The 57,671-nt window shown below is 42.6% G+C and carries 61 protein-coding genes (2 of these 61 cut by a window edge); 23 read left to right on the top strand and 38 right to left on the bottom strand.

All coding sequences use genetic code 11. From position 1 onward, the window contains the following. The 4 genes from G6R09_RS14000 to radC all read right to left on the bottom strand — a co-directional run. On the bottom strand, window positions 1–92 hold the 5' portion of the coding sequence (locus G6R09_RS14000) for a hypothetical protein (RefSeq protein ID WP_163923123.1). Its footprint begins 430 nt before the window's first position; the window shows 92 of its 522 coding nt (coding positions 1–92); it begins with the start codon at window positions 90–92; its stop codon lies beyond the left edge, outside the window. Between the two features lie 238 nt (window positions 93–330). Beyond that, complete coding sequence (gene rpmG, locus G6R09_RS13995; protein ID WP_005371942.1) at window positions 331–498, bottom strand: 50S ribosomal protein L33; 168 nt, start codon at window positions 496–498, stop codon at window positions 331–333. A 13-nt stretch (window positions 499–511) separates the two neighbouring features. Next, window positions 512–748, bottom strand: coding sequence for a 50S ribosomal protein L28 (rpmB, locus tag G6R09_RS13990; RefSeq protein WP_045039707.1), 237 nt, complete (start codon window positions 746–748; stop codon window positions 512–514). A 171-nt stretch (window positions 749–919) separates the two neighbouring features. Continuing rightward, window positions 920–1,594 (bottom strand): DNA repair protein RadC, encoded by a 675-nt coding sequence (gene radC / locus G6R09_RS13985; protein WP_065169268.1) that lies wholly within the window; start codon window positions 1,592–1,594, stop codon window positions 920–922. 237 nt (window positions 1,595–1,831) lie between these two features. Between radC and coaBC the strand changes: the two genes are divergently transcribed. The 3 genes from coaBC to slmA all read left to right on the top strand — a co-directional run bounded on the left by coaBC (window position 1,832) and on the right by slmA (window position 4,338). Further along, window positions 1,832–3,046 carry a bifunctional phosphopantothenoylcysteine decarboxylase/phosphopantothenate--cysteine ligase CoaBC gene (gene coaBC / locus G6R09_RS13980; protein WP_163923121.1) on the top strand — a complete coding sequence of 405 codons (1,215 nt, stop codon included), beginning with the start codon at window positions 1,832–1,834 and terminating at the stop codon, window positions 3,044–3,046. 9 nt (window positions 3,047–3,055) lie between these two features. Continuing rightward, on the top strand, window positions 3,056–3,514 hold the full coding sequence (gene dut / locus G6R09_RS13975) for a dUTP diphosphatase (protein WP_065169266.1): 459 nt from the start codon (window positions 3,056–3,058) through the stop codon (window positions 3,512–3,514). Window positions 3,515–3,747: 233 nt separating this feature from the next. Further along, on the top strand, window positions 3,748–4,338 hold the full coding sequence (gene slmA / locus G6R09_RS13970; protein WP_065169265.1) for a nucleoid occlusion factor SlmA: 591 nt from the start codon (window positions 3,748–3,750) through the stop codon (window positions 4,336–4,338). A 98-nt stretch (window positions 4,339–4,436) separates the two neighbouring features. Here the strand turns inward: slmA and pyrE are convergent, their stop codons facing one another. Next, entirely contained in the window at window positions 4,437–5,078 is a 642-nt protein-coding gene (gene pyrE / locus G6R09_RS13965) for an orotate phosphoribosyltransferase (RefSeq protein ID WP_065169264.1), read from the bottom strand. Between the two features lie 159 nt (window positions 5,079–5,237). Next, a complete protein-coding gene (gene rph / locus G6R09_RS13960) occupies window positions 5,238–5,954 on the bottom strand; it encodes a ribonuclease PH (protein ID WP_036789329.1) in 717 nt (238 codons plus the stop codon). Between the two features lie 257 nt (window positions 5,955–6,211). Here rph and G6R09_RS13955 point away from each other — a divergent pair, with 257 nt between their 5' ends. From G6R09_RS13955 to G6R09_RS13925, 7 genes are all read left to right on the top strand, one after another. Further along, window positions 6,212–7,075 carry a YicC/YloC family endoribonuclease gene (locus G6R09_RS13955; RefSeq protein ID WP_065169263.1) on the top strand — a complete coding sequence of 288 codons (864 nt, stop codon included), beginning with the start codon at window positions 6,212–6,214 and terminating at the stop codon, window positions 7,073–7,075. 211 nt (window positions 7,076–7,286) lie between these two features. After that, window positions 7,287–7,913, top strand: a complete 627-nt coding sequence (gmk, locus tag G6R09_RS13950) for a guanylate kinase (protein ID WP_036789325.1) — start codon at window positions 7,287–7,289, stop codon at window positions 7,911–7,913. Between the two features lie 51 nt (window positions 7,914–7,964). Continuing rightward, window positions 7,965–8,243 carry a DNA-directed RNA polymerase subunit omega gene (gene rpoZ, locus G6R09_RS13945; protein WP_036789323.1) on the top strand — a complete coding sequence of 93 codons (279 nt, stop codon included), beginning with the start codon at window positions 7,965–7,967 and terminating at the stop codon, window positions 8,241–8,243. 15 nt (window positions 8,244–8,258) lie between these two features. After that, the gene (gene spoT / locus G6R09_RS13940; protein ID WP_163923117.1) at window positions 8,259–10,361 is read left to right on the top strand and encodes a bifunctional GTP diphosphokinase/guanosine-3',5'-bis pyrophosphate 3'-pyrophosphohydrolase; all 2,103 of its coding nucleotides are present in this window, start codon (window positions 8,259–8,261) and stop codon (window positions 10,359–10,361) included. A 125-nt stretch (window positions 10,362–10,486) separates the two neighbouring features. Continuing rightward, complete coding sequence (gene trmH / locus G6R09_RS13935) at window positions 10,487–11,215, top strand: tRNA (guanosine(18)-2'-O)-methyltransferase TrmH (protein WP_065169352.1); 729 nt, start codon at window positions 10,487–10,489, stop codon at window positions 11,213–11,215. 2 nt (window positions 11,216–11,217) lie between these two features. Continuing rightward, window positions 11,218–13,299, top strand: coding sequence for an ATP-dependent DNA helicase RecG (gene recG / locus G6R09_RS13930; protein ID WP_163923116.1), 2,082 nt, complete (start codon window positions 11,218–11,220; stop codon window positions 13,297–13,299). A gap of 274 nt (window positions 13,300–13,573) precedes the next feature. Then, a complete protein-coding gene (locus tag G6R09_RS13925) occupies window positions 13,574–14,983 on the top strand; it encodes a uracil-xanthine permease family protein (RefSeq protein WP_163923113.1) in 1,410 nt (469 codons plus the stop codon). 92 nt (window positions 14,984–15,075) lie between these two features. On the opposite strand, the gene envZ is transcribed toward G6R09_RS13925, so the two are convergent. Then, on the bottom strand, window positions 15,076–16,410 hold the full coding sequence (gene envZ, locus G6R09_RS13920; RefSeq protein ID WP_065169260.1) for a two-component system sensor histidine kinase EnvZ: 1,335 nt from the start codon (window positions 16,408–16,410) through the stop codon (window positions 15,076–15,078). A gap of 3 nt (window positions 16,411–16,413) precedes the next feature. Beyond that, entirely contained in the window at window positions 16,414–17,133 is a 720-nt protein-coding gene (gene ompR, locus G6R09_RS13915; protein ID WP_060997756.1) for a two-component system response regulator OmpR, read from the bottom strand. Window positions 17,134–17,549: 416 nt separating this feature from the next. Here ompR and greB point away from each other — a divergent pair, with 416 nt between their 5' ends. Both greB and G6R09_RS13905 read left to right on the top strand, forming a co-directional pair. Continuing rightward, window positions 17,550–18,026, top strand: coding sequence for a transcription elongation factor GreB (greB, locus tag G6R09_RS13910; protein WP_060997755.1), 477 nt, complete (start codon window positions 17,550–17,552; stop codon window positions 18,024–18,026). 99 nt (window positions 18,027–18,125) lie between these two features. Further along, window positions 18,126–20,459, top strand: coding sequence for a Tex family protein (locus G6R09_RS13905; protein WP_163923111.1), 2,334 nt, complete (start codon window positions 18,126–18,128; stop codon window positions 20,457–20,459). A gap of 64 nt (window positions 20,460–20,523) precedes the next feature. Here G6R09_RS13905 and G6R09_RS13900 read toward each other — a convergent pair whose 3' ends face one another. Continuing rightward, window positions 20,524–20,982, bottom strand: a complete 459-nt coding sequence (locus tag G6R09_RS13900) for an ATP-dependent Lon protease (protein WP_107204553.1) — start codon at window positions 20,980–20,982, stop codon at window positions 20,524–20,526. A gap of 130 nt (window positions 20,983–21,112) precedes the next feature. Further along, window positions 21,113–21,877 (bottom strand): pimeloyl-ACP methyl ester esterase BioH, encoded by a 765-nt coding sequence (gene bioH / locus G6R09_RS13895; protein ID WP_065169257.1) that lies wholly within the window; start codon window positions 21,875–21,877, stop codon window positions 21,113–21,115. Window positions 21,878–21,912: 35 nt separating this feature from the next. Between bioH and G6R09_RS13890 the strand changes: the two genes are divergently transcribed. Further along, on the top strand, window positions 21,913–22,623 hold the full coding sequence (locus G6R09_RS13890) for an amidophosphoribosyltransferase (RefSeq protein WP_065169256.1): 711 nt from the start codon (window positions 21,913–21,915) through the stop codon (window positions 22,621–22,623). A gap of 129 nt (window positions 22,624–22,752) precedes the next feature. Beyond that, complete coding sequence (gene nfuA / locus G6R09_RS13885; protein WP_087845726.1) at window positions 22,753–23,337, top strand: Fe-S biogenesis protein NfuA; 585 nt, start codon at window positions 22,753–22,755, stop codon at window positions 23,335–23,337. 72 nt (window positions 23,338–23,409) lie between these two features. Here the strand turns inward: nfuA and G6R09_RS13880 are convergent, their stop codons facing one another. From G6R09_RS13880 to G6R09_RS13850, 7 genes are all read right to left on the bottom strand, one after another. Next, entirely contained in the window at window positions 23,410–23,790 is a 381-nt protein-coding gene (locus G6R09_RS13880; protein ID WP_065169254.1) for a 3D domain-containing protein, read from the bottom strand. Between the two features lie 96 nt (window positions 23,791–23,886). Beyond that, the gene (locus tag G6R09_RS13875) at window positions 23,887–24,276 is read right to left on the bottom strand and encodes a 3D domain-containing protein (protein WP_065169351.1); all 390 of its coding nucleotides are present in this window, start codon (window positions 24,274–24,276) and stop codon (window positions 23,887–23,889) included. 112 nt (window positions 24,277–24,388) lie between these two features. Continuing rightward, the gene (dinF, locus tag G6R09_RS13870) at window positions 24,389–25,729 is read right to left on the bottom strand and encodes an MATE family efflux transporter DinF (protein ID WP_065169253.1); all 1,341 of its coding nucleotides are present in this window, start codon (window positions 25,727–25,729) and stop codon (window positions 24,389–24,391) included. Between the two features lie 101 nt (window positions 25,730–25,830). Then, window positions 25,831–26,751, bottom strand: a complete 921-nt coding sequence (cyoE, locus tag G6R09_RS13865; RefSeq protein WP_163923108.1) for a heme o synthase — start codon at window positions 26,749–26,751, stop codon at window positions 25,831–25,833. A gap of 4 nt (window positions 26,752–26,755) precedes the next feature. Beyond that, window positions 26,756–27,799 (bottom strand): heme A synthase, encoded by a 1,044-nt coding sequence (locus G6R09_RS13860; RefSeq protein WP_163923105.1) that lies wholly within the window; start codon window positions 27,797–27,799, stop codon window positions 26,756–26,758. Between the two features lie 29 nt (window positions 27,800–27,828). Continuing rightward, a complete protein-coding gene (locus G6R09_RS13855; protein ID WP_087845731.1) occupies window positions 27,829–28,362 on the bottom strand; it encodes a cytochrome oxidase in 534 nt (177 codons plus the stop codon). Further along, window positions 28,359–29,042, bottom strand: a complete 684-nt coding sequence (locus G6R09_RS13850; protein ID WP_304622189.1) for an SURF1 family protein — start codon at window positions 29,040–29,042, stop codon at window positions 28,359–28,361. Before G6R09_RS13850 ends, G6R09_RS13855 begins: the two co-directional genes overlap by 4 nt. A gap of 69 nt (window positions 29,043–29,111) precedes the next feature. Here G6R09_RS13850 and G6R09_RS13845 point away from each other — a divergent pair, with 69 nt between their 5' ends. Beyond that, window positions 29,112–29,324 carry a DUF2909 family protein gene (locus tag G6R09_RS13845; protein ID WP_065169249.1) on the top strand — a complete coding sequence of 71 codons (213 nt, stop codon included), beginning with the start codon at window positions 29,112–29,114 and terminating at the stop codon, window positions 29,322–29,324. Between the two features lie 53 nt (window positions 29,325–29,377). Here the strand turns inward: G6R09_RS13845 and G6R09_RS13840 are convergent, their stop codons facing one another. The 5 genes from G6R09_RS13840 to lexA form a co-directional block, all read right to left on the bottom strand. After that, window positions 29,378–30,280, bottom strand: coding sequence for a cytochrome c oxidase subunit 3 (locus G6R09_RS13840; protein WP_065169248.1), 903 nt, complete (start codon window positions 30,278–30,280; stop codon window positions 29,378–29,380). Continuing rightward, window positions 30,264–30,842: a cytochrome c oxidase assembly protein gene (locus G6R09_RS13835; protein WP_163923102.1), complete on the bottom strand. Its 579-nt coding sequence runs from the start codon at window positions 30,840–30,842 to the stop codon at window positions 30,264–30,266. The genes G6R09_RS13840 and G6R09_RS13835 overlap by 17 nt, the downstream gene beginning before the upstream one ends. 11 nt (window positions 30,843–30,853) lie before the next feature. Then, the gene (ctaD, locus tag G6R09_RS13830; RefSeq protein ID WP_163923100.1) at window positions 30,854–32,443 is read right to left on the bottom strand and encodes a cytochrome c oxidase subunit I; all 1,590 of its coding nucleotides are present in this window, start codon (window positions 32,441–32,443) and stop codon (window positions 30,854–30,856) included. Between the two features lie 18 nt (window positions 32,444–32,461). Continuing rightward, complete coding sequence (gene coxB / locus G6R09_RS13825) at window positions 32,462–33,598, bottom strand: cytochrome c oxidase subunit II (RefSeq protein ID WP_065169245.1); 1,137 nt, start codon at window positions 33,596–33,598, stop codon at window positions 32,462–32,464. Between the two features lie 282 nt (window positions 33,599–33,880). After that, on the bottom strand, window positions 33,881–34,501 hold the full coding sequence (lexA, locus tag G6R09_RS13820) for a transcriptional repressor LexA (RefSeq protein WP_065169244.1): 621 nt from the start codon (window positions 34,499–34,501) through the stop codon (window positions 33,881–33,883). A 349-nt stretch (window positions 34,502–34,850) separates the two neighbouring features. Between lexA and plsB the strand changes: the two genes are divergently transcribed. Continuing rightward, entirely contained in the window at window positions 34,851–37,289 is a 2,439-nt protein-coding gene (gene plsB, locus G6R09_RS13815; protein ID WP_065169243.1) for a glycerol-3-phosphate 1-O-acyltransferase PlsB, read from the top strand. Between the two features lie 90 nt (window positions 37,290–37,379). Here the strand turns inward: plsB and ubiA are convergent, their stop codons facing one another. Beyond that, a complete protein-coding gene (gene ubiA / locus G6R09_RS13810; RefSeq protein WP_163923097.1) occupies window positions 37,380–38,243 on the bottom strand; it encodes a 4-hydroxybenzoate octaprenyltransferase in 864 nt (287 codons plus the stop codon). Then, the gene (locus G6R09_RS13805) at window positions 38,237–38,779 is read right to left on the bottom strand and encodes a chorismate lyase (protein WP_065169241.1); all 543 of its coding nucleotides are present in this window, start codon (window positions 38,777–38,779) and stop codon (window positions 38,237–38,239) included. The genes ubiA and G6R09_RS13805 overlap by 7 nt, the downstream gene beginning before the upstream one ends. A gap of 172 nt (window positions 38,780–38,951) precedes the next feature. Between G6R09_RS13805 and G6R09_RS13800 the strand changes: the two genes are divergently transcribed. Then, window positions 38,952–39,371, top strand: a complete 420-nt coding sequence (locus G6R09_RS13800; RefSeq protein ID WP_065169240.1) for a flagellar basal body-associated protein FliL — start codon at window positions 38,952–38,954, stop codon at window positions 39,369–39,371. Window positions 39,372–39,430: 59 nt separating this feature from the next. Here the strand turns inward: G6R09_RS13800 and glpD are convergent, their stop codons facing one another. The 9 genes from glpD to ftsY form a co-directional block, all read right to left on the bottom strand. Beyond that, entirely contained in the window at window positions 39,431–40,966 is a 1,536-nt protein-coding gene (gene glpD / locus G6R09_RS13795) for a glycerol-3-phosphate dehydrogenase (protein ID WP_163923094.1), read from the bottom strand. Between the two features lie 233 nt (window positions 40,967–41,199). Then, window positions 41,200–41,961 (bottom strand): DeoR/GlpR family transcriptional regulator, encoded by a 762-nt coding sequence (locus tag G6R09_RS13790; protein ID WP_065169239.1) that lies wholly within the window; start codon window positions 41,959–41,961, stop codon window positions 41,200–41,202. A gap of 119 nt (window positions 41,962–42,080) precedes the next feature. Next, a complete protein-coding gene (gene glpT, locus G6R09_RS13785; protein WP_163923093.1) occupies window positions 42,081–43,451 on the bottom strand; it encodes a glycerol-3-phosphate transporter in 1,371 nt (456 codons plus the stop codon). A 354-nt stretch (window positions 43,452–43,805) separates the two neighbouring features. Then, window positions 43,806–44,645 (bottom strand): rhomboid family intramembrane serine protease GlpG, encoded by an 840-nt coding sequence (gene glpG / locus G6R09_RS13780; protein WP_163923090.1) that lies wholly within the window; start codon window positions 44,643–44,645, stop codon window positions 43,806–43,808. Between the two features lie 109 nt (window positions 44,646–44,754). Further along, entirely contained in the window at window positions 44,755–45,075 is a 321-nt protein-coding gene (gene glpE / locus G6R09_RS13775; protein ID WP_065169236.1) for a thiosulfate sulfurtransferase GlpE, read from the bottom strand. Between the two features lie 539 nt (window positions 45,076–45,614). After that, the gene (gene rpoH / locus G6R09_RS13770) at window positions 45,615–46,475 is read right to left on the bottom strand and encodes an RNA polymerase sigma factor RpoH (protein WP_065169348.1); all 861 of its coding nucleotides are present in this window, start codon (window positions 46,473–46,475) and stop codon (window positions 45,615–45,617) included. Between the two features lie 178 nt (window positions 46,476–46,653). Then, window positions 46,654–47,586, bottom strand: coding sequence for a permease-like cell division protein FtsX (gene ftsX, locus G6R09_RS13765; RefSeq protein WP_065169235.1), 933 nt, complete (start codon window positions 47,584–47,586; stop codon window positions 46,654–46,656). Continuing rightward, the gene (gene ftsE, locus G6R09_RS13760; RefSeq protein ID WP_065169234.1) at window positions 47,576–48,244 is read right to left on the bottom strand and encodes a cell division ATP-binding protein FtsE; all 669 of its coding nucleotides are present in this window, start codon (window positions 48,242–48,244) and stop codon (window positions 47,576–47,578) included. Before ftsE ends, ftsX begins: the two co-directional genes overlap by 11 nt. Window positions 48,245–48,248: 4 nt before the next feature. Further along, complete coding sequence (gene ftsY / locus G6R09_RS13755; RefSeq protein ID WP_163923087.1) at window positions 48,249–49,655, bottom strand: signal recognition particle-docking protein FtsY; 1,407 nt, start codon at window positions 49,653–49,655, stop codon at window positions 48,249–48,251. 84 nt (window positions 49,656–49,739) lie between these two features. Between ftsY and rsmD the strand changes: the two genes are divergently transcribed. Both rsmD and G6R09_RS13745 read left to right on the top strand, forming a co-directional pair. Beyond that, window positions 49,740–50,345: a 16S rRNA (guanine(966)-N(2))-methyltransferase RsmD gene (gene rsmD, locus G6R09_RS13750; protein ID WP_065169232.1), complete on the top strand. Its 606-nt coding sequence runs from the start codon at window positions 49,740–49,742 to the stop codon at window positions 50,343–50,345. Beyond that, window positions 50,342–50,608 carry a DUF1145 domain-containing protein gene (locus tag G6R09_RS13745; RefSeq protein WP_036789251.1) on the top strand — a complete coding sequence of 89 codons (267 nt, stop codon included), beginning with the start codon at window positions 50,342–50,344 and terminating at the stop codon, window positions 50,606–50,608. Before rsmD ends, G6R09_RS13745 begins: the two co-directional genes overlap by 4 nt. Before the next feature lie 50 nt (window positions 50,609–50,658). Here G6R09_RS13745 and G6R09_RS13740 read toward each other — a convergent pair whose 3' ends face one another. Together G6R09_RS13740 and G6R09_RS13735 are read right to left on the bottom strand one after the other, a co-directional pair. Beyond that, window positions 50,659–50,976, bottom strand: coding sequence for a DUF2007 domain-containing protein (locus G6R09_RS13740; RefSeq protein ID WP_065169231.1), 318 nt, complete (start codon window positions 50,974–50,976; stop codon window positions 50,659–50,661). Window positions 50,977–51,844: 868 nt separating this feature from the next. Then, window positions 51,845–52,210 carry a DUF4145 domain-containing protein gene (locus tag G6R09_RS13735; protein WP_065177336.1) on the bottom strand — a complete coding sequence of 122 codons (366 nt, stop codon included), beginning with the start codon at window positions 52,208–52,210 and terminating at the stop codon, window positions 51,845–51,847. 183 nt (window positions 52,211–52,393) lie between these two features. Between G6R09_RS13735 and G6R09_RS13730 the strand changes: the two genes are divergently transcribed. After that, window positions 52,394–52,726: a DUF2500 domain-containing protein gene (locus tag G6R09_RS13730; RefSeq protein WP_065169230.1), complete on the top strand. Its 333-nt coding sequence runs from the start codon at window positions 52,394–52,396 to the stop codon at window positions 52,724–52,726. Between the two features lie 49 nt (window positions 52,727–52,775). Here the strand turns inward: G6R09_RS13730 and G6R09_RS13725 are convergent, their stop codons facing one another. Both G6R09_RS13725 and G6R09_RS13720 read right to left on the bottom strand, forming a co-directional pair. After that, complete coding sequence (locus G6R09_RS13725; RefSeq protein WP_065169229.1) at window positions 52,776–53,780, bottom strand: acyltransferase; 1,005 nt, start codon at window positions 53,778–53,780, stop codon at window positions 52,776–52,778. Between the two features lie 156 nt (window positions 53,781–53,936). Then, window positions 53,937–54,659, bottom strand: coding sequence for an SDR family oxidoreductase (locus G6R09_RS13720; RefSeq protein WP_065169228.1), 723 nt, complete (start codon window positions 54,657–54,659; stop codon window positions 53,937–53,939). Window positions 54,660–54,865: 206 nt separating this feature from the next. On the opposite strand from G6R09_RS13720, the gene G6R09_RS13715 reads away from it, so the two are divergent. The 3 genes from G6R09_RS13715 (at window position 54,866) to G6R09_RS13705 (ending at window position 57,327) form a co-directional block, all read left to right on the top strand. Next, a complete protein-coding gene (locus G6R09_RS13715; protein ID WP_163923084.1) occupies window positions 54,866–55,711 on the top strand; it encodes a LysR family transcriptional regulator in 846 nt (281 codons plus the stop codon). Window positions 55,712–55,823: 112 nt separating this feature from the next. Continuing rightward, window positions 55,824–56,711 carry a patatin family protein gene (locus tag G6R09_RS13710; RefSeq protein WP_065169226.1) on the top strand — a complete coding sequence of 296 codons (888 nt, stop codon included), beginning with the start codon at window positions 55,824–55,826 and terminating at the stop codon, window positions 56,709–56,711. A 139-nt stretch (window positions 56,712–56,850) separates the two neighbouring features. Then, window positions 56,851–57,327: a Dps family protein gene (locus tag G6R09_RS13705; RefSeq protein ID WP_163923081.1), complete on the top strand. Its 477-nt coding sequence runs from the start codon at window positions 56,851–56,853 to the stop codon at window positions 57,325–57,327. A gap of 142 nt (window positions 57,328–57,469) precedes the next feature. Here G6R09_RS13705 and G6R09_RS13700 read toward each other — a convergent pair whose 3' ends face one another. After that, window positions 57,470–57,671, bottom strand: the final stretch of a protein-coding gene (locus G6R09_RS13700) for an EAL and HDOD domain-containing protein (RefSeq protein WP_163923078.1). Its footprint extends 1,025 nt past the window's final position; 202 of the gene's 1,227 nt are visible here — the last part of the coding sequence; its start codon lies off the right edge, out of view — the gene reads right to left on this strand; the stop codon is at window positions 57,470–57,472.

The raw sequence follows: 57,671 nt of genomic DNA, 5'->3' as shown, positions 1-57,671 counted from the left end.
GCACGAATAAGCTCTGGAAGCTGTATGACAGCGATAAAAGCTAAAACCCCAATGATGATAACGTTATTCCATCCCCGTCGCGTTAAACGCATTCTCAGGTGCTCCTATGCGCAATTATCAATACAGACTAAGATAACATTGCTACTCGCAGCAGCAATAGCCAATTATGTCAGTGTCTAATGGAGTATACAGGGAAAGCAGGGAAAGCAGGGAAAGCAGGAAAGCAGGAAAGCAGGAAAGCAGGAAAGCAGGAAAGCAGGAAAGCATGCTGAATTTTAAATATAAAAAAACCCAGCTAGGCTGGGTTTTTATCAAAGATTTAAAAATCAATTACTTGATTTTAGCTTCTTTGTAAAGCACGTGCTGGCGAACTACTGGATCAAATTTCTTGATCTCAAATTTGCCTGGCATGTTGCGCTTGTTCTTGTCGGTAGTGTAGAAGTGGCCTGTACCAGCTGATGATACTAGACGGATCTTCTCACGAATGCCTTTAGCCATTGTTCAAATTCCTCTAAACGTTCTCGCCGCGGACACGCATCTCTGCAAGAACGGTATCAATACCTTTCTTATCAATGATACGCATACCTTTAGCAGTAAGACGTAGTTTAACGAAGCGTTTTTCGCTTTCTACCCAGAAACGATGAGTTTGCAGGTTCGGCAGAAAACGACGCTTGGTGGCATTACGTGCGTGTGAACGGTTGTTACCCGTTACAGGACGCTTACCAGTTACTTGGCATACTCGGGACATTACTGTCTTCTCCAAATCGTTTCGCTCGATATCTACCATGGAAATTTAATGTAAAATTCAATTTTACATATAACCACAGCTATCAAAGGTCGCGCATTATACTAAGTCAAAACCAGTTGCTCAAGTCCCGAGCAGATCCTTTCTCACTTTTTTTGTCGAAAATTGTCTATTTTATAGCCAACCGCGCTCGGCAAAGGAAATAACTTCTCCCTCACCGACAACAAAATGATCCAGAACACGAATATCGACTAAAGCCAGCGAATCGCTGATCTTGCGGGTTATTCGATGGTCAGCCTGACTAGGTTCAGCAACGCCTGATGGGTGATTATGCGCTAAAATTAACGCCGCTGCATTAAGTTCTAACGATCTTTTTACAACTTCACGCGGATAGACGCTCGCACAATCAAGCGTTCCTTCAAATAATACCTCTCCAGTGATCACTCGGTGTTGATTGTCTAGGAATAGGATATAAAAGGCTTCGCGCTGTTTATGGCGTAATTTTTTGACTAAATATTGGCGTGTATTTTGTGGATTTGTGAGCGCGTTATCTTTTTTTAAAATTTCTTCTAAATATCGCTCTCCCATTGCTAAAACGGCCTGCAACAGAGCAAATTTTGCCGGACCCAAGCCCTTAACCTCACAAAAAGTTTCTTTATCTGCAGCCAGCAAGGCGCGTAATGAACCAAATTCTTGCAATAAATACGTCGCCAATTCCAACGCGTTCATCCCTTTAATGCCAGTGCGTAAAAAAATGGCTAATAATTCAGCATCGGTGAGTGACTCACAACCGTGAGATAATAATTTTTCGCGCGGACGCGATGCTAATGGCAATTGCTTAAGCGACATATTGTCTCCTTATTGGTATACCACTAGCAAAACAGCCATCACTTTTTACACAACCTACCCAGTACTGTTTTTTGAAATCATCGACAATTTTTAGGGATAATATGACTATTTACAATCATAAAACCTCGACACGATCACTGATAAAAAAACCTAACCACCATTGCAAGCGATGATCGTTGATAGATTTGATGCTATCGTGTCAGCAAAATTTATTGGCTTCTAGACACAGGCAAAACCATGCAAACACTGGCAGGAAAAAAAATCCTTCTCGGCATTAGCGGCGGTATCGCTGCCTACAAATGTGCAGAGCTTACGCGTCGCTTAATTGAACGCGGCGCACAAGTTCAAGTTGTAATGACCACCGCAGCACAAGAATTCATTACACCACTAACCATGCAAGCGGTATCGGGAAATCCTGTTTCAAGTAGCTTATTAGACCCTTCTGCCGAGGCATCAATGGGTCATATTGAGCTGGCTAAATGGGCCGATTTGGTGTTACTCGCGCCCGCAACAGCCGACTTAATTGCTCGCATCAGTGCCGGCATGGGTAATGATTTGCTGTCGACACTGTGTTTAGCAACTGATGCGCCTATTGCTGTTGCACCGGCAATGAATCAGCAAATGTACCGCAACGTCGCCACTCAAGAAAATCTACTTACGCTTCAGCGGCGTGGGTTTAGGTTATGGGGACCGGCTAGTGGCGAACAGGCTTGTGGTGATGTGGGTCCAGGACGAATGCTTGAACCAATGCAACTGGTGCACCATTGCGAAGATTTTTTTCAACAGCCTGATCTAGCAGGATTAAATATCGTCATTACTGCTGGCCCTACTCGTGAAGCGATAGATCCAGTACGTTATTTAAGTAATTACAGCTCAGGTAAAATGGGCTTTGCCATTGCAACAGCAGCGGCTAAACGCGGCGCTAATGTGACCTTAATCAGTGGCCCAGTAAACCTAACTACACCTGTGGGGGTAACACGGGTTGATGTCAGTAGCGCTATCGACATGCAGCAAGCTGCGTTAGCTTACGCGGTAAAAAATGAAATCTTTATCGCCTGTGCCGCAGTGGCAGATTTCCGCCCTGCGCAGATTGCTGAACAAAAAATGAAAAAACAATCAGACAACGAAACAATAACCATTCAACTGGTGAAAAACCCTGATATCGTTGCTGCTATTGCTGCGCTTACTGACCAGCGTCCCTTTACAGTTGGCTTTGCCGCTGAAACTCAGGATGTCGAGCACTATGCGCGTGGCAAACTCGCCACCAAGAAGCTTGATCTTATTTGTGCCAATGACGTTTCAGTACAAGGACAAGGCTTTAATAGCGACACCAATGCACTCCATTTATTCTGGCCTAATGGTGATAAAGCATTACCATTAACCACTAAAGCCGATCTTGGCCAACAATTAGTGACCGAAATTGTTGCCCTTTATCAACACGCCACGCACTAGAGCATTATTATGAACACTATCGATCTTAAAATTCTTGACCCTCGTGTTGGAACTGAGTTTCCATTACCTGCTTATGCAACCACAGGCTCTGCTGGGCTTGATTTACGTGCGTGTCTTGATCAAGCATTAACCGTCGCACCAGGGGAAACTCACCTGGTGCCGACCGGCTTAGCGATTCATATTGGTGATTCAAATCTAGCAGCAACGATTTTGCCACGTTCAGGTTTGGGTCATAAGCATGGCATTGTGCTAGGTAACCTAGTTGGTTTAATCGATTCAGATTATCAAGGCCAACTAATGGTATCTGTCTGGAACCGTGGTGACACAACCTTCACAATCGAGCCTGGTGATCGTATTGCGCAATTAGTTTTTGTGCCTGTGGTACAAGCACAATTTAATATTGTGACTGATTTTGACGATGCAAGTCTTCGTGGTGAAGGTGGTTTTGGTCACTCAGGCCGTCAATAAGTTCATTGCCATCAATAAATATCAGTTATGCTTTTAACGCATGAATTTATTTTGATGCTAAAATAACCGATAACGATCAAACACAAAGCGCAACTATTGAGGGTTGCGCTTTTTTTACTGATAAACTGCATACATTTATCATCCAGTGCTTTTCACGACGCAATGGCATCGCTAAGATAAGCGGGTTTCATGCTGTCCATGGACAGTCTCATTTTGCTAAGGAACGATAATTCATGGCTGGCACCAAAAAAAGCAATCGCCGCGAAGAGATACTTCAGTGTCTTGCTCATATGTTGGAATCAAATCAAGGAAGCCAACGTATTACCACCAAAATGCTGGCGGCTAATGTTGGGGTCTCGGAAGCTGCACTCTATCGCCACTTCCCAAGTAAAGCACGGATGTTTGAAGGCCTGATTGAATTTATCGAAGATTCAATTACCACTCGTATTAACCGTATTCTTGACGATGAAAAAGATACCCTTACCCGCCTGCGTATGGTGCTACAACTGATCTTGATGTTTGGTGAGCGTAATCCCGGTTTGAGCCGTATCATGACCGGTCACGCATTGATGTTTGAACAAGATCGCTTACAGTCACGCATTAATCAGTTATTTGAACGTATTGAATCACAATTACGTCAAATTCTTAAAGAACGTAAATTACGTGAAGGCAAGGGCTTCCCTATTGATGAATCCATTTTAGCCGCCCAGTTATTAGGCCAGGTGGAAGGCAGCTTAAGTCGCTATGTTCGTTCAAGCTTTAAATATAAGCCAACTGAAAACTTTGATGATTATTGGCAACTGCTTAGCGGTCAATTAGGTTAATCAAACTCGGTATTGATTTAATCCATCAACAGCGGCATAAAAAAAGCGAGCCTCAATCGAGACTCGCTTTTTTATTATTCGGTAGTAATTTAAGCTAATTACACACCGTATTGAGTTCGGTACGCAGTAACAGCGGCTAGATGCTGTTCCATGCCCGCTTGCTCGCTTAAATAAGTCACCACATCGCCTAGCGAGACAATTGAAATCACCGCGCAACCAAAATCACGCTCGACTTCCTGAATCGCAGACAATTCGCCTTGACCTTTTTCTTGACGATCAATCGCCACTAATACGCCCGCTAAATCAGCGCCATTGGCTTTAATAATTTGCATTGATTCACGAATCGCGGTCCCTGCAGTGATCACATCATCAACCAACATAATGCGGCCTTCAAGTTCACTACCAACTAGATTGCCACCTTCGCCATGGTTTTTGGCTTCTTTACGGTTAAAGCAATATGGCGTATCAATATCATGATGATCAGCCAATGCTACAGCGGTAGTGGTCGCAATTGGAATCCCTTTGTACGCTGGGCCAAATAACACATCAAACTCAATCTTAGCGTCAACCAATGCTGCAGCATAAAAGCGGCCTAGACGCGCAAGATCACGACCAGTATTAAATAATCCCGCGTTAAAGAAATACGGACTTTTACGACCCGATTTCAGAGTAAACTCACCAAACTTTAATACGCCTTTTTCTAGGGCAAATTCGATGAACTGACGCTGATATGCTTTCATTGTGGCTCCTTAAACGACTTTCGTGTTTTACAATGTTGAAGATAGAAGCAACCTTTACCCATCTCAGTGGTAAAACTGTTGCCGCTGAAATCAATGATTATTCCTCTAACCAATAAATTTCAGATAAAAAAAAGCGGCTCCAATAGGAACCGCTAACAATTAGTTTTCTAAGGCTTGTTTCTGCATCGAAATAATATCGGTGATGCCGTCTTTGGCCAGTGCTAGCATTGCCAGCAACTCTTCATGGCTAAACGCCTCACCCTCAGCAGTACCTTGAATCTCAATCATCTTGCCGTCTTCGGTCATCACCACATTCATGTCGGTTTCAGCGGCGGAATCTTCAAGATACTCAAGATCGCAAATTGGCTCGCCTTTATAGATACCAACCGACACTGCAGCAACCATGCCTTTAAGTGGGCTTTTCTTGATCATGCCTTTTTCAAGCATATAATTGATTGCATCGACCAATGCCACCATTGCGCCGGTGATAGAGGCTGTACGTGTGCCACCATCTGCTTGAATCACATCACAATCAACAGTGATCATTTGCTCGCCAAGCACTTTCAAATCAACCGCAGCACGTAAACTACGCGCAATCAGACGTTGAATTTCCATAGTGCGACCGCCTTGCTTACCGCTAGCCGCTTCACGGCGATTACGAGTATGCGTGGCGCGTGGCAACATACCATATTCTGCAGTCACCCAACCTTGGCCTTTACCTTTAAGCCAACGCGGCACATTTTCTTCAACACTGGCAGTACAAATTACTTTGGTGTTGCCAAATTCAACCAATACTGAACCTTCAGCATGGGCTGTATAGTTACGAGTAATAGTGATTGGACGTACCTGAGTGGCACTTCTTCCGCTTGGACGCATCGGGATTTCCCTTTGGCTGGATGATATTAACCGGCGATTATAGCGACATCTCAATCCCAGTGCACGAGAAAACCATCGCTTAAATGATAGATTCAACCTTGTTTTGCATTTACAGCAGTAGCCCACAACCTGTGATCTCGCATATAATAATAAAACTCGGTTACGACGCACCTCTATTGTAATTAAAAGATCAGACTTACCGTGCAATACGCTAAGTTTAGCCGTCGCGACCATCATAACCAAAGGGCCACAAGCCAATGATCCATAGTATGACTGCTTATGCTCGTCGCGAAATAAAAGGCGACTGGGGCACTGCTGTGTGGGAAATCCGCTCAGTAAACCAACGTTATCTTGAAACTTACATTCGTATGCCTGAACAATTCCGTAGCCTTGAGCCGGTATTGCGCGAGCGTTTTCGTAAACGTCTAGCACGCGGTAAAGTTGAATGTAATCTTCGTTACGAAGCTAACACAGCTGCCAATACTGAACTCACCATCAATGAAGCCTTAGCTAAACAAGTCATTCATGCGGCGCGTTGGGTAACAGAAACAGCAGGTGAAGGTAATATTGGTCCATTCCAAGTGCTTAACTGGCCAGGCGTGATGGAAGCACCCGAACAAGATTTAGACGTGATAAATAAAGATCTACTTGCGGGCTTTGAGCTTGCTATGGATGATTTTATTGCGGCACGTGCTAGCGAAGGCGACAACATGAAGCAGTTGATCGACCAACGTTTAGCTGCAATTTCAACAGAAGCGATCAAAGTACGTGCTTTAATGCCACAAATTATGGTGTGGCAACGTGAGCGTATTATGTCGCGTCTTGATGAAGCTAAAGTCGATCTAGACAGCAACCGCCTAGAGCAAGAGCTGATCATGCTGGCGCAAAAAAGTGATGTTGCCGAAGAGCTTGATCGCCTTGATTCACATGTAAAGGAAACCAACAAAATTCTCGCTAAAGGTGGCGCATGTGGTCGTCGTCTTGATTTTATGATGCAAGAATTTAACCGTGAATCAAACACATTGGCATCAAAATCAATTAATACCGACGTCACAGCATCTGCGGTTGAACTCAAAGTTTTGATCGAGCAAATGCGTGAACAAATCCAGAACATTGAGTAAATAATCGCTACTCACGCTTTCCAAGTTAATACTCTTTAGCTTGGAAAGTGGTTTGAAAAGGCAGTCTGATTATGAAATATCAATAAAGCCAGCTAGGCTTAAATTGTATTGACTCCGTAAAAAAGATGAATTTTCAAGCAATCAGCTAATTTCAATTATGCGCAGATCGTGATAATCTTCGCGCCCTTCTATCACTGAGTGAAAATAGGCAATGAGCAAAGGTACTCTATACATCGTGTCGGCCCCGAGTGGTGCTGGTAAATCAAGTCTGATTAATGCCCTTCTTGAAACTAACCCGACCTATGACATGAAAGTATCCGTGTCCCATACGACTCGTGGCATGCGCCCGGGCGAGGAAAACGGCGTTCATTACAATTTCGTTAGCGTAGAAGAATTTACCGACTTGGTAGAACAAGGTGCATTCCTTGAGCATGCCGAAGTGTTTAGCAATTACTATGGTACTTCTCGTCCATGGATTGAACAGCAGTTAAATAAAGGTATTGATGTCTTTTTAGATATCGATTGGCAAGGTGCACGTCAAATTCGTAAACTGATGCCAGCCGCTAAAAGCTTGTTTATCCTACCTCCGTCAAAAGAGGAATTGGAGCGTCGACTTAATACTCGTGGTCAAGACAGCGAAGCTGTTATTGCGCGTCGTATGGAAGAAGCACGTTCAGAGATCTCACACTATAACGAATACGATTATGTAATCGTTAATGACGATTTCGATGTCGCATTAATTGACTTTAAAGCAATTATTCGTGCAGAACGATTGAAGCAAGACAAGCAAACTGCTAAATATAGAAGCATGTTGACTGCGCTACTAGCAGATCAGTAAGTTATTTTGTACAATTTTCTATTCCTAATTTAATAACCACTGGAGTCCTCCATGGCACGCGTAACCGTTCAAGACGCTGTTGATAAAATTGGCAACCGTTTCGATCTGATCCAAATTGCTGCTCGCCGCGCACGTCAAATGCAAACCGGCGGTAAGGATCCATTGGTTCCTGAAGAAAACGACAAATACACAGTAATTGCACTTCGTGAAATCGAAGAAGGCCTAATTACTAAAGATATCCTTGATGCTCGTGAGCGTCAGGAACTGCAAGAGCAAGAAGCAGCTGAATTAGCAGCTGTTAGTGCGATTGCTGGCGACCATCACCGTTAATCAGGAAACCAGGCATTGTATCTTTTTGATAGCCTGAAAGAAGTCGCAACCAAGTACCTGTCGAAGTCTCAAATTGAGGTGCTTCGACAGGCTTATCTTGTTGCTCGCGACGCCCATGAAGGCCAAACTCGTTCAACAGGCGAGCCTTATATCATCCATCCAGTTGCGGTTGCCCGTATTCTGGCGGAAATGCGTCTCGATATTGAAACACTGATGGCAGCGTTGCTGCATGATGTGATTGAAGATACCGAGGTCACTAAAGAGGATCTAGCCTGCCGCTTTGGCGATACTGTTGCCGAATTGGTTGATGGCGTCTCTAAACTCGATAAACTCAAATTCCGCGATCGCAAAGAAGCGCAAGCTGAAAACTTCCGTAAAATGATCATGGCAATGGCGCACGATATTCGCGTTATTCTGATCAAACTTGCTGATCGTACTCACAATATGCGTACGTTAGGGGCACTACGTCCTGATAAACGCCGCCGCATTGCTCGTGAAACCCTTGAAATATTCTCTCCGCTTGCCCACCGTCTTGGTATTCATAACATCAAATCTGAACTTGAAGAGCTTGGCTTTGAAGCGTTATATCCCAACCGCTACCGCGTCCTAAAACAAGTCGTCGCAGCAGCCCGTGGCAACCGCAAAGAAATGATTAATAAAATTCACGCAGAAATTGAGGGTCGCCTTAATGATGCGGGAATAGCAGCAGAAGTATCTGGTCGCGAAAAGAATTTATACTCCATCTATAATAAGATGAAGAATAAAGAACAGCGCTTCCATTCGATCATGGATATCTACGCCTTCCGCGTTTTAGTCGATGATCTTGATACTTGCTACCGCGTTTTGGGTCAGGTACATAATCTGTATAAACCCCGCCCAAGCCGCATGAAAGACTATATTGCAATTCCAAAAGCCAATGGCTATCAATCGCTGCATACTTCACTGGTTGGCCCTCATGGGGTACCGGTTGAAGTTCAAATTCGCACTGAAGATATGGATCAGATGGCGGATAAAGGTGTGGCTGCGCATTGGACTTACAAAGACGGTGAAACCCCAGGGACCACCGCCCAAGTTAAAGCTCAACGTTGGATGCAAAGTCTACTAGAACTTCAACAAAGTGCGGGTAGCTCGTTTGAGTTTATCGAAAACGTTAAATCTGATCTTTTCCCTGATGAAATTTACGTTTTTACCCCTAAAGGTCGCATTGTTGAATTACCTGTGGGCGCAACGGCAGTTGATTTTGCCTATGCTGTGCATACCGATATAGGTAATACTTGTGTCGGCTCTCGTGTCGATCGCCAACCTTACCCATTAAGTAAACCACTGAAAAATGGTCAAACCATCGACATTATTAGCGCCCCTGGTGCGCGACCTAATGCGGCATGGCTTAACTATGTGGTTACTTCACGTGCGCGTACTAAAGTGCGTCAGGTTCTAAAAACCATGCGCCGTGATGAGTCGATTACCCTTGGGCGTCGATTACTTAATCATGCCTTAGGTGGTGTCAACATGCAGACAATTGCGGCTGAAAACATTACCAAAGTATTAGCCGATCTAAAACTTGAAACCGTTGATGATTTATTAACGGAAATCGGTTTAGGTGAGCTAATGAGTGTGGTTATTGCACGCCGATTATTAGGTAATGCCGATGAACTCACTGCCAAAAACAGTGATCGCCGCTTACCAATTCAAGGTGCTGACGGTATTTTGCTGACGTTTGCCAACTGTTGTCATCCAATCCATGGTGATCCGATTGTTGCTCATGTCAGTCCTGGTAAAGGCTTGGTTATTCACCGTGAAGAATGTGCCAATATTCGTGGTTACCGTAAAGAACCCGATAAGTACATGGCGGTTGAATGGAGTGAAGATTTTGAGCAAGAGTTTGTCACTAACCTCAAAGTCGACATGCAAAATCACCAAGGTGCACTGGCAGACTTAACCAACACGATTGCAGCAACAGGCTCTAATATTCAAGGTTTAGCGACCGAAGAAAAAGACGGCCGTCTGTATACGATCACCGTCCGTTTGACCACCAAGAGCCGTGTCCACTTGGCCAATATCATGCGTCGTATTCGCATCATGCCAGATGTGGTACGGGTTGCTCGCCAAAAAAATTAACCGCAGCCATTGAATCTGCTGTTGATACTATGAATAAAACGCCCACTCATGGGCGTTTTGTGTATTTGGCTACCAATCCATATTATTATGGTGTCATTGTTATTATTGCCAATGGCTTAAACCGTATGACTCCTGATCGCTTTCAACGTATCCATCAAGTATTAGCTACTCGCCAACCTGATCTCACCGTGTGTATGGAAGAAGTCCATAAACCCAATAATGTCTCTGCTATTATTCGTACCGCTGATGCCGTTGGCGTCCATAAAGTGCATGCCGTGTGGCCAAAAGAGGCCATGAAAGTATTGAGTCATACTTCAGCTGGCGCTCGTAACTGGGTCGAGCTTGAAACCCATGACACCATGGTTGAGGCTGTTAATGCCCTTAAAGCACAAGGCATGCAAGTCCTTGCAACGAATTTATCTGCCTCTGCGGTTGATTTTCGTGAGGTCGATTACACCAAACCAACCGCGATTATTCTCGGTGGTGAAAAAAATGGCATCACCGCTGAAGCATTAGCGTTGGCTGATCAAGATATTATTATTCCCATGGTCGGCATGGTGCAATCTCTCAATGTTTCTGTCGCCAGTGCATTAATTCTCTATGAAGCACAACGCCAACGTCAAAATGCAGGCATGTACGATCGCACCACCACCTTACTTGATGATAGTGTGGTCAATCGAATCCTATTTGAGCGTGGACATCCGGTATTAGCCAATGTCGCTAAACAGAAAAACTTACCGTACCCGCAATTAGATGATCAAGGCCAGATTGTTGCCGACGAGCAATGGTGGGCAGCAATGCAAGCCAAAAAGGTCAAACGCCCTGTCGCAACTAGCGTAATTAACAAGGACTAACCATGAGCGGACAACTCCTCAACACTATCGCCCTCACTGAACTGGCTGGTGTTGGCGCCAAAATGGCAGAAAAACTCCATAAAATTGGACTTAATAACGTCCAAGATGTGCTGTTTCACTTGCCACTTCGTTATGAGGATCGTACCCGCATTTGGCCAATTAATCGGGTTGCGCCCGGTCAATTTTTAACGGTTCAAGGCGAAGTTAGCCATTGCAGTATTCAATTTGGCAAACGCAAAATGCTAACGGTAAAAATTGGTGATACTACAGGCTCAGTGACGTTAAAGTTTTTTAATTTTAATGCCGCGATGAAAAACAGCTTTAGCCAAGGCAAGCAAGTAAAAGCCTATGGTGAAATTAAAGGTAGCCAGTTTGGACTTGAAATCATTCATCCCGATTACCGCCTTTTTTCTGAACCTACAGCGCTGAGCGTTGAAGAAACCTTAACGCCGGTTTATCCCACCACCGATGGTTTACGCCAAGCGACATTGCGCAATTTAACCGATCAAGCACTCGCTTTACTTGCAAAGTCGGCGGTTACCGAGTTACTCCCTGCTGGTCTTTATGATCAGCAAATGACCCTCGCTCAAGCATTACAATTGATGCATCGTCCGACGGCTGATATTTCATTAGAACAATTTGATGCCGGTAAACACCCAGCCCAAAAGCGGTTAATTTTAGAAGAGCTACTCGCACAAAATTTATCAATGCTGGCACTGCGCAGTAAAGGACAGCAACATCAAAGTTGGTCATTAGCACCACAAGACACTCTCAAGCAACAGCTACTCGCCAGTTTACCGTTTACACCAACAGGCGCGCAGCAACGGGTTGTAGCTGATATTGAGGCTGATCTTGCACAACCACAACCAATGATGCGCCTAGTACAAGGGGATGTTGGCTCAGGAAAAACTCTGGTGGCCGCGCTTGCAGCTTTACGCGCCATTGAGCATGGTTATCAAGTGGCATTAATGGCACCGACCGAATTACTCGCCGAGCAACATGCGCTCAACTTTGCGCAGTGGCTCAATCCTATGGGGATTGAAGTCGGTTGGATGGCGGGCAAACTCAAAGGTAAAGCACGAGAAAAAGAGCTGGTTCGCATTGCCAATGGTGACGCCAAAATGGTGGTCGGTACTCATGCTTTATTTCAAGACCAAGTAGTATTTCAGAACCTTGCGCTGATTATTATCGATGAACAACACCGTTTTGGTGTCCATCAGCGGTTAGATCTGCGAGAAAAAGGGGCGACAAACGGTTGTTACCCGCACCAATTAGTGATGACGGCCACTCCAATTCCACGCACCCTCGCCATGACAGCTTATGCCGATATGGATACCTCGGTGATCGATGAGTTACCACCAGGACGAACGCCAATTCAAACTGTTGCGCTACCTGATAGCCGTCGCCCACAAATTATTGAGCGTATTCGCGCCGCATGTCAGCTGGAAGGTCGCCAAACCTATTGGGTTTGCACCTTGATTGATGAATCAGAAGTATTAGAAGCTCAAGCGGCATCAGATACCGCCGATGAACTGACCCGTCTATTACCCGATCTCAAGGTTGGTTTAGTTCACGGTCGAATGAAGCCCAAAGAAAAACAACTAATTATGGCAAGTTTTAAAGCCGGTGAAATTGATCTACTGGTGGCGACTACCGTTATCGAAGTCGGGGTTGATGTACCCAATGCCAGTTTAATGGTGATTGAAAACCCAGAACGGCTTGGATTAGCGCAATTACACCAATTACGCGGTCGAGTCGGTCGCGGCCAAATCGCCAGTCATTGTGTGTTGCTTTACCATGCGCCACTGACCAAAACGGCTCAAAAGCGCTTAGCGGTGTTACGAGAAAGCAGTGATGGGTTTGTGATTGCGCAGCGCGATCTTGAAATTCGAGGCCCAGGTGAATTATTAGGCACTAAACAAACGGGTATTGCCGATTTTAAAGTGGCTGATTTAATTCGCGATCAATACTTAATTCCTCAAGTGCAAAAACTCGCACGTTATATTCACGACCAATATCCTGATAATGCTGCAGCGATTATCGACCGCTGGATAGGCCAACGTGAAAATTATTCTAACGCCTAGCATCGATACTATCGCGGTTATTGCAGCTTAACGCTAATAACCGCATAGTTTACCCTTGGTTAATAGCCGTTAATTAATCAAATCACTCAAGATAAAGCAAACGATTGCTATTTTTAAAAAGATAATTACAATAGCGGCAAAATTTCACTACTTTACTCTCTGCCAGTGTTGATTTGGTTCTGACTAACAGCAATCACAGATCACCGCCAATCACACAAGCATTCGCCCACTCAGCGCGAATAATGGATACCAGAGAACCGGTTAGGATCGATCAATGACCCAGCATCACACCAGTGCCACGCCAAAAAACTCTGATCTTATTTATCGTTTAGATGATAGACCGCCGCTGCCCCAAACCTTATTTGCAGCCACCCAACATTTACTGGCAATGTTTGTCGCAGTGATCACGCCGTCATTAATTATTTGCCAGTCTTTGGGATTACCCGCCAGTGACACTAACACGATTGTTAGCATGTCATTACTGGCATCAGGGATTGCTTCATTTATTCAAATTAAAACCTTTGGCCCTATTGGTTCGGGATTATTGTCAATTCAAGGTACCAGTTTTAATTTCTTAGGTCCGATTATAGGTGCTGGCTTAGCACTGAAAGCCGGTGGTGCTGACACCCAAACCATGATGGCAGCCATTTTTGGTACCATCATTTTTGCCGCTTTCACTGAAGTATTTATTTCACGGATTTTGCAACATGCGCAACGTATTATTACTCCGTTAGTGTCTGGCATTGTGGTGACATTAATCGGCTTAACCTTAATTCAGATTGGCCTAACGTCCATTGGTGGTGGTTATAGTGCGATTGCCGACGGTAGTTTTGGTAGCCTTGATAATCTGATGCTAGCAGGTACAGTATTAGGGTTTATTGTGTTGCTGAACCGCGTTAAAAATCCTTACTTACGAGTATCATCGATTGTTATTGCCATGGCTGCAGGTACATTACTGGCGTGGCTGTTAGGAATGATAAAAACCGATATCGCCAATACCAACCCATTAATTGCGATTCCAATGCCAATGCAATATGGGCTTAGTTTTGATTGGGGATTATTAGTACCGTTGATGATTGTATTTGCAGTCACTTCATTGGAAGCTATCGGTGATATTACTGCAACCTCAGAGACCTCAGAGCAACCGGTCAAAGGGCCGTTGTACATGAAGCGTATCAAAGGTGGCGTACTCGCCGATGGACTTAACTCAGCCATGGCTGCGGTATTTAATAGCTTTCCCAATTCAACCTTTAGCCAAAACAATGGCATCATTCAGCTAACAGGTGTTGCGAGTCGCTACATTGGTTATTTTGTCGCAGGCATGTTGGTTTTATTAGGATTATTCCCTGATGTCGCTAACTTAGTACAGCTGATTCCAGAACCGGTATTAGGCGGTGCAACTATTGTAATGTTTGGCACCATTGCCGCATCAGGAATTCGAATCATCTCACGCTGTCACCTTGATCGTCGCGCCATTTTAATCATGGCGCTGTCGTTCTCGATGGGATTAGGGATTGCGCAAAAGCCTGAAATTTTGCAATTCCTGCCTGAGATTGTAAAAAGTATTTTATCTTCTGGTATGGCTGCTGGCGGTATTACCGCGATTTTATTAAATATCATTTTACCTGATGATAATGCTGATGCTGTTGAACTGATTGATGAAGCAAAGATCACTCAACACTAATTATCATCCTCATTAAAAAAAGCCCGCCTCATTATGAATTGAGAGCGGGCTTTTTATTGGGTCTTATTTCACAGCCAAGCGAAGTTAAATCCTTACGGCTTGAGCTTATGTAATGGCAAACTGATCTCCACTCTTAGTCCACCTTCACTGCGATTACGCACTGAAATAGCCCCTTCATTTTGATCGATAATTCGCTTCACAATCGCTAACCCAAGCCCTGTACCTTCAGTTGCACTACCTCGGGCTGAATCGCCACGGGTTAATGGCTGAAACATTTTAGTGACTTGATTGGGCTCAATTCCAGGCCCATCATCTTCAACGCAAAACCAAGCGGATTTACGATCAACCGAAGCGCCGCTGGATATTTTCACCCAACCATTACCGTAGCGTTGCGCATTGATCACTAAGTTGGCAACCGCGCGTTTAAGGGCTACCGCATTAGCTGAAATCGTACCCGGTACTGGCGTTAATTGCTGTTCAATAACATTACCATAACTGCCTTCAGTATGTGCCACATCTTCTAACAACAGGTTCAGATCAATATCTTCTTCATCTTGTTTTTTAGTCGATTTTAAATAATCCATAAACTGACTAATGATAGCGTTACATTCTTCAGTATCCGTGATCATCGATTCCGCTAAATAACTGTCTTCTGGTGACATCATTTCAGTCGCGAGTCGAATACGGGTTAATGGTGTCCGCAAGTCATGACTTACCCCTGCCATTAATAAGGCCCGATCATCTTCGAGCTGTTTGATGCCTTGTGACATTTGATTAAAAGCTTTGGTCACAGAGCGAATTTCAGAGGCACCTTGTTCAGGTAACTGCGGCGGTGTTTCACCACGCCCAACTTGCAATGCGGCTTGTTCGAGTTCAACTAACGGTCGATTTTGAATCCGAATAAACAACCAACCACCAGCAATCACTAAGAAAGCAATAATTAAGCTATAACGAAATAACGGTGCGAAATCATCTTCTTGTAATTCAGATAACGGAATACGCATTAAAAAGTTTGGCATCGCATCGGTTTTCATCCACAGCACATAGCTATGAGTGCCAAGCAATAACCGTACATCGGTTGGTGAATGTAATTCACGCGACATTTCTTCACTCAAATAACTAATATGAGTGGCATCATTAAATTCTTCAGCACCTGGAGAATTAGGCGCATGTAACGTCACTCCAAGTTCTTCAAGTAACTTACGTCGAATAGGTCGATCAAGATAAATCGTTTGGCCGTCAGCCATCTTAATATCTTCTTTCAACATCAACTTAACTTCATAAGCTAAAATACGATTAAATTGCTGAATACTTGGTAGTAGCGCGTAATTCACTATGGTGAGATATGAAAAAATCTGGCTTGCGATTAACAAGCCAGCTAATAATATCAGTGTTCGCGCAAAGGTACTTTTGGGCGATAACCGCATGGCTTACGCCTCACGACCATCAGGTACGAAAACATACCCTAAACCCCATACCGTTTGAATATAACGCGGGCGACTCGGATCTTCTTCTACCATGCGGCGTAAACGTGAAATCTGCACATCAATCGAACGTTCCATCGCCGAGTATTCTCGACCACGGGCCATATTCATTAACTTGTCACGTGACATTGGCTCACGCGCATTAGTAACAAGGGCTTTTAATACTGCAAACTCACCCGATGTCAGTGGCATTGGTGCATCGCCGCGGAACATTTCACGGGTGCCAAGATTAAGACGGAACTCACCAAACTCAATCACTTTGCTTGAGACACTAGGTGCGCCCGGAGCTTCAATTGTTTGACGACGTAATACCGCACGAATACGGGCTAATAATTCACGCGGATTAAATGGCTTTGGCAGATAATCATCGGCACCAACTTCAAGGCCAACAATACGATCAACTTCATCGCCTTTTGCTGTCAGCATTAAAATAGGTAGCATGTTGTTAGCATTACGTAGGCGGCGACAGATAGATAAGCCATCTTCACCTGGTAACATTAAATCTAATACCATTAGGTGAAATGTTTCACGCGCCAGTAAACGATCCATTTGCTCGCCATTAGCAACACTGCGTACCTGAAATCCTTGCTCAGAAAGATAACGCTCAAGCAACGCTCGTAAACGCATGTCGTCATCGACCACTAATATCTTATAATTTTCCTGCATTTTTCACCTTCATCGATCACGATAGCAAGTTGTTACTAAGTGTACGCGAGTCGTAATAACTAACGCTTTATTTAACAAACAATAGCGATAATTATCGATACATAATAATCATCACCAGAAATAAATTATAACATGCTAATTAGTCTCATGATTGGGTTATTAACATCACGTAAATATTCAATCGCCACTGTTTTGCTATGTCTTTATAGCATGGAGATTCAACTCTGAATACTGTTTTACTTGAGAGATTAATTTGCTATATCAACACCATAACATTTCACCTTTGGCACTATCTGCTACAACGTATCGACATCATCAACCCGCCACTATTGAGAGGTCGCAATTTATTATCATCCGACTTTCTATTTTGACTCAGCAATGATAGAACAATGCCAAACAATCGCTTGAGAATAATGATGAGAACTAACTTAATCACCCGTGAAGGTTTTGATAAATTAGAACAAGAACTCAATTACTTATGGCGTGAAGAACGCCCAGAAGTCACCAAAAAAGTAACGTGGGCAGCAAGCTTAGGTGATCGCAGTGAAAATGCGGATTACCAATATAATAAAAAGCGGCTACGTGAAATTGACCGCCGAGTACGATTTTTACGTAAACGCTTAGAAGCGGTTAAAGTCATTGATTATTCCCCTCAACAAGACGGCAAGGTGTTTTTTGGTGCTTGGGTTGAGATTGAAAATGAAGCTGGAGAACAAAAAACATTTCGCATTGTAGGTCCAGATGAAATCTATGGCCGCAATGATTACATTTCTATAGATTCACCGATGGCACGGGCATTGCTCAGTAAACAAGTGGACGACGATACCGTGGTAACGACACCGCTAGGTAAAAAGATGTGGTTTATTAATCACATTCGCTATCAAACCCAATAACGCTATTACAGCCTGACACACTCTTCACCGCGGCTGACTTGCCAGATCAAGATTCAGCCGTAGAATGGAAGCTTAACGATCAACAAGAGATATCAACGGATGAGCAACGCTATCAACCAACAGATTGCCACAGAACTGAATGTGCGCACTGAACAAGTGAATGCTGCAGTTACCCTACTTGATGACGGTAATACGGTGCCTTTTATTGCCCGTTACCGCAAAGAAGTCACTGGCGAATTGGATGACACCCAACTACGTCATTTAGAATCACGCTTAAGCTACCTGCGTGAACTCGATAGCCGCCGTCAGGTGATTCTAAAATCAATCACAGAACAAGGTAAGCTGACACCAGCATTGGCAGCTGAGATTAATAGTGCTGACAGTAAAACCCGCCTTGAAGATCTCTACCTGCCTTATAAACAAAAGCGCCGTACTAAGGGACAGATTGCGATTGAGGCTGGCATTGAACCACTTGCAGAGTTGCTATGGAGTCAACCACAGCATTCACCAGAAGAAACGGCACTACAATACCTAAATCCTGAGCAAGGTTTTGCAGATAGCAAAGCTGTGCTTGACGGTGCGCGCGCTATTCTGATGGAGCGCTTTGCTGAAGATGCAGCATTGCTTGAAAAAATTCGCCGCCAGTTAAATACTCACGCCGAACTCACTTCACGTATTATTGAAGGTAAAGAGCACAACGGCGCTAAGTTTAAAGATTATTTCGACTATAACGAGCAGATAAAAAATATTCCATCGCACCGCGCTCTGGCATTATTCCGTGGTCGTAATGAAGGCTTTTTACAACTGTCACTCAACGCTGATCCTAATACCGAACAAGCTGTTCGTAGTTCATATTGTGAAGTGATTATTGCTGAACATTACCACGTTAGTTTAGGCACTCAAGCTGCAGATGCATGGCGCAAACAAGTGATCAGCTGGGCATGGCGCATTAAAATTTTAATGCACATGGAAACTGAACTGATGGGTATTTTACGTGAAAAAGCCGAAGACGGTGCTATTCAAGTATTTGCCGATAACCTCCATGACTTGCTAATGGCAGCCCCAGCAGGACCTCGTGTCACACTGGCGCTCGATCCCGGTTTACGTACCGGTAGTAAAATTGCAGTGGTTGATGAAACCGGCAAAGTATTAGATACCGCCACTATCTATCCACACCAGCCACATAACAAAATTGTCGAATCAACCAAAACAGTCGTGGCGTTAATTAATAAACATAACGTCAACTTAATTGCGATTGGTAACGGCACTGCTTCACGTGAAACAGATGCATTTGTCACTAAACTGATTAAAGACAATCAGCTTAAAGTACAAAGTGTGATGGTCAGTGAAGCTGGCGCATCTGTCTACTCAGCATCAGAACTGGCAGCGAAAGAGTTCCCGAACCTAGATGTTTCCATTCGTGGTGCCGTTTCAATTGGCCGTCGTCTGCAAGACCCACTAGCAGAACTCGTTAAAATCGATCCCAAATCAATCGGTGTTGGTCAATACCAGCATGATGTTAGTCAAAGCATGCTGGCTAAACGTTTGGACGTGGTAGTCGAAGACTGTGTGAACGCCGTTGGTGTTGATGTCAATACCGCATCTGCTGCACTACTCACGCGCGTTGCTGGCTTAAATACTACCATTGCACAAAATATTGTTAATTATCGCGATGAAAATGGCCGCTTTGATAGTCGTACTGCGCTTAAAAAAGTGGCGCGTTTAGGGCCAAAAGCGTTTGAGCAATGTGCTGGATTCTTGCGAATAATGAACGGCAAAAACCCACTTGATGGCTCTGCGGTTCATCCTGAATCTTACGCGGTGGTGAAAGCCATTTCAGCAGCTAACAATAAACCTGTTAATGCGATCATCGGTAATACCGATTTCCTACGCAGCTTAAAAGCGGCGGACTACACTGATACTAATTTTGGTGTACCTACGGTAACCGACATCATTAGCGAGCTTGATAAACCTGGTCGAGATCCTCGCCCTGAATTTAAAACAGCAACCTTTGCTGATGGCGTCAACGAAGTAAAAGACTTAATTCCTGGTATGGTCTTAGAAGGCGTGATCACAAACGTGACGAACTTTGGTGCTTTTGTTGACGTTGGTGTTCACCAAGATGGTTTGATCCATATCTCTGCCCTATCTGATAAATTTATTTCAGATCCACGTGAAGTGGTTAAAGCCGGTGATGTGGTGAAAGTTAAAGTGATGGAAGTCGATGTTCAGCGTAAACGTATTGCGATGACGATGCGTTTAAGTGATGAGCCTGGTCAAGAAAAACCAACTCGCCAAACCACTAACACCACGGCATCTCGTCAACAACCATCATCGCAACAAACGCGTCAACATACGCCACCAGCATCCAAAAACAACCCTCCTATGGGCGGTGCTTTTGCGGCTGCGTTTGCCAATGCTAAGAAAAAATAATCACGATTAAACGCTAAAGAATGAGCGACATACTCGCAGTCAGACTCCCCGTCTGGCTGTGAGTTTAAATAACCGTCAAATACTGCGTCGGTGGATTAGGCAGTGTTGCTTGAGCATAATGATGACTGACGACTCCTTTAGTGCGCTCACTATCACTGATCAATGCTAGCTGCGCTAACAACTCACGTGGTAACTCAATGTGCATCGAATAACCGAGATCTGCAGCTGGCGCAACGTAATTATCCAACGATAACACTCGCACAATTTGAGCTAATTGGCGTTGATAGCCCTCAAATAGTTTCGGCTGTGATTGCGAATAATCAGGGTGCTCACTTGCATCCCAACTGGGCTTATTACGCTGTTTTTCTTCTGCCGTCAGGGATTTTTCTGCTGTCGCGGCACTACTCTCAACCACAGGTATGATTTTTTCACGCACACGGTTATCTCGCGCCACTTGATCTGTTAATGGATTAACCGTTGTCGCTAATACCGGCACACTTGATTGTAATGGAGCAATCACCATCTTGAAAAACCCACCGTTGCTATGCAAAACGCGTTATAACATCCTAGGTACTATATCGACCGCCTACGATAATTATTTACCTCAATAATCATTGCGTAATGCCCTTATCTCTCGCATTCCGCAGCAGCAGTTAACCAATAAAATCACTCACAACAGCAATAAACTCATCCAAATGAGAAATAAACGGTGCATGTGATGCATCAGCAAAAACATAGCTTTGTGAATGAGGATATTGGGCACTTAATACAGGCTCAGTTTTAATCGGCACTAACGCATCTAATCGTCCATATAAACGTAACCACGGTTGTGACAATTCCACTAATAATGGTCGTAAATCAACATTTTCTAATAATTCCAGCCCAAGTGTTAACGCAGCTAATTGCGGCTGTGGTCTTGATAATACTGCTGCTTTCAATTGTCGAATGTCTTCTTTTGCAGTACGACTCCCTAAGCCCTGCAACACCAGAAACCGTTCAATGGTAATGGCAAAATCAGTCACTAGTTGGGTTTGAAAATTCGCCAACACCCGTGGCTGAATACCGGTCCAATCCATTCGTGACATAAAGCATGGCGAACTAGCAACAGTAATCAATTTGGTCACTCTTGATGGTGCCGTTAGTGCCGCTTGTGTCGCAATCACTCCACCTAATGACCAACCTAACCACACTGCAGTTGGCGGCGCTTGGGCTAATAACAGTTCAACAATGTCAGTTAATGAAGTCGCACTAATACCGCCGTTATCACCATAACCTGGTAGATCGCACCAATGGACACAATAATGCTGACTGAGCATCGGGATCACATCTTGCCATACGCCGATATTCATTCCCCATCCATGAATGAGAACCAGATCAGGCCCTTGACCTTCACTGTACCAATTAAGCTGTGGTGTCATTTATAGTTCCCTGCATCGATTGTTTATGAGTAATAATGATGCCAAATAGAGTGCCATCATGGCGAGATAATTTATACCATCGATTATTGTTTAGACATTGTTCGCTGTGCCAATTGCCACTCACTCACACCGAACAGTATTGGTGCAACCATTGTATTAGCCACTTTCCAACCCAGCCCTATTGCCAACATTGTGGGACCACCATGTTGCATAGCGTTACTAATTGTGGTCGCTGTCTAAGCAAGCCACCGCGATGGCATCGCCTCTATCGCTTAGGTGAATATCGGCCACCATTACAGCAACTGATCCATCAATTTAAATTTTATGGCAAGTTTTGGTTAGCTCAGCCACTGGCACAACAACTCGCTCACCAAATTACTGACCCTGCTCCACTATTGTTACCAGTTCCACTCCATTGGCGACGCTACTGCCTGCGCGGGTTTAATCAAAGCCATCAATTGGCATTAGCATTAGCTGCTATTTTACATAGCCAAGTTAATCAACATGCTTTTCAACGACTGCGCCATACACCGCCTCAGCAGCAACTGACTAAAAATCAGCGCCGTTACAATCTTAAGCATGCCTTTAAATTACACCCGTGCTGTTTGCCTGATCATGTCGCTATCATTGACGATGTCGTCACCACTGGTGCCACAGTCGATCAATTAACCCAATTACTGCTGCAGCGTGGCGTTAAACGTGTTGATATTTATGCGCTATGTCATACTGAACAATCAGTTAATTAATCTTGTATAAAAAAGACGCGCATTAATTAATAAAACGTGGTCAAATAAAAAATGTCGCTTTAAAGATGCGACAATGACTCACAAAGAGTAGAATGAATAAAACTTACTAAATAAGTCAGGTATTACATCGTGTCCATGATCACTATTACTGAAAGCGCTCAGCAGCACTTCGGCAAGCTTCTTGCCCAGCAGCCTGAGGGTACTAATATCCGTGTTTTTGTTGTAAACCCAGGCACCCAAAGTGCTGAATGTGGCGTATCCTACTGCCCACCAGAAGCGGTTGAAGCAAGTGATACGGAAATGAAACTTGAGCTATTTTCTGCTTTTATCGACGAATTAAGCCTTCCCTTCCTTGATGACGCTGAAATTGATTTTGTCACTGACAAAATGGGTTCACAGCTAACATTAAAAGCACCTAACGCTAAAGTGCGTAAAGTTGCTGATGATGCGTCATTGATGGAACGTGTTGATTACGTACTTCAAACTCAAATTAACCCCCAACTTGCAGGTCATGGCGGTCACGTGTCCCTGTCTGAAATCACTGAAGATGGTGTTGCTATTCTTCAATTTGGTGGTGGTTGTAATGGTTGTTCTATGGTTGATGTAACGCTAAAAGAAGGCATTGAGAAAGAGCTACTAGTGCAATTTGAAGGCGAATTAACCGGCGCACGTGATATTACTGATCACGCTCGTGGCGATCACTCTTACTATTAATGGTATAGAGCCACAATTGCAGCAGATAGCAAAAAGCCGCATTTAAAGTGCGGCTTTTTTATTATTGAACGATCAATTTAGGATTTGAATAGTGACCGTACGCTTGCCCCATTTACGAGCCGCTTTTACATCGTTACCCATATAAATATCGATCTTATTACGCCAACGACGGTGCATTTTATCCAGCACAATATACTCACCAGTTAAGCCTTGAATTTTAATTCGAGTGCCCTTTTTAAATCCTTTCTGAAGTAAATCTCGTGATATTGCGACAGCTTTCATACCCGGCTTTAATCGCACTCCCCAAGCGGTCAGATTAGGTTGATGATTGGTTTGCGCCCGTACTGAATTGTAAGCGCTTGCAGTAACCTGCAATGTTTTTATCGAACCAGCATAGCTAGGCAAGCTAAAAAGCAGTGATAAAAGCACCACAAAATATATCGATTTTTTCATTTTATACAATGCCTTGGAAGTCAAAGCTGCGTATTAAACCAAAAACCTGCCGTCAATAATATGTTTAAAGAGCATTAATAGCGCTATTAAATAGAATTATGTTCTAACAACCGTGATAGTTACCCGTCGTTTACCCCAATTTTTAGCCGCTCTAACATCTTTACCCATATAGATATCAATCTTACGACTCCAGCGATGGTGCATTTTATCCAGTACCACATATTCACCGGGTAAACCTGAGATTTTGACTTTAGAGCCACGTTTTAACCCCATTTTAAGTAAATCCCGAGAAACAGCGATAGCTTTCATGCCCGGCTTTAAACGATCTCCCCAAGCTGCAATATTAGGGCTAGCATCTGTTTGTGCTCGCACTGAATTATATGCTGTTGCGGTAACATTCAATTTTTTAAAACTGTTGGCATAGCTATGAACACTGAAAGTTAAACTCAGCACCAACAATAAATAACCTATAATCTTGTTTGTCATTTGCACCACCTGGATAATAAGTGAACGCATTTAAGCAAATCATAATCATGATTGAAAGCCTTTTTTGTGTAAAAAAACGTCAATTCCATTCACAAAAATGATAACTGGTTGTTTATAAAGTGTGTGGTAAAAATATGTTTTTCCGCCATTGCGAAATAAATATCACAGCTAATATCGCCCCTCGCAACGCCATAAAACCCACCATCGCCGCCCATAAAGCATGATTACCATAGCTGCTCATTGACCACCAAATCACAAAGAATCCGCAGGTTGCTAAAAACATGCTATTACGCATATCTTTACCACGTGTCGCACCAATAAAGACCCCGTCCAATAAAAAGCACCACATCGCGACTAGCGGCACTGCTGTTAACCACGGCAAATAATTATCGGCTTGTTGTTGGACTGCAGGAATATCAGAAATAATTGCAACTATTTGAGTGCCAAAAACAGCAAAAATAGCGGTTAATCCTAATGAAATTAATAAACTCCAAAATGTTGTCCCAACCAAATAACGCTCAAGTTGGCCCTTATTTCTAGCCCCAACGGCTTTTCCGACCAAGGCCTCCATTGCATAGGCAAAGCCATCCATCGCATAAGACACCAGCATTAAAAAACTCATTAATACCGCATTGGCTGCCACCACATTATCGCCTAAATGTGCTCCCTGAAAGGTCATAAAGGTAAATGTCGCTTGCAAACATAAGCTGCGTAAAAAGATGTCGCGATTGAGCTTTAGTAATCGCCCCATACCATGACGAACACTGGTCAGCTTTTGTTTTAGTGGCGGTAAACCTAAACGTAACCATTGTTGAGCGACAAACCATAAGCCCAATATCATGCCACTGTAATCAGCGATAACAGATGCTGCTGCGGCACCTTGCACTTGCCACCCAAAACCCAGCACAAATACTAAATCTAGCGTTATATTGACGACGTTCGTTACAATAAGTAACCACATTGGTAATTTTGCATTTTGCATGCCCAACAACCATCCCATGATCACAAAATTAGCTAAAGCCGCAGGTGCGCCCCAAATACGGGTCGAGAAATACTGGTTCGCATATAATTTCACTTCACTGCCAGCGCTACTAAAATGAAAAATGAGCTGACTTACTGGTTGGTGTAATGCCACCAATACTGCACCCAATAGCCATGCAAGTGCCATGCCTTGAACAAAAATAACCGCTTGAGCATCTTTATTAGCGCTGCCTTGCGCCTGAGCAGTAATGCCTGTGGTTGCCATGCGTAAAAAACCCAGCAACCACAGCGTCACATTGATCATGGTGCCACCCACAGCAACACCACCTAAATACCATGATTGATCAAGATGACCGATAACCGCAGCATCGACCAATCCTAACAATGGCACGGTAATATTAGACAGCACCATCGGCAGCGCTAACGCGAAAACCTGATAATGAAGTGATTTATCTTTTAATGCAGCAAACACCGGCTTCCCTTTAACTTTCCAAAGTAAGGAACCAGTTTACCATTTGAGAAGGGTGACAACAGGCTGATTAAGATAACAAAGGCTCAGCCTGTGAAGTAATATTAAGCAGGTATAAAGGCTAACCACCAATGGTCAACTAATAACACCACAAACAAGGCTAATATATGCCAAATTGAATAGTTAAATGTTGCCCATGCATGACCTGCGCTATCAAAAAATTTTAGCTTAATGGCATAACCAATAAAACCAAGGTTTAACATGCTACTACCAATTAAATAAACCCCACCACTCATGCCAGTTAGCCATGGTAACAACCCGACCGCAAACAACAATAAGGTATAAAACAGCACCATGGTTTTGGTGTATTCAATCCCATGCGTCACCGGTAACATCGGTATACCCGCTTTGGCGTAATCATCACGACGATGAATTGCCAGCGCCCAAAAATGCGGCGGTGTCCATACAAAAACCAGCATCACTAATAACAGCGCATGAGGACTCACACTGCCTGTCACTGCTGTCCAACCTAATAATGGCGGCGCTGCTCCAGCTAAGCCGCCAATGACAATATTCTGCGGCGTAGCGTGTTTTAACCATACGGTATATACCAGCGCATAACCGACTAAACTTGCCATCGTTAACCATGCCGTCAGTGGATTTAGCTGCCACAGTAAAAGAAATCCTGACACCATTAACAGACTTGCAAACAACACTGCATTGACTGTTACGATACGCCCTTTTGCTAATGGTCGATGATAAGTTCGTGCCATTTGAGCATCAAAACGCCGATCAAGCACATGATTAAATACCGCGGCAGCAGCGGATTGTAAGCCAATCCCAGCCAATCCCAGCACCACCACTTTGAACGAGGGTACCGTTGGCACCGCAAGACACATACCAACCAATGCCGTCAGCAATAACATTGCCACCACTTTCGGTTTGGTCATGGTTAAATAATCTCGCCACGCAGCAGTGGTTAATGTCACACCACTGCTGCGTTCAAGCCATTGTAATTTATCCATATGATTACTCCTGCGGTAATGGCTGCACTATAGTACGTGACCGTCGAGACCCCACTCCTACTCGATAACTCACACTCACCATCATTACTAACAAACCCAGACCAGTAACATTGTGAGCAACAGCGACTGCTAGCGGTAAACTGGCCACCACATTTGTCACTCCAAGTGCAATTTGCACTAACAACAACAGCACTAACCCAAAGCTATAACGTCGTAATGAGTGCTGTAACCAACATAACCATGCCATGGTTAATACCACTACCGTAGTAATCATGGCGCCAATACGATGTACCACATGAATCGACACCCGCTGGCCATAATCAAGCACGCCATATTGATAACTATCATGCGGTGGCTGTACTAATAAAAAAGCTTTTGCATCAAACAATTGTTGCCAATTGGCTTCACAAATCGGCAGTTGACTACACACCAATGCGGCATAGTTCGCCGCAGTCCATCCACCTAAAGCAATTTGAAAAAAAACCACTATAACGCTGATGATCGCTGCGATTCGTAACCGACGTAAGGGTTTGGCTGCAATCTTGGTTATGATTGAGGGTGGCGATTGAAGTTGTAACCGCAATAGCCACAATAAACTCACAATGCAAAAGCCACCTAATAAGTGCGCCATGACTACAGCTGGCATCAACACTAACGTCACGGTCCACATACCCAATAAGGCTTGTACGACCACCATACATAATAACAATGATGGTAATAGTTTCGGTCGCGATGGTTTTCGCCACGCCATAATATTAATAGCAGCAATGAATAAACCTAAGCTACCTGCAATATAGCGATGCAACATTTCATTCCATGCTTTTTGAGGTTCTAACGGTGTTTGAGGAAAAAATGTAGCGGCAGTTTGTTGCTCAAGTGCGGTTTGAGGCACAGTTAAAAAACCGTAACAACCTGGCCAATCTGGGCAACCTAGCCCTGCTTCCGTTAGCCGAGTAAACGCCCCGAGAGCCACGACAGCTACTGACAATACACAACTAAAACTGACTAAAAAAAAGAAATATCGATCATTATTAGTGGTAGTAATCATTCGTTATCCTCCCTAATGACAGCAATGACTTAACCTATTTTTGAGACTTTTAGTAACCGTTTTAAATCACGCAAAACATCTTTTCCTTGACGTAATATCTGTTGTTCACCCGTCACCAATGGATAAGCCATTAGCATATTACCGTGAGGATCAGCGATATAAATGGTTGCCAAACCATATTCTAATTGTGCTAACTGTTGCTGTAGCGAAGTCTCTATTTGGCGCTGTTCTAACCCCTGCAGCAATGATGTTGCAGCGCTATTATCATTACTGACCAATACGACACTCTGTAGCCGATGACTATCAGCTCCGGCTGCTTGTGGCACTTGGCGCAAATTAAATAACGCACCTTGGCAATGTGCATCACAACGCGCAGGAAGCCGATAAATTAGTTGCCATGTCTGCGGTAGCGCAAATTCAGCAATGGTGACTGCTGGCTGTAATAATTGACCACGATTTGTGACACCACCTTGATACCACTGCTGGTGTAACATCACTTTCGCTATGATTATCGGTAACGCAAACACCAATCCGACCACTAATAATATCTGATATTTTTTCATACAGCTTGCTCCCTGCGTAGCCATAATAAAGACATAAAAACCACTGCAATCGCGAGTAAAAACCACTGCATTGCATAGCCATAATGTTTCTTTGGTCCCATCACGACTGGCTGCCATGTTTGCGTTAATGCGATAGGACTTGAGGGTGATATTTGAATAATCCACGGTAATAGTGGTTGTTGTAACTGTTGAGTTAGCCAAATTAATTCAATATTTTGCACTCGTAATGGCCATTGATTATCAGCATTATCCGGCTTAAATTGTAATAACTGCTGCGCTGGAGCAACCACACCAGTAATGATTTGACGACCATTAAAGGTCGGTAACGTCGGCAATATATTTCGATATGGTGGAGCAGCAATCCAACCGAGGTTAACTAATACTCGTTGTTGCTGGCTCACAAAAGGCAAGTAAAGATGGTAGCCCGGGCGGCCACGGTAAAGCTGGTTATCTAATAAGATCGGGCGACTATTATCAAATTCACCTTCAATGGTAATGCTATGCCATAGCGGTTGCAGCGGCAGATTGGCTAAATCAACCAACACCGTTTGCTGCCGCGTCGTTACTTGCGATTGTAACTGCTGCTTTTCATTGGCACGGCTCATTTGCCACCACCCCAGTTTTAATAACAAAGCAACAACGGCAATGGTAAACATAATAAAAGCGATAGATCGCATCATTAAGTATCCTTTTATCGCTAACAGTTAAAACCCGCTATGCTTTAAATAGCCACTTGAGGAGCATCTAACATGCTAATTAAATTGTTATTTATCATCTTATTACTGCTAATGATTATTTATCTATTTCGTGCTCTGCCACTGATGTTAAAAGCGCAATCATCACGACCGCTATCATATTATCTTGGGCGACGGTTACTGATTGCGGTCATTTTGTTTGGATTACTCGTTATTGCTTTAATGACCGGTATTATTCAACCTAACCCTGATCCTTATACGCTTTAACCACCCTCGCTTTACTCACTTTTGTTGAGCTACTTAAGATCGTGCTTAATGGGCTATAAAATATAAACAAACACGAATAAGCATAACCACACCACATCAACAAAATGCCAATACCAAGCACCTGCTTGAAAAGCAAAATGGTGCTGAGGGGTAAAGTGTCCTTTTAAAACTCGGCACCAAACAATGAACAATAACACCGCCCCTAAAGTGACATGGACACCGTGAAAGCCAGTTAACATAAAGAAGGTGTTACCGTAAACACCACTCTCGAGGCGTAAGTTAAGATCACGATAAGCGTGGATATATTCCACCGCTTGAAGATAGACAAACACTCCACCAAGTAACACTGTGACTAATAAAAACAGGCTTAATCGACGCCGTTGATTATTTTCTAGCGCCAGATGCGCAACATGCAGCGTGATGGATGAAGTGAGCAGAATAATGGTGTTATATAACGGTAATCCAATCGGCCCCATTGCTTGAGTTTCAGTACCATCAGGGGTTACAACCAGTGGCCAATCGGCAACAAAATGCGGCCATAATACAATGTTGGTCATGGCATTATTACTGGCACCACCGAGCCAAGGTACGGCAATCATACGTATATAAAATAACGCTCCAAAAAATGCGCCAAAGAACATCACTTCCGAGAAAATAAACCAACTCATGCCTTGTCGAAACGAGCGATCCATTTGAGTACTGTATAAGCCCCCCATAGATTCGATGATCACATCGCGAAACCAACCGGTTAGCATGATTAAAATTAATCCAACTCCGGTTAATAAAATCCACGGCCCTTGCCCCGCCAATAAATCACCAACGGTCGCTCCTGCACCTAAGGCAATTAAGAACAATGCCACCGCCCCTAAAATAGGCCAACCACTCGCCTCTGGTACATAATATTCATCAGGGTTTGCTAGCGTAGATTGCTTAGAATCATCATAAGAGTTCGACATTTTTCACCTCATTATCTTGCTCATTAGATTGAGTAAGGGGTTGCGCAGTAGCACTTACGTCATAAAGGGTGTATGCCAATGTAAGGACTTCAATATCACGCGGTAGATCAGGATCGACATAAAATACCAGCGGCAACTCAGCCTCTTGACCTGCAGCTAATGGTTGATGGTTAAAACAAAAACACTCAATTTTATTAAAATATTGTGCGGCAATCCCTGGAGTTACAGACGGTACAGCTTGGCCGATAGATGGTTGAGGATTAAGGTTTTTTGCCTGATAGTTAATGATTTTTGTCTCCCCTGGGTGAACATTCACTTGCGTTACCTGAGGTGTAAATTGCCACTTCACATCTGGATTAATATAAGCAACAAACTCCACCGTCACGGTTCGAGTTCGATCAACCCTATCGCTAGCCGCCGTTGGCGTTGTCGCCGTTTTGCCATTAATACCGGTAATATCACAAAACACGTCATATAAAGGCACTAATGCAAACGCGAACCCAAACATTGCTATAGCTGCAAATACCAATCCAATCACCGAACGTCTTGATTGCGGCTCCATATCAACCTCCGCTAATCAATTTTAGGCGGGGTTGAGAAGGTGTGATATGGCGCCGGAGACGGTACCGTCCACTCTAAACCTTCAGCCCCTTCCCAAGGTTTTGAGGCTGCTTTTTCTCCACCTCGAATGCACTTCACCACCACCGCGACAAATAATAATTGTGACAAGCCAAATAAAAATCCACCGACGCTCACCACCGCATTAATATCAGCAAACTGCAGCGCATAATCAGGAATACGACGCGGCATACCAGCAAGGCCAAGAAAGTGCATTGGGAAAAACAGAATATTGACTGAAATTAATGAGCACCAAAAATGCCACTGCGCTAAGCGTTCATTGAACATATGCCCAGTCCATTTAGGTAACCAATAATAGGCTGCTGCCATAATTGAAAAAATCGCGCCTGATACCAACACATAATGAAAATGGGCCACCACAAAATAGGTATCGTGATATTGAAAATCTGCCGGAGTAATCGCTAGCATTAATCCTGAAAAGCCACCGATGGTAAATAACACAATAAACGCAATCGCAAATAACATCGGAACTTCAAACGTCAACGAACCACGCCACATGGTCGCAACCCAATTAAACACTTTGACCCCTGTTGGCACTGAGATCAGCATGGTGCAATACATAAAGAAAAGTTCAGCGGCAACTGGCATACCGGTGGTAAACATATGATGCGCCCACACCAAAAAACTCAATCCAGCAATTGAGGCGGTGGCATACACCATTGAGCTATAACCAAAGAGTTTCTTACGTGAAAAAGCAGGTATAATCGCCGATATGATACCGAAACTCGGCAAAATCATAATGTAAACTTCAGGATGACCAAAAAACCAGAATATGTGTTGGAACATCACTGGATCACCACCACCAGCAGCATCAAAGAAACTGGTACCGAAATATTTATCAGTTAATACCATGGTGACAGCACCCGCCAACACTGGCATTACTGCAATCAATAAAAATGCCGTGATTAGCCACGTCCACACAAACAACGGCATTTTCATATAAGTCATACCAGGTGCGCGCATATTAATAATGGTCACCACCACATTAATTGCCCCCATGATCGAACTGATACCCATAATATGAATCGCAAACACAAACAAACCAGTACTTGCAGGGCTATAGGTAGTCGACAACGGTGCATAAAATGTCCACCCAAAATTAGGCCCGCCCCCTTCCATAAATAACGATGCTAATAACAAGCTAAACGCAAACGGTAGGATCCAAAAACTCCAATTATTCATTCGTGGCAGAGCCATATCTGGCGCGCCAATCATCAATGGAATCATCCAATTAGCAAGCCCTGTAAAGGCCGGCATTACCGCACCAAACACCATAATCAAACCATGAACTGTGGTCATTTGATTAAAAAAGTTCGGTTCAACCAATTGCAATCCGGGCTGAAATAACTCCGCTCGAATCACCATTGCCATCGCCCCGCCAATAAAGAACATCGACAGGCTAAATAGCAAATACAATGAGCCAATATCTTTATGATTAGTGGTAAATAACCACCGCTTAATCCCCTTGGCTGGATAATGCTCATGGTGTTCTATGGCTGGTTGCTGGTGCACTGTCTCCGTCATGCTCGTTATTCCTTATCACTACTGACCAGTTTTAATCGCCTCAATATCCGCAGCTTGTACGGTTTCTCCGGTATTATTCCCCCAAGCATTACGCTCATAGGTGATCACCGCAGCTAATTCTTTTAGGCTTAATTGCGGACCAAATGCTTGCATTGCAGTGCCCGTACTGCCATGAACTACAATCTTGATATGCTCAGTTTTTTGCTTGGGATCAATCGACATTCCTTGTCCGGCTAATGCAGGAAAAGCGCCAGGGATCCCTTCGCCATTAGCTTGGTGACACATCGCACAACGGCTGTTATAGGTTTGCTCACCCAGTGCCATCAACTCATCCATTGGCATTACCATATCCAATAGTTGCTGTTCTTGTTCTCGTGCTTGGCGTTGGGTCGCTTGCGTTTGTTGCAGCCATTGTTCGTATTCAGCTTGCGGTTTTGCAATCACTACAATCGGCATAAAACCATGATCTTTACCGCACAGCTCAGCACACTGACCACGATAAATCCCCGGCTCATCAATACGCGTCCATGCTTCATTAATAAAACCGGGATTAGCATCTTTTTTGACCGCAAACGCCGGTACCCACCACGAGTGGATCACGTCTTGCGAGGTAATTAAAAAGCGAATTTTTTTACCGATCGGAACCACTAAGGGGTAATCCACTTCTAATAAATAATTAGCCCGTTTAGGCCGAAGGTTGTCAATTTGAGCTGCACTCGTCGCGAGGTGTGAATAAAATTCAACATCTTGATCAAAATAGCGGTAATGCCATTTCCACTGTGAACCCGTCACTTGAATGGTGAGATCAGATTTAGACGGATCTTCCATGGCTAATAATGTTTTGGTCGCGGGAATGGCCATCAAAATCAAAATAACAAACGGAATTAATGTCCAAATAATTTCAACTTTAGTGCTTTCATGAAAAGACGCAGCAACGGCACCCTTTGATTTTCGATGGTGAAAAATAGACCAAAACATGGCCCCAAATACCACCACACCAATAGCAATGCAGATATACAGAATTGTCATATGTAAACCAAACACATCTTGGCTTATTGCCGTAACGCCTGGTGTCATATTAAGTTGTATGGTTTCACCCAGCAGTGGGGCTGAAAATAGGATTAATCCACTACTGCCGATCAGTTTACGTAACATCGTTCTGACCTCCTTTGTCGACTACAGCTTGCCTTACCCTGCACATACAGCGACAAATTTACCCGTCCGCAGCAAAGCTAAAATAACATTCCTCTCTATTTAACTTAGGCACTAAACAGCAATAGCGCAAAAAATCACCAACAAATAATTACTAACAATTCACTAGATAAGCCAATGATATAAGTAACAAAATCGTCATAAATCATTTTACGAGACAAAAAAAAAGCGCAGCTAATGCGCTACGCTTATTTGGTGTCTACTCAATCTGTCGTTAGCGGATAGTTACATCCAATCCGCGTTACGGATCACGCCAACAGCAATACCTTCAATGGTTAAGCTCTGGTGTTCTAAATCGACTTCAATCGGTGAAAATTCTTCATTTTCAGCGTGAAGCAGCACTTTAATACCTTGCTTATCAAGTCGCTTAACAGTGACTTCATCATCAACACGAGCAACAACAACCTGACCATTATGTACATCTTGAGTTTTATGTACCGCCAGTAAATCACCGTCCATAATGCCGATGTTTTTCATGCTCATACCATTCACACGCAATAAGAAATCGGCGCGAGGTTTAAACAAGGTTGGATCAACCTCATAATGCGCTTCAACATGCTCTTGCGCTAAAATAGGCTCACCTGCGGCCACACGGCCAATTAACGGTAAGCCTTTTTCTTCTGCTATATCGTCGGCAATTAATAACCGAATCCCGCGTGAGGCACCAGGAATAATTTCTAATACCCCTTTACGGGCTAAAGCTTTTAAATGTTCTTCTGCCGCATTGGCAGAACGGAAGCCAAGTTCACGCGCGATTTCTGCACGTGTTGGTGGCATTCCACAGTCATCGATCTTTGCTTTGATAAGATCAAAGACTTGTTGTTGTCGCGGCGTTAACGGCTTCATGAGTCACCTGTCTTTTTATACAGTTGCTGTGAGTATATCCAGTGTTCAAAGACAATAAAAGCCAATTGTTTACGAAAACAGCAATTTGAGTAGGAATTCAAAGCCATTCAGTCACTTGGATTAAAAAATATAATGCTATTGTTTGTGGCAATAATTCCAACAGAATCAATCATCTTTCTTCAACTGGTCATGCCAGATCGTTTTTCAATCCAAAAGTTGTCATAAAAATAAACCATGACTGAGTCAAAAAAGTGGTATTTTAGCTCTTATTTACCGCATATCTCCTGCATGAAAGCGGTTTTTTTCTGCTATTGTGCAGCGTATTAAGGTTCAGAGGCTAATTATATCTATGTCAAGCGGGCAGAAAATCTATCAACAATTATTAAAATTGCCACTTTCTTTGTTGGTAAAACCTCATTCGATTCCATCAGATCCAGTTGCTGACTTAGAACTCGATTTAGCGCGCCCAATCGTCTATATATTGCCGTACCGTTCTAATACTGATCTATTAACTCTACGTAGCAGTGCGCTAGCATCAGGTTTACCTGATCCACTATCGCCGTTAGACATTAATGGCCAATCATTTCCACGTTGTGTTTGTGTTGCTGAAAGCCCAAGTATTTTTGGCAATAAAGCCGGGCTTCCACAAGATTCTATTACGCTATTTTGTGATTTATTAGAATTACATAAACAAGATAGTGAATTAAATATTCAATTGATTCCTGCATCGATTTTATGGGGTCGAGCACCGGGTAAAGAGTCAAAAACTAAGCCTATTTTACGCCCTTTAAATGGCCCTAAAAAAACCTGGGCTATTTTGGGTCACGGTCGAGATTGCTTAGTCCGTTTGAGTACTCCGGTATCTTTACGCTATATGGCTGATAATCACGGCACTGATGATGCGATTGCACAAAAATTAGCACGAGTGGCTAAGATTCACTTTTCACGTCAATTACTCGCGACATCAGGACCACGATTGCCAGATCGTAAACAACTTTTCAAACGCTTATTGGCATCAAAAGCGATAGATAAAGTGGTACAAGAAGAAGCATTAAGCCGCCAAGTGCCAGTAGAAAAAGTTCGCCGTGAAGCGATTGCAATGATGGAAGAGATTGCAGCTGATTTTTCTTATCCATTAATTAAAAATGGTGAGCGCTTCTTAGGCTGGCTGTGGAATAAGCTCTACCAAGGCCTAAGTATTACCAATGCGCAGCGTATTCGTCGATTAGCGCAAGATGGCCATGAAATTGTGTATGTGCCTTGTCACCGTAGTCATATGGATTACTTGCTACTGTCTTATGTTCTGTACCAAGAAGGTTTAGTGCCACCGCATATTGCCGCGGGTATTAATCTTAATTTCTTCCCTGCCGGACCTATTTTCCGCCGTGGTGGTGCATTCTTTATTCGTCGTAGTTTTAAAGGCGATCGCCTTTATTCAACCGTTTTCCGTGAATATTTAGCGCAGTTATTTGCTAAAGGTTATTCGGTTGAGTATTTCAGTGAAGGTGGACGCTCACGCACAGGCCGCTTACTTCCTGCCAAAACGGGCATGCTATCAATGACCATTCAGGCGATGTTACGTGGCTTAAATCGCCCAGTAACCTTAGTGCCGGTTTACATTGGTTATGAGCATGTAATGGAAGTCGGTACCTACGCCAAAGAACTGCAAGGTAAACGCAAAGAAAAAGAAAATGTCGGCCAAGTGCTGCGTACTCTGCGTAAATTACGCAACTTCGGCAAAGGTTACGTTAACTTTGGTGAGCCGTTATCACTCAATCAATATTTAAATGATAACGTGCCTAATTGGCACCAAGATATTAATCCGATCGAACCGCAACGTCCAAGCTGGCTTTCTCCTGCAGTGAATGATTTGGCGGTTAAAATGATGACTCACATTAATGATGCAGCGGCAACCAATGCCCTAACATTATGTGCGCTGGCACTACTGGCCTCACGCCAACGTGCATTAAGTCGCAGCTCATTAGAACAGCAAATTGAATGTTACCTTGAACTGCTGCGCAATGCGCCATATTCAAAACATTGCACCACACCAAAAGATAACGCCACCCAGATGGTTGATCATGCTATCACCATGGATAAATTCCTGGTTGAACGTGACGTGTTAGGTGAAATTATCTCACTTGATCGTGAGCAATCAATCTTAATGACCTACTACCGTAACAATATTATCCATTTGTTTGCGCTACCATCATTGATTGCTCATATCGTGGTACAACAGCAATCTTTAACCCGCGCAGAGATTCATCAGCAGGTCGAATTACTGTATCCGTTCCTAAAAGCCGAGTTATTCTTACGCTTTGACACTGAACAATTGCCACAAGAAATTGATCGTTTAATTGCTGAACTCGTACGCCAACGATTACTGCTGATTAATGATGAAACCATTGCGATTAATAATGCCCGTATTGGGCCATTACAGCTGTTAGCACGTACCATTACAGAAACTTTGCAGCGTTACGCTATTGCATTGACATTATTAAATGCTGATCCGCAATTGCCAAAAACAGATTTAGAGCAGCACAGTCAGGTTTTGGCGCAACGCTTAAGTCGTTTACATGGTATTAATGCCCCCGAATTTTTCGATAAAGGGGTGTTTAGTATTCTAGTGAAAACGCTTCATAATGAAGGCTACCTCAATGATGAATGCCACGCAGTAACAGCACCAGTTGAACAACTGGCAGGCTTGCTAACGTCATTGATTTCACCAGAGGTAAGATTAACCATTCAAGCGGTGATGCACCCCGATGAAGAGTTAACTAACGCCTAGTTATCAGCAATAAAAAAGCGCCGTCAGGCGCTTTTTTATGCTTAAATATCATATCTAACACTTAAAATATCAATCGATTAACTATCAATACTATTGCCACAATACGCTCAAACTGATGCCAATAAAAATCACCATCCCAACGTAATTATTATTTAAAAAAGCTTTGAAACATTGCTCACGCTGCCGACTTTGAATCAGCATTTGTTGATAAACAAACAGTGCTGATGCAACCAATAATGCCCAATAATACCCTTGGCTCAGCTGTAAAATACCACCAATAGCAATCAATAACATAATCGTTGCTAGTTGTAATATACCGACAATTAATTTATCAAATCGACCAAAAAGAATCGCTGTTGATTTAATCCCGACTTTAAGATCATCATCACGGTCAACCATCGCATATAGCGTATCGTAAGCAATCGTCCACAAAATATTCGCCACAAATAATAACCATGCCACCGCAGGTAATGTACCGGATTGCGCTGCATAAGCCATTGGTATTGACCACCCAAATGCAGCCCCTAATACTAATTGTGGTAAATGGGTATAACGCTTCATAAATGGATAAGCCGCAGCCAGTATTACTGCTACCACCGACAACATAATGGTGAGGTTATTCATAGTGAGCACTAATAAAAATGACACTAACACCAATAAAATAAATAACCCTAACGCTTCACGTTCAGATACTTTTCCTGATGGCATTGGTCGATGAGCGGTACGCTTTACATGACCATCAACATTGCGATCAGCAAAATCATTGATCACACAGCCTGCGGCGCGCATAAATACCACCCCAAGCACAAACACCACCAATACATCTAATTTAGGAAAACCATCCCCAGCTAAAAATAACGCCCATAAGGTTGGCCATAATAATAATAAACTGCCAATTGGGCGGTCAAAGCGGGCTAACTGCCAAAAGGCTCTGGCTTTGGTGATTTCTAGCATCCATTTTCCTTAGCATATACTGGAGATTGGGTTAAAAATAATTCTGCCACCAGCATTGGCTTATCATTGATCCATAATCGCGACCGACGCGCCCATCGTGGCTGCTGTTGAGTACCAAGATTGGCAATCTCTAATGCATCACGGCGTGAATTTTTAGTGTTAAAAACACGATAGCCTAATGGACGATTACCAAGATCGATAAGATCTTGTTCCTTACCACTTAAGGTGGTCATCGGAATCAATGTTCGTGCAAATACCCACGGCTGTTGATCGCCATAAAGTATCACTTCTCGCTCTAAGCAATCACTCTTACCAATCAGTTTCCGTTCCATTATTGATAAGTGATCATTACTGATAATTGTTTGTGCTAATACCGTCACCGTAAAGTGTTGGCAATACTGTGCCAAACGACGTGACAATGATTCAGACTCTAGCAACCAAGCTCCATGCGCAGTTTGCTCTAATGCCCACGATTGAACCGAGTACCACTTGGCACTCTGTATCAAAGGACTGTACAACTGATTGAATTCCGACATTTTTTATACTACAAAATTAACATACACGTGATCAAAATACTTGGTTGAAAGCGGTTAATTTATTACCATATTGATCTGCTATTGTAGCAAGAGGTTATGAGTTCGAATATCGTTAACCTCAGTAGATTACACCTTGTTAAGCCTAAATGTCCCTAACTGCATGAGTATAATCATGAAAAAAACTGTTTTTGTAGCGAGTTTATTGATGGCGATAACATTACTCTCGCCAACCGCTTATGCAAAACCGCCACCAAATAGCGCGACTCAGTCAAATATTACTTATTACACCTTAGCGCCAGATATCACCACTAACTATATTATTGACGGCAATCGACTCGGCTATATTCGGCTCCAAGTTGACTTAATGATCACTGATAATAGTCAGCTTATCAATATTGAACATCATGCCCCTTTAATTCGCGATACCATCATTAGCATCATCAGCCAGCAATCAGAGCAACAAATAAAATCATTGGCTGGACGTGAAAAAATTCGCCAATTAAGCAAACAAAAAATCAACCAACTATTAGTGGCAGAAACAGGTCAGCCTGCGATCAATGAGCTGTTATTTACTAAATACTTGTACCAATAATCGCAGCCACAAAAAAAGCGCCCTTCGGCGCTTTTTCGTCAATTAATCGCTAATCATTATTAGGCTGCGGCAATTGCCGTTTGCGCTTGACGATCAGTAATATAATCACCAATTAACTGTTGCTGATCTGCGGTTAAATACAAACCTAACTTACTTCGTCGCCATAAAGCATCAGCGGCGGTTTGAACAAACTCATGGGCAATAAGGTAATCAAGTTCACACTGGTAAACCCCTTCTCCAAAATGTTGCCCCATATCTACTTCGTCATTAATACCAGCAAAAACGATATCAACACACGAACCATAATTATGTGCCATACGCTGACAGGTGAATTCATCTAACCACGGATATTGTTGCTGTAGGCGTGCAGCTAACTTATCGCCATCAAAATCAGCACTACCACCCGGTAAATAACTGTCTTTGGTCCATGGCGATCCCATTTTAGTATAGAAAGGAGTCAATTTTGCCAAAGCAGATTCAGCTAACTTACGGTAAGTGGTTAGCTTACCACCAAACACCGACAGTAATGGTGCTTCATCAGCTTGTTGTTCAAGCTCTAAAGTATAATCACGAGTCACAGCCTGTGGCGAATCTGATTCATCATCACATAACGGCCTTACACCACTCCAATTCCATACCACATCATCACGTTGACATTGATGAACGAAATGGTTGTTATACACCTCAAGTAGATAATCAATTTCCTGATCATCAATCGCGACATCGCGCGGATCACCATGATATTCAACATCGGTGGTACCAATAACAGAGAAACGATCCAAATACGGAATCACAAACACAATCCGATTATCTTCGTTCTGAAGAATATAGGCTTGGGGTTGATCATGGACCCTCGGCACCACAATATGTGAGCCTTTAATTAAACGAATATTACGCGGTGATGTTAAGTCAGTGCTATGATCGTAAAATGATTTCACCCACGGGCCAGTTGCATTAACCAGCCCGTGTGCACAGCGTTGAAACGTAGCTCCCGTCAGCATATCTTTAATCGTCACCCGCCATATATCGCCTTCACGGACAGCTGTTTCAACTCGGCAACGATTACGCACTTCAGCGCCATGATTCACCGCTTCCATCGCATTTAAAATCACTAACCGCGCATCATCAACCCAACAATCAGAATACTCAAAACCTTGCTTTATAGTTGGTACTAACACTGATTCAGTACCAAACGATAGTCCTTTACTGGCTGGTAAAGTAGTGCGCTTACCAAGATGATCATATAAAAACAATCCAGCTCGAATCATCCATGCTGGGCGCAAATGAGGTTGATGTGGTAGCCGAAAACGCATTGGCTTAGCAATATGAGGCGCTTTTTTTAATAATACTTCACGCTCAGCCAAAGCTTCTGCAACCAATCGAAACTCGTAGTGCTCAAGATAACGTAATCCACCATGGATCAATTTTGAACTTGCTGATGATGTCGCAGAAGCAAAATCATCCGCTTCATAAAGACCGACGCTCAATCCACGACCCGCAGCATCCGCAGCAATGCCAGTACCATTAATACCACCACCAATTACGATGAGATCTAAAATTTGGCTATTGTCGAGGTCGCTTAATGATACTGTCATAATGTTCACACCCATCCAAAATTATATAACAAAACGAACCATTAAATGCTCGTTCGAAACTCACAGTGTGATAATAGCGTATATATTGATCTAATCCAGCATTGGTTAATATTGTTGTGACATAAATTTGATCATTAGCGCAAATTTGGCTTTTATGGCAATAACAGATAAAAAAAACGGGCTTCTATAATAGAAGCCCGTGATTGAATATCTGTGCCTATCTCGATGAGGGGTTACACCACCACCTCAAAATGGGTTTCATTTTGCTGCAACTGCTCAAGCAAACTTACAGGTGGTAACTGATCGGTAAATAACATATCAACTTGACTAATATTGCCTAAATTCACCATCGCATTGCGACCAAACTTGGTATGATCAACACCGAGCATGACACAGCGGCTATTTTCAATAATAGCTTGTTTAACCCGTACTTCATGGTAATCAAAATCTAGCAGTGAGCCATCAAGATCAATGCCACTGATGCCTAAAATACCGAAATCCAAGCGAAACTGTGACACAAAATCCAGTGTTGCTTCACCAACAATGCCACCATCACGATTACGCACTTCACCACCAGCTAAAATAACCCGAAAATCTTCTTTAGCCATCAACAAGCTAGCGACATTAAGGTTATTGGTCACGATCCGTAAATCATTATGGTTCATTAATGCGCGCGCAACCGCTTCTGGGGTTGTACCGATATCAATAAATAACGTTGCACCATCGGGAATATGACTCACCAATGCTTGAGCAATGCGATCTTTTTGTTCTAACTGTAGTACTTGGCGAGTGCTATAAGCAGTATTGACTGAACTGGAAGGGATCGTCGCTCCACCATGATGACGGCGAATTTTATTTTCATCAGCCAACTCATTAAGATCACGACGAATAGTTTGCGGACTGACGTTAAAGCGTGCCACAAGATCGTCGGTACTGACGTATCCCTGACTCATGACTAAATCAATAATTTCTTGATGACGTTTACTTTGCTTCACGGCTGGAAAGCTCCTATCTATACCTGCCATATTCAGCAATGAAAGGTAATAAAAACAAGGCTTCGCCAATGCGAAGCCTTTTTATATTACTCACAGCTTTACTAAGAAGCCAAACTTAATCAGCCATTTTGTTGCTGTAACTCAAGTTGCTGTTGCTGATAGGCCTTCTTTTCACCAACCATGGTGATAATAAAAAAGAAAATCGCCAATACACAAGCACCCGTTAGCACAATAAAACCGCCATCCCAACCAAAATGATCCACCGTATAGCCAAGCAATGCATTGGCAGCCACAGCGCCACCTAAATAACCAAATAGGCCCGTTAAACCTGCCGCTGTGCCCGCAGCTTTTTTAGGAGCCAGCTCCAATGCATATAAACCTATTAACATCACTGGCCCATAAATTAGAAAGCCAATAGCGACGAGCGCCATCATATCAATACTTGGATTACCAGCAGGGTTGAGCCAATACACCAACACCGCAACAGTTACTAGCACCATAAATAGAATACCAGCAGGTGCACGGCGACCTTTAAACAACTTATCAGATATCCAACCACACAATAACGTCCCTGGAATACCGGCCCACTCATAGAGGAAATATGCCCATGATGATTTATCAACCGTAAACCCTTTCGCTTCCCCTAAATACACTGGTGCCCAATCTAGTACGCCATAACGAATCAAATATACAAACGCATTAGCAATCGCAATAAACCACAATAATTTATTATTAAAGATGTATTTAAAGAAAATTTCCTTCGCGGTCATCTCTTCTTCAAATGATTTATTATAACTTTCAGGATAATCATCTTTGTATTCTTCAATCGCTGGCAGGCCACAAGATTGCGGCGTATCGCGCATCACCAACAGTGTGAAACCCGCAACTAAGAGCGCAAAGAAAGCTGGCACATAAAATGCTGAGCGCCAATCATCATTAAACGCCCACAGACCAAAGATAAATAATGGCCCAATTAAACCACCACCGACGTTATGGGCGACATTCCATACCGAGACCAAACTGCCCCGCTCTTTATGCGACCACCAATGCACCATGGTGCGCCCACATGCAGGCCATCCCATCCCCTGAAACCAGCCATTTAAAAACAGCAGGATAAACATCGCAGTAATACTGCCAGTAGCCCATGGCATAAAACCAAAGCACAGCATAACTATTGATGACAATATCAATCCCGAGGCTAAAAAGAAGCGAGGATTGGATCGATCGGATACATTCCCCATTAAAAATTTAGATAAGCCATAAGCAATTGATACTGCAGCAAGTGCAACCCCTAACTCACCGCGACTATAGCCATATTCTTCAATCAAATACGGCATTGCTAAGGAAAAGTTTTTTCTAACTAGATAGTAGCCCGCATAACCAAAAAAAATGCCGACAAACAATTGCCACCGCAAGCGCTTATAAACCGGATCAATACTGCCATCAGGTAAGCGCTGTTTATGCGCTACTGGCGTAAATAAACCAAACATAGAGGTTCCTTTCTGTTATCTCGTTACTGGAGTGCCATTGGCGTATAGCAATACGCTACTGGCATCTTCTCAATGATAATTGTTAATCTTTCACTCAATAAATAGCCATACAGCTTTCGCTGTCGCTCAAAACGATGCGAATTATTGCGCGAATGAATAATTAAAAATGTGAAAACAGTCAAAAACAAACAGATAAATATGAATAGATATGAAAATGGGCAGGATTTATATCAATATTGGACTCACTATCAACTAATCAACAGTTTTAGTTAATATTGATAGTGGTATTGGTACCGTAATGATGCCGTCAAGCGAAACATCATTACGGTTGTTTGAGGATTTAACGCGAGAAAACTATGATTTAGGCTTGATAAGTTTGGCATCAACCAACGCAATCGCACAACCAGTTAGCAGTCCCATCAGGTGAGCCATATTGGCAATCGCTATCCCAGCAGGCTCTGCAAAACCAATGATAAGCCACACCAACATAAACACCACGTAAGATCGAGCAATCACTAACCCACGCTGCGGAGCCAGCCAACCCATCCACCAGATATAGCCTAATAAGGCATAAACAACGCCAGATAAACCGCCAAAATTAGGCCCATCCAGCCAAAATTGACCAAAACCAGAAATCAATGATGAGATCAGAAACAGTTGTACTAATTTAGCAGAACCACTGTGACGTTCAATTTGTCCACCTAATAGCCACCACCATAGGCAGTTAAAAATCACATGTAAGGCAGAAAAATGCAGTAATGCATGGCTAAAGTAGCGCCATAACTGCCACTGATCGCCATTCATAAATGGAAAATGAAACCAATCAAACAGTAGCGATTCAAACCCAAGTAACCACAGGCCATAGATCACTAGCGATATCACCATCACCGTCAGTGTAAATGGTCCTGCTTGTGCTTTGACCATTGAAACTAAGCTTGGGCTTGAGTAATCAAATTTTGCGGTGCGACTTTCAGCCACTTGCCATGAGGCTTCTTGGTATTTGCTATTATTAGGATCAGCAATAAACGCATTCAATGCTGCTTCGGCTTCAATCAGGTGTTGGCTATCTTGCAGCCATAACGCAAATTTACCCTCAGGCTCTGGCGCTAAAGTCAGTTCAATACCTCGTGAAGCCATATAATCAATAAATGCCTGCGCATGACGAGGGTTATAAAATTCAGCTAAGCGATGCATAGTTATCACTCTAATAGATAAGATATTCTAAGTATTTAACACCGATTGTGGTTACAACAATAGTCGCCACTTCGCTGTTTATTACTCATTTTATCAATGGCAAACTTAACTAAGCTTGTACCATAGGTAACGCTTCACGACGCCAAGCCTCAAAGCCGCCATCAACACTATACACCTGCTCATAACCTTGATTTACCAAATACTGCGCAGCCCCTTGACTGCTGACACCGTGATAACACATCACTAATACTGGCTGCTCAAAATCAACTTCATCCATAAATGCCACCATGGTGTCATTGGTTAAATGAAAGGCCCTTTCAGCATGCGCAACCGCATAAGATTGAGGATCGCGAATATCGACTAGTACCGCCTCAGGATGCTGTAATAACTGCTGCGCATCGTGAACTGAAAGATGTTGAAACTGTTCCATATTATTTCCTTTTAATGATCCTATAAGAACAACAATTTATGCCACCAGCCACAATTGAGATCAACAGTGACAACGGATCGCCATCACATGATCCTGACACTGACTTTGCCAAAATAATGCATTCGCGATCATTGTACCTTAGCTTAAGCTGAGTATCTTCCACCAAAAAAATAGGGGTTTATCCACAATATAATCGCCCTCATCAAGGACAACACTTCAATCGCGACAAGGGCTTGTCGCTGACAACACTGCCATAGTGAACACAAAGCAACCAGTTGTGGAAAAGCCTGTGGATTGCGTTGATAATGTGGTTGCCAATAAAAAGATCCACTACATGTAGATCGGATCCTACTATAAGCTGTGGATAAGTTGCTTAAACATACACACATCTATACACAAATGTGACTTATAACACATAAAATCAGGCAGATAACTCACTCACCCACCATAGGGATTATCTGCCGCTATTAATGACGATCTACAGCTATAAAAAAACCGACACTAAGGTCGGTTTTTCCATCATTAACGCCAGTGAGCTATCAGTAAAAATCACCGACCGCTTCTTTTAACTTTTTCATGGCGTTCTTTTCTAACTGACGAATACGCTCAGCTGATACGCCATAATTGTCGGCTAAATCTTGCAGAGTTGATTTTTGATCATCTAACCAACGTGAACGAACAATGTGTTGGCTACGCTCATCTAAACTGGCTAATGCTTGTGACAGACGACTATTCGCATGATTTTCCCAATTATTTTCTTCATAACTCAAGGCAACATCTGAGCCTTTATCTTCAAGGAAATAAGCGGGTGCCATCGGAGCTGAGTCTCGTTCATCATCATCATTTTGCATTTCAAACGTAGGGTCTTGCGCAGCTAAACGTGATTCCATCTCGCGCACTTCAGCCGGTTCTACCCCAAGCTGTTCAGCAACCATGTTGACTTCGTCGTTATTAAACCACCCTAAGCGCTTTTTAGACTTACGTAAATTAAAAAATAATTTCCGCTGTGCTTTAGTGGTAGCGACTTTTACTATACGCCAATTGCGTAACACATACTCATGGATCTCAGCTTTGATCCAATGAACCGCAAAAGACACTAATCGCACCCCAACCTCAGGATTAAAGCGCTTAACTGCCTTCATCAAGCCGATATTACCTTCTTGAATCAAGTCAGCAATCGGTAATCCATAGCCAGAATAACCACGAGCAATGTGTACCACGAATCGCAAATGGGACATCACTAACGCTTTCGCCGCGTTAATATCGCCGTCATAGTGCAGCGCTTCAGCCAGCTCTTTCTCACGCTCAGGCGTTAGCATTGGATAACGGTTTACAGTCTGAATATAACTTTCAAGACTATCCGCCGAAACTAGAACTAATTTCGACATCTCATTTGACATTCGAAAACCTCGTGTAATTTTTGTGCGATCACAACGGTTATTGAACATATGCTATCGTTGTGTGAACCGACAATGATGCCTGTAAACATAGTTCAAATGCAAGTCGAAGCGCAAATATATATGCTTATAAGCATCACTTTTTCTTATCGTACTGTTTTAAAACTATTAACAATAATCGTTATACAGGTTTGATTTCACGTAAATGGCGCCCAGCAGCAAGACGAGCAGCCATTAAACCAAGGAAGGTTGCCACCATTACCATGATCAGACTTTCATCCCAACTTAAGCCCAACATTCTAAAATGGCTGCCATACAAATCAGATAATTTGGCAACCGCATCACCTAATAACAGTGTCACACTTTGAGTTAAGCCCCAGGCAATCAATGCAGCAATCAAGCCATACCAGACACCAACATAAAGATAAGGTCGTAATATATAGCTATCTGTGGCGCCAACCATCTTCATCACTTGGATTTCGTCTTTATGACTTAACACTTGTAAACGTAAGGTGTTACCAACAATTAAAAATACCGCAAACAACATTAAGCCCGACATTAACAGTGCCAAGGCAACGGCTAATTGTTGAATTGCGGCTAGGCGTTGTAACCAGTCTTTATCAAGACGCACTTCAGCAACATGGTTCTGCTGGCCCAATTTTTGCGCAAGTTCATTGGCTTTTACCGTTGTTTGCCAGTCATTATTAGGCTCAACAATTACCACAGCAGGTAGCGGATTATTTTGCTCATCAAACAAGCTCAACGCTTTTTCAAAGCCACCGTTTTGACGGAATTGCTCTAAGCCCTGCTCAGCTGTAATGTATTTAACACTATTAACTTGTGACCAATTTTTAATTTTATCTGCCAACGCCTGGCCATCATCATTACTGGTATTATGCTTTAAATACAAAGTGATCTGACTTGGGTTTTGCCATGCATCTGCCACTGCTGTAATGTTTTTTGCCATTAAGTAAAACGTACATGGCAACGTTAACGCAACAGCCAATACCGCTAAGGTTAAGAAATTACCTAAAGGACGACGAAACATGTCTTTTAATGCTGAGCTTGCTTGCTGGCGATGAATTGCAAAAAAGCCAATAGATTTACGCGCCATGTGCCAGCTCCCTTAAATTACCTTTATGTAGGTCTAAACGACGATAATCACGGCTGGCAAGCAGTGATGTATCATGGGTTGCCATTAATACTGTGACGCCAACCCGATTAAATTCTTCAAACAAACGTAATACTTGTTGTGATAATTCAGCATCAAGGTTACCGGTTGGCTCATCGGCCAACAGTAACATCGGTTTATTGACAATAGCGCGGGCAATGCCAACACGCTGTTGTTCACCGCCAGATAATTGGATAGGCAAACATTTTGCCTTATCCAATAATCCAACTTTATCCAAAGAAGCGCTCACACGACGTTTAATATCATGTTCATTCATTTGTTCAACCCGTAATGGTAGGGCAATATTATCGAAAACACTGCGATCCATTAACAGTTTATGATCTTGAAAAATGATACCAATATTTCGGCGCAAAAATGGAATTTGCTTATGTGGCAAACGAGTAATATCGTGACCATTGAACCAAATCTTGCCGTCACTCGGACGCTCAAGGGCACAAATTAATTTCAGCAGCGTACTTTTACCGGCCCCAGAGTGACCAGTAAGAAAAGCCATATCTGCTGGTTTTAGGTGAAAATCTACTTTTTGTAGGGCTTGCCTACCACCACGATAAGCTTTACTTACCTGCTGAAATCGAATCACTTTATTATTCCTCGTTGCTAAATAATGCTTCTATAAACTCATCGGCCGCAAACGGTCGTAAATCATCAATGCCTTCACCAATACCAATATAACGAATTGGAATATTAAATTGATCAGCAATAGCAAAAATAACACCACCTTTAGCGGTACCATCTAATTTAGTGATAGTGATCCCTGATACCGGTGCCACTTCACTAAATAGTTTTGCCTGACTAATGGCATTTTGACCGGTACCGGCATCCACTGTCAGCATAATTTCATGCGGTGCTTCAATATCAACTTTCTGCATCACTCGCACGATCTTACGCAACTCTTCCATCAAGTTGCCTTTGTTTTGCAACCGCCCTGCGGTGTCAGCAATAACAACATCAACATTTTTGGCTTTTGCTGATTCAATCGCATCAAAAATGACTGATGCACTGTCAGCACCAGTATGTTGAGCGATCACTGGAACATTATTACGCTCGCCCCAAACTTGCAGTTGTTCAACCGCCGCGGCACGGAAAGTATCACCCGCCGCTAACATCACTGATTTACCTTCAGCTTGGAATTGCTTGGCTAATTTACCAATAGTGGTGGTTTTACCAACACCGTTAACACCAACCATTAAAATAACATACGGCTTTTTGGTCATATCAACCACTAATGGTTGCTCAACTTTAGCCAACATTTCACCTAGCTCATCTTTCAATAAGCCGTAAAGTGCTTCACCGTCATTTAAATCACGACGTGATGCCTTGTCGGTAAGGTTATTAATGATCTTGAGCGTGGTATCCATCCCTACATCGGCAATTAAGAGTTGTTCTTCTAACTCTTCAAACAATTCATCATCAATTTGCTTGCCACGGAATAAACCAAAGAAACCAGCACCAAAATTGGTTTTAGTGCGCTTTAAACCACGCATTAAGCGGCTAAAAAAGCCTTCTGATTTTGGTTTTTCTTGCTCAACAGCAGTCGCTGCTACGGGTGTGTTCGTATCATCAATTGCAGCAATAGTATCACTAACATTGGCTTCATCAGCAGTATCAGCATTAGCTGTTAGTGATGGCTCACTTTCACTATTAGCTTCGATATTTTCTGACTTTTTATTTTTTTCAACGTCGTCATTTAGATCGTCAACGCCACTATCGGTAACAATAGTATCGTTTTGCTGATCATTTTCTTGCAACGTTGCAGCCAATTGGCGATCATTAGTTTCAGCAATTAATTCTGATTCGATAGGCGTGTCGAGCTCAATGTCATGATTATGACTGGCTTTTCCCCCCTCATCGTCAGAGGAATGTGTTGATTTTGGGCTATCAACCGAGCCATCAACTACTGATTGTTCAGTAGCTTGTTCCTTTGATGCGTCGTTATCTTCAGAGCTAAATCCTAGCCATGAAAATAGTCCGCGTTTCTTTTTTTCTGCCATTGGCAAATCCTAGCGCTTGATTGGTACAATTTACGGCCTAAAAACAGGTGTATACTATCATTTTCTTAACGGTCAAAAAAATCTATGACGCAGCGAAGACAGCAAACAACTCGCAAAACACAAAATAATCGTCCTGGTGGGTTCGTTAGAATCATCAGCGGACAATGGCGTGGACGCAAATTACCCGTTCATGATGTCGAAGGACTCCGCCCAACCACTGACCGTGTCAAAGAAACACTTTTCAACTGGTTAGCGCAAGACATTTATCAATCTAAATGCCTTGACCTCTTTACTGGCAGCGGTGGCTTAAGTTTTGAAGCACTTTCACGTGGTGCTGAAAGCGTTACTATGCTTGAGCTTGATAAAACCGCTGCCGCGCAACTAACAGTGAATCTCAATACAGTAAAAGCAACCAATGCTACCGTTATTAACAGTGATAGTTTACGCTTTTTGTCACAAACAGGTACGCCGCACGATATTGTTTTTATCGATCCTCCGTTTCGAAAAGATCTTATTCAAGATGTTATCACAGCGTTAGAAAATAATGGCTGGTTAACACCACATGCAATGATTTATATTGAAGCTGAAAAGGAATTAGGTCAGTTGGCAATCCCTAGCCACTGGCATTTACATCGCGAAAAAAGCGCGGGCCAAGTCTGCTACCGCTTATTTGCTAGAGAGGAACCATGAAAGCACTGATCATTACTGCTAAAATAGCGATAGCCTTAGTATGGTTAATATTGTTCATTAATATCGTTCACCCTTTTCCTGGGGTTTCAGCAATTGCGCTTTATATTATGACCGCATTTTTGTTCATGATGCACGGCTTACAAATGCTTATTTTTGTAGGTGCGTTTGGCGATAAAATCAATATGTCGCGTTGGGAGCATTGGTCAATTTTAATTTTTGGTATCTTCGCGCTGCTTGATATTCGTCGCAAGCACATGATGTAACACTGATAGAGCGAGCAATATCATTGATGCTCGCTTTACTACCAACACTATTACTCAGCACTATCGTGCTGACACTGCCAACATAGCTCAAATTGGCCCTGATTAAGCTCACCACAATGACGACAATACCAATCTCGATAATCATTGCGTAAGTAGCTCTCAATAATCGCTAACGCTTGTTGTCGTTGAGTTGCGGTTACCCATAACTGCACTTCTACAACACCCATTGGCAATTCACCCGCTGCTGCCGCTAATGCCTCACCCGTTAAACGGACCGATATTCCCATATTTTCTAATAAGCCCTTAACACTATGGGCTTCTAAACTATTACTGGCACCATACAAGCATTGCCATTGCTGATCGGTCATCCACCTTCCTCATTACGTGAATTATCATTAAATTAAAGATAGCAGTCATCATTCAATCCTCTGTCTTTAATCTTAAACCGATGTTGTAAGCAGTTAAGTCTCAGATGGTGAGAAAATGCACCAATAACAACAACTACAATCAATAACACCACTAAAAAACCAACCTATAAAAAGAAAAAATACAACCAACAAACAATTAAAAAACAAAAGCTTGTATGATGTAACTCAAAAAACACACACTAAAAAGACACAGCGACAACCAACAGTAAATTAACGGCCAAAAAACAACATCAAAAACCGCCAACATAATGAAAAACAAGCACTTTAACTATTTTATGCACAAAAAACATAGCCTTGATAAATTCAACCACAAAAAAACAATCACTAAATAGCCATTCCATCAAACATTAGCTACTTTTATCCATTTTCAACAATAAACCCACTCACAAATAAAAATGTAGTAATTAAAACTGTAGATCAAACAAAAATTACAAAACAAAACAACAACTTAAATGCGAAAATAAAAAGTAATAAAAAGTAACATTAAATTTACAACAATAAGAAACATTGTTTTAATGATGATAAATAGCTCTTATTGACACCTTAAAATGTTTTTAAGCTAGATATATAGCAACTTAACTTGCCAACACCACTAAAACAATGTTATCTTAATTGTCAAGACAAAAACACACCATCAACAGGAATACAAAAATATGCTTTCACACTCACAAAAACAAGGCCTTGTAATGATCGCAGTCGTCGTTGGTTTAATGACACTACCGATAATCTACTAAGTCATATTTAAGAAACAAAAAAATAGCGCCTAATGGCGCCATTTTTTTATCTGGGTTATCAATTTCGTTGATTGCTATAATGTGATGTGTTGCCAATGATAAAAATAAAATCCTAATGCAGCTAATGTAATACCACCAAGTAATACCACAGCAACCCCCCATACTAAGCGGCTACTACGCGGCATTAATTCCCGCTCACACTCCACACATAAATCGATAAATCGTTGATAATCATTCGATGATGACGTTGACGCATCTGCCGTGACTATTTGCTGATGCATGGTCACTAACTGGTTAAGTTTATTCACCATATCATCCGGAAAACGATCATCACAACTATGAACTAATTGCGTTAAATCAGTACCTTTAGCATGATAATGTTGGCGCAGTAAATCTTCTAGCCGGCGAGATTTATCGATCACTTGATCAATATCCATCATCACCTCCCTCGATATTAAATAATCATTACCTTACCTAAGCTATCAATCCAATATAGTGTTTTTGTAAAATAATTGTATTTAGATCACGATTTTATTATCGATAGCTAGGGATGTAGAAATTTGCTGTGAATAATAGCGCGCTACTTATCTAATATAGCTTATTAACCACCAAGGAGCTTGGGAATGCCGATATGGATCATTGTCGTACTGTGCCTGCTATTTTTATTGGCATTAGCGTATTTTAGTTATAACTATCGCCGCCATACCTTAGGTATTGATGCACCAGAAAAAAAAGTTGAAGTACAAATTCTCGATAAACAAACTAATCGTATTATTGGTGCGCAGCCAGGGGAAGAAGACGAGGAATATTGGTTTTATGTTCAGCCACTAGCTGGCGGACCTAAACGAGAGTTTATGATTGGTATTCATTATTACCACGCTTTAAATCCCGGTGATATTGGCACCATGACTTACCGCGGTCAGCAATTTGTCCATTTTGCATTAAAACGTCAATAAACCACGATCCTGTTTGCTCACCGATGGGTGAGCAAACAGCGGGCTTCCGTTATGGCACTAACCACGCCGTATAACGACTACGGCTTAATAACCAACTGGTTGCTAACGCCAAACTAGCAGCAATTACGGTCCATACTGGAATCGCGATCAATGGGTTAGCGAAATAAAGGTTATATTCGCGCAGTGGCCACAAAAAAATCGGATGAATCAAATACACTCCAAGACTGTATTTACTCAACCATGCTAATTTATTGCGCGTCGATAAGTGTAATTTGTCACTCGCCCAGCGACACAACAAGAAAACAGTTGCCGCAACCAATGCCGTATTGAGGGTTTTATACGACATCCAGCGCCCCATCTTATATTCATTCGCCGCAAAACTATGGCTGATAACATTATAATCAGTCGCCACTAGCGCAATCACTGCTAGAGGCAATAACACCATCAAACTTGGCCAACGATATTGGTATAGGCAGTAACCTAACAATAAATAGCCGCTATAAAGTAAATAGGTTTCACTCCATAAGCCATCGATATAAAACAGGTATAAACCTGTGATCACTAGCCATACCATGATCACCCCTTTCACTTGCCCTGGCTCTGCTTTTTGGACCCACCATTGAATAATCGGAACCAGTAAATAAAGAGGAATGAAATAATAGAAAAAGCCCAGATGGTAATAGGTTTCGTGGGTGGGCATTTTTTTGAGTATCGACCAGCTAACGCTGCTATCAAAACCACTGACCGTTAGCCCTGAAAATAACGCGTAAAATACTGACCACACTAAAAATGGCACTAAAACTTTACCTAGACGGCGCTTAATATAATAGACCGGCTCAAAAGGACGCTGATCACTGAGCATTAATGCGCCAGTAATCATAATAAAGACAGGTACAGCCCAGCGACTGAGGCTATTAATGGTGATGGCACTGATCCATTGCCAATCGGGTATCTGACCGATTTGATCTCGATAGGGGCCAAGGACATGGATCACCACCACCGCCAGCGCAGCAACCACTCGCAGTAAATCAAAAAATCCTATTTTTTCTCTCACCAGTGGCCCCTTATATAAAAAGCTGATACAAAAAAGCAGAGCCATAATCATTTACGGCTCTGCTTTGAATATAGCAGTCACTTAGCAGCAAGTATCTATCACAGAGGTGAATTAACCGATAACTCACTCATTGTTGACAGCAATTTCACCTAATAGTTAAGGCTGTTGACGCGTTGCTGCTAGTACAATTTCACGAATACATAGATTCTGTGGTTGGTTATAAGCATAGCTGATCGCATTGGCAATATCTTGTGGCGCAATCACACCGCCCATACCTTGTTTCCACTCTTCATAACCGGCTTTAATTGCATCACTACTGGTGTGAGTCAATAACTCAGTTTCTACTGCGCCAGGAGCAATAGTAATAAAGCGCACGTTATCATCTGCCACTTCTTCACGAATGTTTTCAGTGATCGCATGCACAGCAAACTTAGTACCACAATAAGCTGCATGGTTAGGGAATGTTTTACGACCCGCGATTGAACTGATATTAATTACTGTGCCACCTTTACGCGCTTTCATTTTCGCAAGCACAACATGAATACCATTCAACATTCCCATCACGTTAACGTTAAACATGGTTTGCCATTCTGCAGGATCCTGCTCATCAGCAAGACCAAGCAACATCATACCCGCGTTATTAATCAAGCAATCGACTGGGCCAAATTGTTGCTCAGCTTCTGCAACGGCTGCTGCAATCGCTTGAACATCGGTCACATCAACTTGACGGCATAATGTATTAGGTAGATTTAATGCTTCCATTTGCTCAACACGACGTGCCAATAGTAATAATGGGTAGCCTTCTGCTGATAATTTACGTGCTGTGGCTTCACCAATACCTGAACTTGCACCAGTGATTACGACTAAAGATTTTGACATAATTTTTTTCCTCTAGAATAAACCGCACACTTGATGCAGCCAGCTAAGATGCTGTTGATGGCAATAACTATAGAACGAATTTTCACAACTTAAAAATATCAATTTCCTTGGTTTATCATCAAAAAAAACTATGGCTAACTCGCTATCGTCATAAGTTTCAACAATGTGGTAGGCTAGTAAAATCTTTTTTAAGTGAGTATCAGTTAATGGATTTACGCTTATTACGTTTTTTTATTGCGGTTTATGAAGAAAAAAATATTACTTTAGCCGCCGAACGCTGCTGTGTATCACAACCCTCAATATCTAGTGGTATCAAACAATTAGAACAAGAACTCGCTACCCAACTGTTTATTCGTCACAAAAAAGGCGTCAATCTAACTGACGAGGCCCATTACTTATATCCATTAGCGATTCGATTACTTAATGACGTTAATACGCTGCCACAGTTATTTCAACAGCGCACAGAAAGATTACCACTGACTTTGGCTAACTTTGCCGATCTTAGCCAAACTCAATTAGCGGCAATCTTTAGTCAGCTGCAACAGCAGATCCCAACTGTTTTATTAGAATTAGTTGATCACGACCGTGCTGCTGATGCGCGTATTACACTTGATATGTTTAAAGCTGAAGATGAGATTTTTTTGCCATTATGGGAAGAAGATTATGTACTGTGTATGTTACCTAATCACCCGTTAGCTAAGTTAACCAGCGTGTCACCGCAACAGTTACACCAGCACGATTTTATTGAGTGCCCTCCTTGTGAGGCCCACCAACAAACAATTGGTTTATTAGCCTGTGATGGTTTGTCGGTAAATTTAGTTGCTAAAGCGGAACACAAAACGCAAGTAATGCATCTAGTTCAAGCAGGATTAGGGATCTCTTTTCTACCTACAGGCGTATTAGAAAGTGCCAATCAATTGGTCACGGTCCCCCTTGAAGGACCACGGATGTTCCGCCGTTTAGGATTATGCTATCCAGCCACTAAAACCCTCAATCCCGCTTTAGCGGCTTGCATTAAGGTGTTAAGTCAACATTCCCCTTACAAGCATTAATCAACGATTAAGTTTTGCCTATTACAACAATAAGAAAAATCGAATTTTTTATACGCGTAAATCTGTTTATGCTGCGGCCTAAGTTAACGGCGGTTTAATAAATAGGTTATATATGAATACAGCTCAACACACTTCTCATGCACTGGTTGTTGAAGGCGGCGCGATGCGCGGTATTTTTGCCAGTGGTGTGCTGGATGCATTTCTAGACAATAACTATGCGCCGTTTGACTTTGCAATTGGTGTTTCAGCAGGCGCAACCAACCTCATTGGCTATTTAAGTGGTAATTATGGCCGCAGTCATAAAATTATTACCCAATATTCACGCGATCCACAATTTATCAATTTCTCACGCTTTACCCATGGCGGCCATTTAACGGATATTAATTGGCTATGGCGTACAACCTCGCGTTATTTACCGCTTAATTTATTGCACTATGAACAACGCCAAATTCCACTCTATGCCACCACAACCAATTTAGAAACAGGTCAAGCTGAATACATCAAAGTAACTCGCAATAACATTACACCAGTAATGGAAGCCACTTGTGCCCTACCTGTTGCGTATCGTAATAACCCTACCGTTGACGGCGTTGCAATGAGTGATGGCGGAATCGGTGATTCAATTCCAGTTATTGAAGCATATCGCCGTGGCGCACGTAACATTACGGTAATTTTATCCAAACCACTTGGCTTTCATAAACACGACACTAAATTACCGTGGTTAATCAAATCAATGTTTCATGATCATCCCGCTTTTGCAGCAGCAGTAATGACTCGTGCGCGTCGTTATAATGCAGCGCTTGATTTTATTAATAATCCGCCAGCAGATTGCACCATTACTGTGATTGCACCTAATCAGAATTTTCAGGTTGGTCGCTTAACTCGCAACCTCAACAAATTAGAACAAGGTTATTTGCAAGGTAAACAAGCAGGCCATCAAGTGTGTGGCATCATCCCTTGTGAAGGTGAACATTGCGATCCTGAGTCATTAGTCGCCTGATCTACTCCTCAGTCACGATAGATTAAAACTATCATTACAATAGATGCAAACAATTACACCTATTGATCCTTTTTACCTATACTGGCTACATCAAAACGAAATAGCTTTTCGTTTTAAACTTATTTATGAGGAATACATCATGGCTCACCAAACCAATTTAATCGGTCTTGACAGTGATAAAGCCCAAGCGCTAGCCACTGACCTCAACCAATTATTAGCTAATTACCAAGTATTTTATATGAATACTCGTGGCTATCATTGGAATATTAAAGGCCAACAATTTTTCGAATTACATTTAAAATTTGAAGAGATTTATACTGATCTTCAAATCAAAGTTGATGAGTTAGCTGAGCGTATTTTAACCTTAGGCTACACACCAAATCATAGCTTTAGTTGCTACTTAGCAACAACTGAGATCAAAGAACATCAAAACATCAGTGATGGCTTACAAGCTGTACAAGGTTTAGTAAATGGTTTCAGTACCCTACTTGGCCAACAACGTCAAATTCTTATTGCCGCAGGTGATGCGAATGACGAAGGTACAGCAGCATTGATGGGCGATTATATTCGCGAACAAGAAAAATTATTGTGGATGCTTAACGCTTATTTACAATAATAAAAGGTACTCGGTCAGTGAATTAGTCATCCACTGATTAAAATATACTTATGTGATGTGAGTGTATTTATTAAAGGCGACCCGCCTGACTACAGCAATACATTATATGGTTCTTTTGGGGTCTTTATGGCCCCGTTTTTTTTTATGATGGTGGATTATTAATTTGTGCGCATTTTTCTGACCACGCTACTGCTTGTAAATAACTCTGCTGTACTTGTTGTTCTGATATTCCTAATCGACAACATTCAATCGTTACCTGCTGCCAATCTGCTTTATCAAAGGCATCGACTAAGTTTAATACTTGCCCTAGTTGCCCCTCTCGATGTAATAATGCCATCTGAATA

The sequence above is a fragment of the Photobacterium sp. Alg240-V54 genome, from assembly GCF_900537155.1.
Lineage (GTDB): Bacteria > Pseudomonadota > Gammaproteobacteria > Enterobacterales > Vibrionaceae > Photobacterium.
Note: the sequence above shows the minus strand (reverse complement) of the source record. Positions and strands in the feature narration are given on the sequence as shown.

Excerpts from the sequence above, each read along its gene's own strand:
- coxB (WP_065169245.1), bottom strand. The coding sequence starts at position 33,598 with ATGTTACGTAAACTGATCGGCAGTAGTGGATTAATCCTATTTTCAGCC.
- glpD (WP_163923094.1), bottom strand. The coding sequence starts at position 40,966 with ATGACAGTATCATTAAGCGACCTCGACAATAGCCAAATTTTAGATCTC.
- envZ (WP_065169260.1), bottom strand. The coding sequence starts at position 16,410 with ATGCGGTTATCGCCCAAAAGTACCTTTGCGCGAACACTGATATTATTA.
- G6R09_RS13850 (WP_304622189.1), bottom strand. The coding sequence starts at position 29,042 with ATGATGCGATCTATCGCTTTTATTATGTTTACCATTGCCGTTGTTGCT.
- G6R09_RS13855 (WP_087845731.1), bottom strand. The coding sequence starts at position 28,362 with ATGAAAAAATATCAGATATTATTAGTGGTCGGATTGGTGTTTGCGTTA.
- G6R09_RS13845 (WP_065169249.1), top strand. The coding sequence starts at position 29,112 with ATGCTAATTAAATTGTTATTTATCATCTTATTACTGCTAATGATTATT.
- G6R09_RS13840 (WP_065169248.1), bottom strand. The coding sequence starts at position 30,280 with ATGTCGAACTCTTATGATGATTCTAAGCAATCTACGCTAGCAAACCCT.
- G6R09_RS13955 (WP_065169263.1), top strand. The coding sequence starts at position 6,212 with ATGATCCATAGTATGACTGCTTATGCTCGTCGCGAAATAAAAGGCGAC.
- plsB (WP_065169243.1), top strand. The coding sequence starts at position 34,851 with ATGTCAAGCGGGCAGAAAATCTATCAACAATTATTAAAATTGCCACTT.
- G6R09_RS13710 (WP_065169226.1), top strand. The coding sequence starts at position 55,824 with ATGAATACAGCTCAACACACTTCTCATGCACTGGTTGTTGAAGGCGGC.
- G6R09_RS13835 (WP_163923102.1), bottom strand. The coding sequence starts at position 30,842 with ATGGAGCCGCAATCAAGACGTTCGGTGATTGGATTGGTATTTGCAGCT.
- G6R09_RS13905 (WP_163923111.1), top strand. The coding sequence starts at position 18,126 with ATGAGCAACGCTATCAACCAACAGATTGCCACAGAACTGAATGTGCGC.
- G6R09_RS13875 (WP_065169351.1), bottom strand. The coding sequence starts at position 24,276 with ATGACAAACAAGATTATAGGTTATTTATTGTTGGTGCTGAGTTTAACT.
- radC (WP_065169268.1), bottom strand. The coding sequence starts at position 1,594 with ATGTCGCTTAAGCAATTGCCATTAGCATCGCGTCCGCGCGAAAAATTA.
- coaBC (WP_163923121.1), top strand. The coding sequence starts at position 1,832 with ATGCAAACACTGGCAGGAAAAAAAATCCTTCTCGGCATTAGCGGCGGT.
- G6R09_RS13925 (WP_163923113.1), top strand. The coding sequence starts at position 13,574 with ATGACCCAGCATCACACCAGTGCCACGCCAAAAAACTCTGATCTTATT.
- G6R09_RS13730 (WP_065169230.1), top strand. The coding sequence starts at position 52,394 with ATGCCGATATGGATCATTGTCGTACTGTGCCTGCTATTTTTATTGGCA.
- rsmD (WP_065169232.1), top strand. The coding sequence starts at position 49,740 with ATGACGCAGCGAAGACAGCAAACAACTCGCAAAACACAAAATAATCGT.
- rpmB (WP_045039707.1), bottom strand. The coding sequence starts at position 748 with ATGTCCCGAGTATGCCAAGTAACTGGTAAGCGTCCTGTAACGGGTAAC.
- rpmG (WP_005371942.1), bottom strand. The coding sequence starts at position 498 with ATGGCTAAAGGCATTCGTGAGAAGATCCGTCTAGTATCATCAGCTGGT.
- glpT (WP_163923093.1), bottom strand. The coding sequence starts at position 43,451 with ATGTTTGGTTTATTTACGCCAGTAGCGCATAAACAGCGCTTACCTGAT.
- rpoZ (WP_036789323.1), top strand. The coding sequence starts at position 7,965 with ATGGCACGCGTAACCGTTCAAGACGCTGTTGATAAAATTGGCAACCGT.
- rph (WP_036789329.1), bottom strand. The coding sequence starts at position 5,954 with ATGCGTCCAAGCGGAAGAAGTGCCACTCAGGTACGTCCAATCACTATT.
- G6R09_RS13705 (WP_163923081.1), top strand. The coding sequence starts at position 56,851 with ATGGCTCACCAAACCAATTTAATCGGTCTTGACAGTGATAAAGCCCAA.
- ompR (WP_060997756.1), bottom strand. The coding sequence starts at position 17,133 with ATGCAGGAAAATTATAAGATATTAGTGGTCGATGACGACATGCGTTTA.
- cyoE (WP_163923108.1), bottom strand. The coding sequence starts at position 26,751 with ATGGATAAATTACAATGGCTTGAACGCAGCAGTGGTGTGACATTAACC.
- slmA (WP_065169265.1), top strand. The coding sequence starts at position 3,748 with ATGGCTGGCACCAAAAAAAGCAATCGCCGCGAAGAGATACTTCAGTGT.
- G6R09_RS13735 (WP_065177336.1), bottom strand. The coding sequence starts at position 52,210 with ATGATGGATATTGATCAAGTGATCGATAAATCTCGCCGGCTAGAAGAT.
- G6R09_RS13740 (WP_065169231.1), bottom strand. The coding sequence starts at position 50,976 with ATGACCGATCAGCAATGGCAATGCTTGTATGGTGCCAGTAATAGTTTA.
- G6R09_RS13860 (WP_163923105.1), bottom strand. The coding sequence starts at position 27,799 with ATGATTACTACCACTAATAATGATCGATATTTCTTTTTTTTAGTCAGT.
- gmk (WP_036789325.1), top strand. The coding sequence starts at position 7,287 with ATGAGCAAAGGTACTCTATACATCGTGTCGGCCCCGAGTGGTGCTGGT.
- rpoH (WP_065169348.1), bottom strand. The coding sequence starts at position 46,475 with ATGTCAAATGAGATGTCGAAATTAGTTCTAGTTTCGGCGGATAGTCTT.
- ubiA (WP_163923097.1), bottom strand. The coding sequence starts at position 38,243 with ATGCTAGAAATCACCAAAGCCAGAGCCTTTTGGCAGTTAGCCCGCTTT.
- G6R09_RS13715 (WP_163923084.1), top strand. The coding sequence starts at position 54,866 with ATGGATTTACGCTTATTACGTTTTTTTATTGCGGTTTATGAAGAAAAA.
- bioH (WP_065169257.1), bottom strand. The coding sequence starts at position 21,877 with ATGACACCACAGCTTAATTGGTACAGTGAAGGTCAAGGGCCTGATCTG.
- G6R09_RS13720 (WP_065169228.1), bottom strand. The coding sequence starts at position 54,659 with ATGTCAAAATCTTTAGTCGTAATCACTGGTGCAAGTTCAGGTATTGGT.
- G6R09_RS13900 (WP_107204553.1), bottom strand. The coding sequence starts at position 20,982 with ATGGTGATTGCTCCATTACAATCAAGTGTGCCGGTATTAGCGACAACG.
- G6R09_RS13890 (WP_065169256.1), top strand. The coding sequence starts at position 21,913 with ATGATGCCAAATAGAGTGCCATCATGGCGAGATAATTTATACCATCGA.
- lexA (WP_065169244.1), bottom strand. The coding sequence starts at position 34,501 with ATGAAGCCGTTAACGCCGCGACAACAACAAGTCTTTGATCTTATCAAA.
- recG (WP_163923116.1), top strand. The coding sequence starts at position 11,218 with ATGAGCGGACAACTCCTCAACACTATCGCCCTCACTGAACTGGCTGGT.
- glpG (WP_163923090.1), bottom strand. The coding sequence starts at position 44,645 with ATGCATCGCTTAGCTGAATTTTATAACCCTCGTCATGCGCAGGCATTT.
- G6R09_RS13880 (WP_065169254.1), bottom strand. The coding sequence starts at position 23,790 with ATGAAAAAATCGATATATTTTGTGGTGCTTTTATCACTGCTTTTTAGC.
- glpE (WP_065169236.1), bottom strand. The coding sequence starts at position 45,075 with ATGGAACAGTTTCAACATCTTTCAGTTCACGATGCGCAGCAGTTATTA.
- ctaD (WP_163923100.1), bottom strand. The coding sequence starts at position 32,443 with ATGACGGAGACAGTGCACCAGCAACCAGCCATAGAACACCATGAGCAT.
- ftsY (WP_163923087.1), bottom strand. The coding sequence starts at position 49,655 with ATGGCAGAAAAAAAGAAACGCGGACTATTTTCATGGCTAGGATTTAGC.
- ftsX (WP_065169235.1), bottom strand. The coding sequence starts at position 47,586 with ATGGCGCGTAAATCTATTGGCTTTTTTGCAATTCATCGCCAGCAAGCA.
- G6R09_RS13800 (WP_065169240.1), top strand. The coding sequence starts at position 38,952 with ATGAAAAAAACTGTTTTTGTAGCGAGTTTATTGATGGCGATAACATTA.
- G6R09_RS13745 (WP_036789251.1), top strand. The coding sequence starts at position 50,342 with ATGAAAGCACTGATCATTACTGCTAAAATAGCGATAGCCTTAGTATGG.
- greB (WP_060997755.1), top strand. The coding sequence starts at position 17,550 with ATGAGAACTAACTTAATCACCCGTGAAGGTTTTGATAAATTAGAACAA.
- trmH (WP_065169352.1), top strand. The coding sequence starts at position 10,487 with ATGACTCCTGATCGCTTTCAACGTATCCATCAAGTATTAGCTACTCGC.
- pyrE (WP_065169264.1), bottom strand. The coding sequence starts at position 5,078 with ATGAAAGCATATCAGCGTCAGTTCATCGAATTTGCCCTAGAAAAAGGC.
- G6R09_RS13805 (WP_065169241.1), bottom strand. The coding sequence starts at position 38,779 with ATGTCGGAATTCAATCAGTTGTACAGTCCTTTGATACAGAGTGCCAAG.
- dut (WP_065169266.1), top strand. The coding sequence starts at position 3,056 with ATGAACACTATCGATCTTAAAATTCTTGACCCTCGTGTTGGAACTGAG.